Genomic DNA, 56,504 nt, shown 5'->3' with positions numbered 1-56,504 from the left:
CGGGCAGTGCCGTTTGTTGCCGCGCGCGGGTTATTCGCGGGGTGGTGGTGGGGGTTTGAAGTAGTGGTTTTGTTGGGGTTTTTGGGTGGGGTCGATGTGGGGTGGGGGTGTGTACCAGGGGACGTCGTTTTGGGTGGTGATGGTCCATTGTTCTTTGTGGACGAGGTGGTGGTGGTGGGTGCAGAGGAGTGCGCCGTTGCTGATGTTGGTGGGGCCGTTGTGGGACCAGTAGGTGATGTGGTGTGCTTCGCACCAGGGTGCGGGGGTGGTGCAGTTGGGGAAGGTGCAGCCTTGGTCGCGGGCGGTGAGGGCGGTGCGTTGGGCGGGGGTGAAGAGCCGGGTTTTGCGGCCGAGGTCCAGGATTTCGCTGTGGGTGCCGAGGAGGGCGGGGATGATGTCGGCGTCGCAGGCGATTTTGCGCAGGGTGGTGGCGGCGACGGGGCCGGTGAAGACGAAGTTCCCGGTCCCGGTGGCTGTTTCCTCGGGCCCGGTGTCGGTGCGGGGGAAGAGGTCTTGGTAGTTGATGGTGGCGATGATTTGGGGTCGGTTCCCGCCGGTGGTGGGCAGGGTGTTGGTGCTGAGGCCGGCTTTGATGGCGCCGATGATGCCGTCGAGTTGTTTTTGGGATCTGGTGCGGCGGTCCAGGTCTATCTCGTTGTCCTGCCAGATGTCCCCGGCCCCGGTGCCGGTGTCGGTCCCAGTTGTGTCTGGGCTGGTGGTGCGGGGGTTGGTGGCGGTGTTCATGACGGTGAGGAGGTGTTCGTATTGGTCGGTGGTGGCGAAGATTTCGAGGTGGTGGAGGCCGTGGCGGGGTTTGCGGATGAATGCGCCCTGGGTGTGGCGGAGGGTTTCTTCGCTGGGTTCGGTGCCGTCGGCGTCGAGGGTGTCGGCCCAGCGGCGGGCGACGCGGGTGAGGAAGTCGGGGTCTGCGGTGGCGGCGGTGCGGGTGAGGTCTTGTTCGATCCGGGCGAGGGTTTCGGGGCTGGTCTGGTGTTGGAGCCGGTTCAGGGTGAGGCTGATGATCGTCCCGGCCCGGGAAGACACCGCCGGGCCAGCTAGGGACACGCCCGGCCCGCTCCCGTCAGCGTCCGCGTCCATGTCCGGGTCAGTGTCGGTGTCGGGGTGGCTGTCGGGTGCTGGGCTGGTTGTTGGTGCCAGTCCGGTGGCGAGGTGTTCGCGGAGCGGGGGTGTGGTGTCGCCGGTGAGGGTGGTGGCGGGCAGGACGCAGTGGGCGAGGTGGAGGCGGCGGCGGGCTTCGCTGATGCCGATCCGGAGCGTGATCCGGAGGAATTCTTCGGTGTTTTTGCACCCGTCATCGGCCGGTGATGTGGGAACGGTGCGCGCGGGGACCCGTGCCGTGATGCCATCCGTGGCTGTGTTGCCAGTGGTGGTGGTGTCAGCGGTTGTGGTGGCGGGCCAGGCGGTGTCGGTTTCGTTCAGGGTTTCGGTGCCGTTGTCCCAGCCGGTGATCCAGGACCGGGCGGATCTGGTGCGGGCTGTTGTTGCGGCGGTGATGGCTTGGGTGCGGGTGTGGTCCACGGCGCCGGCGCTGAGGATCTGCAGGTATTCCACGGTCCGGGAGAGTTCCTCGGCCATGCCGGCGTATTGGGCGGCTTCGGGGTAGTCGGCCATCGCCAGCGCGCCAGGCGCGGCCAGGGCCGCGGCGTTCACCACCGCGATGGCCTGCAGGAGTGCGGCGGCCCCGGCCCCGTACCCGCCGGATGCGGGAGCTTCGGCGGCTTCAACGCCGGTCGCGGGTGCGGCAGCCTCAACGGCCCCAGCCGTTTCGGCAGCTTCAGCGAGCCCGGCAGCCTCCGTAAACGGGGCAGCGCATCGGATGCCCGGCCGGTCAGCCCGGTCGGCCCGGGCACCGCCGCCGAAATCGCGGCCGCTGGAAGCACCCCCAACAGGTAAATCAGCACGCGTGCGCAGGCCGGCTTTACCGCCGTGCCCCGCGCGCTGAACCCTAAGAGCTTCCATAGGAACACTCTTCCAGAGGGGTACGACAATTAAGCCCCACACCGATTCCGGCCCGGAGAACCAGCCTGCGGGCCGCGAAAAACAGGGGCGCAACTGGCCCGGCGCCGTCGTCGAACGTCCGAGTCCTGGAAGCGCCCCCAACAGGCGGTTCAGTGCGCGTGAGCAGGCAGGCGTGACCGCCGTATCCATCGCGCTGAACCCTAAGTGCTTCCATGGGAACACTCTTCCAGAGGGGTACGACAATCAAGCCCCGCCCCGCCTCCGGGCCCAAGAACCAACGGCGAGCCGGGCTACTTACCCGGGCGCCGCCGTCGAAAGCTCCATGCGGCTCAGCCCTCGGCGGGAACCGGCAGGCGTCAGCACGGCAGTTGAACCGCTGTGCTCCGCTTGCCGACCCGCAATGGCCTCCATAGGAAGGGGGTACGACCTCATTTAACGGGCAGGCCCCGAACACGTGTCGATCCCGCAGCCGGTGTCCGGCCGCTCACCTGGGAATGGAGTCAAACACCGAGGACATCATCGCCGACATTTTGATGGTGGTCACCACGAAGCTGAGGAAGACGACCCCGATCAGCACCCAGACGGGCGCGAGCCCCCGCCCCGGAGCAACCTTGGCAACAATTACCGAGCGGCCGATCACGTACACCGCGCCACTGAGGAAGCTCCACGCCCAGTGGAACGGCCTGGTGACGCCGTCGCGCTTGAGCCGTTCGCTGTCGAAATAGGCCAGCAGAACAGTCGCCGCGTAGGTCAGGAAGCCCGAGAAGACGAGGAGGAAATAGACCGGCGTGAAGATCGACGACGGGTCCACCGTTGGCCTCTGCTGACTTCCGACGTAAATGACACGGAAATCCGGGTTCCAAAACAGCAGCAGCGCCATAGTCAGCAGCGGGAGCAGCGTGATCGTCCAAATGAGCGGGTTATAGACCGGTGTTTCGCGGCTGATGAGTGGTCGTTGGGGCGCGTATGGCGTATTTGCGTACGGATTGGCGTACGCAGTCGGAACATGCGGCGTGCTGAACTGGTCGGTCCACGCCGCACCGTCCCACCACCTGAACCGCCCCGTCCCTGCAGGATCGGGGTACCAGCCTGGAGGAACGACGGGGGCGCCGTCCGAAGTGCTCATTTTTGCTCCACCAACCGTCCCACGCCTCGCGCAACTCACGTACTATCTGACACTCATCACAGCACTCATTCAGCCCTTTGGCGAGAGGGAACAGGGAGCTGCCCTTTGGGCTCCCGACATGTGCCGTGCGGCGTTGCTGAGCGTCCGTTGCGCCGATCAGCGGAAGCGCGGACGATGATTCCATGAGCGTAAAGTCGGCGAGCGAAAAGCCCAGTCCTTCACGACGCCGGAAATGGACTATCGCGGCGGCCGTAGCAGCGGTAGCACTCGTGATTGGGTTTGTGGTGTTCAAGCCGTGGCTGCTTTTTGTGGACGTGAGGGTGGACGAACAGCTCCCCATCGTTGCCAGCGCTCCCGCGCAGGCACAACCGACGCCGCCTACGCCTCTGAGTTCAACGGCGGGCACATCGACGCCGGGCACCCCACCATCAACAACCACTACGCCGACACACACTCCCGCGGGTCCGGTACAGCTTGCTGCGGGTACCCTGATCAGCCATGAACACACCACCACGGGCACTGTCCGGATCGTTCAGCAGCCGGATGGTTCCAGGGTGCTCACCCTGGAGAACTTGGATACATCCAACGGACCGGATGTGCACGTCTGGTTAAGCGCAGCCCACGTGGTGGAAGGGACGGCCGGGTGGTTTACGGCCGGCTCGGCGGACTACTACGACCTCGGCATGATCAAGGGAAACCAGGGTAATCAGGTGTACCAGATTCCCGCTGAGGTGGACCTCTCGAAGTATCCCGCAGTTGATCTGTGGTGCGTCCAGTTCAGCGTGTCGTTCGGGGCTGCCGAGCTGGTCACCTGAGCCCACATTTCGCGGCATTGACGTGAAACGCCGCCGGCCGCCGCGTCCCCCAAGGATCGCGACGGCCAGCAAGGTCAATCAGTTGTAGCACAGTTCCGGCGGGGGTCCTTCTACCTGCAGTAGAAGCTGCGTAACTTTTCGACCGGAACCCGGGGATCAGTCCCGCTTGGGATCGACGTTGGTGGCCGCGCCTGCCGGGGTCGCGCCGCCTTCGTCGGACCAGTCCTGGCCCGTGGCGTCGTTCAGCGCGGGGTCCGAATGAACATCCGAGGTGCCCAGGTTGACGGTTTCCGGGTGCGTGCTGTGAGCCGGGACGTGGTCGCCGGTGCCGGGCGCGCCGGTGGAGGCGCCGACGTCGGACGTTCTGGCTTTGCCGTTGCTGGACGCGGTGTCGTGGTGCATGGCTGAGCCGATCACGGTTCCGGCGCGGCGGGCCGCCTCACCCAGCTGGTCCGCCACCTCCGGAGCCTTTTCCTTGATGGCTTCCGTGGCCGCCGCCACCTTGTCCTGGACTGGCTTGCTGTCCCAAAGACCCGCTGCACGGGCCTTCAGCTTGTCGTAAGCCGCCCGGCCGGACCGCGATCCCAGGACGTAGCCTGCGGCGATCCCAATACCCAAAAGAAGTTTGTTTTTCATGATGAACTCCTGCTCCGTGAGAAGGTTTCAATCCGGTCCAGTGGCCGGGGGAATAGAAAACCGGCCCGGGGATATTCTCCCCAGGCCGGTCTCCTGGCTGGCGCCGCAGTTAGCTACGGACGCTGCGCTTGGTGACCATGCCGTAGACGAGCAGTACGATGACCGCTCCGCCGATGGCCAGCAGCCAGGTCTGCAGCGAGAAGAACTCCTGCAGGCCGGTACCGAAAATCATTCCGCCAATCCAGCCGCCGAGGAATGCTCCTACGACGCCCAGGAGCAAGGTGATGAAAATGCCGCCACCCTGCTTGCCCGGGAGGATCGCCTTAGCGATCGCACCAGCAATAAGGCCGAGAATTAGAAATGCAAAAAAACCCATTTTGTCGTTCCTCTTCCTTCATAAAGGAGGTACCCGGATCCCGGGGACGCTTAACCCTTCTGCCCCAATAGTAATCATGCTTACTATCGATTTGCCAACCCCATGGTTCGGAAAAGGGCCACTCCAAGCATGGTTCAGTGCCCAGTTGAGTCCGAGTCGTTGCCCGCGCCGGGACCCTCGTCCAGGATGGCTAATTCCGCTAGATCCTGCGGATCCAGGACGAAATCGAACACGTCCAGGTTCTCCCTCATCCGCTCCGGATCGCCCGACTTTGGAATCACCACAAGTCCGTTCTGAATATGCCATCTCAACACGAGCTGCCCGGGCGTTTTGTCGTACTTTTCACCCAGTTGGGAGAGCAGCGGGGCGCCCAGCAAGCTCGCCCCGGAACCGCCCAGCGGGCTATACGATTCGGTAACAATTCCGTGCCTGGTGTTGAACTCGCGCTCGGCCACACGGGTGATGGCGGGGCTCAGCTGGATCTGGTTCACCGCCGGCACCACGTCCGTCTCGGCCAGCAGCCGCTCCAGGTGGGCCGGTTTGAAGTTGGAGACGCCGATGGACCGGACTTTCCCCTCCGCCTGGAGCCGCTCGAAGGTCTTCCACGTCGAGATGAACTCATCACGGGAAGGGAGCGGCCAGTGGATCAGCAGGAGATCCACGTAGTCCAGCCGCATCCGCTTCAGCGACCCCTCCAACCCCGCCGCAGCCCGGTCGTGGCCCTGGAACTGGCCATCCAGCTTGGTGGTGACGAACATTTCGCTGCGCTCCACCCCGCTGGCCCGGATACCGTTGCCCACACCTTCCTCGTTGCCGTATTTCACGGCCGTATCGATGTGCCGGTACCCGGCTTCCACGGCACTGACGACGGCGGCAGCCACCTGATCGTCGTCCAGCGGCCAGGTGCCGAGCCCCAGCTGCGGGATGCTGTAACCGTCATTGAGCTTGATGAGCGGTGAAAGAGTCATTTCAACAGTCTCTCGTGCTTTCGCCCTTCCTAGCCCTCGAATGCCCGGAGAATATTTCCGGCGTTGTAGCCGAGCACCGTCCGGGCTGCGTCAGATACCTGGTCCGGCTTCTTCTGCTGGTCCAGGAAGTCCGCGAAACGCCCGATGGCCTGCGCCGCCTTGGTGGTGTCGCCGTCGTCCACTGCCTTCAGGGCCTGCTGCACACTGGCTGTCAGCTGGCTGGCCACTGGTCCCGAAACGTCGCCGGATTCAACCAGGCCGGCGAGGACCTGCCCCAGGGCCTGCACACTGCCCGGCGTCCACGCCGCGCGGAGCGGCACGTTGCGGAAGTCCATGTCAGAGGCGAAGTAGAAGTCCGTGTAGGACGGCTGGTTGTAGGCGGTGTTCTGGCGGGCCACCTCGGCGCGGTACTGCGGATCGTGCATCAGCGTGTACAGCTTGTGCGTGGTGACCTCGGTGCTGACGTACATCCGCAGCGCCGAGCTGTCAGCAGTGCGGACCAGCATCTCCTCACGCCAGTCACCCACGACGTCGGCCACCAGGCTGGGGGTGCCCTTGGTGCCGTTGTTGGTACGGGTACCCCCGGCGGTCAGGAGCCGGCCGCGCTTCCAGTCATCGATCGTCGGGGTCTGGTCGCCGGAGCCGTTCACGATCTGGGTGGTCATGTCGGCCGCCCACTTGATGCTCATGTTGGTGCCCGGCGCGGTCGCGGAAAGCTTGTCGCCGTCGGCCGACTGCATCCCGATGGCCCAGTTCTCAATGCCGGGCACGGACGGGTCAACATCGCCGATCATGCCGCGGCCGGTGTCCTTGCCCGAGTAGGCGCCGAACAGCACCTCACCCGTGGCGGCGTCGCGCATCGCGTAGCCGTAGGGCGCGTAGATGCCGCCCTCGTGGACCGAGAAGATCTCCTTGCCCGGACGCGCCGGGTCGATGTCCGTCACGTGCATCGCGTCGCCGTGGCCCAGGCGGGCCTCCTCGCCGGGGGTGGCGCTCTGCGGTGGCATCGTGTCGAAGGAGCTGTAGAGCAGGGAGCCGTCGTCATCGATCGTCGCGGAGCCGTAGACCACTTCCTGCTTGCCGTCGCCGTCCACGTCGGAGGCGCTGAGCGAGTGGAAGCCCTGCGTGGTGAGCTTGCCGAACACCGGATCGGTGCCGTCGCGGCCGTGCGGGCCGTCGTTGAACGGGTTGGTCATCGGAGTCCAGCCGGAGTCGACGTTCCAAACGGGGCTGAGGTCAGTGCCGTCCCAGGTGTAGCTGGCCAGCGTGGTACGGGTGTAGTAGCCGCGCGCAAACACGGCGGCGGGCTTCTTGCCGTCAAGGTAGGCGACGCCGGCCAGGAACCTGTCCACGCGGTTGCCTGGTTCGATCCGGGCCATGGCGTAGTCGCCCCACATCAGGCCGTCGTCGTGGCGGTCCGGCGTGAACTCAACCGTCTTCAACTCCTTGCCGGTGGCACCTTCGAAGACCGTCAGGTATTCGGGGCCGGAGACGATGAACCCTTCAAAGGCGCGCAGGTTGTTCCGCGCGCTGCGGGACGGGGCGTAGACGGCCATGAAGTAGTCGGTCACAGCCTCGGCGTCCGTCCGCGACAGCGGGTACTGGTACTGCGGCGCGATGCCGAATGCCTCTTCCAGCGTGGCCGGCCAGTTGCCCGCCTTGACCTCCGGGTGGTCGCTCCAACCCTGGAACGTCTCCACCATGTGCTCGTAGTAGTCGGCGGCGCTCATCCGGTAGTCGTCGCCGGTGGCGTAGCCGGCGTCGAGGTCTTTCTGGAGCAGCGGGACGAACGACTCCCCGGCCACCGAGCCGTCCGGGTTGTAGGAGACGGTCTTGGTGCCGGGCGCCGTCTTGAACATCATCTCGGCACGGCCGTCGCCGTCGAAGTCGTTGACCAGCATCTGCGTGTAGTGGGCGCCGGCCCGGATGTTCACGCCCAGGTCGATGCGGTGCAGCAGGGTGCCGTCGGCCTGGTAGGTGTCCACGTAGGTGTTGCCGGTGTAGCCCACCTGCGAGACGTCCTTGGCGTTGGACGGGTCCCACTTGACCACAAACTCGTACTGCCCGTCGCCGTCCACGTCGCCCACGCTGGTGTCGTTCGCCGCGTAGGTGTAGGCCTCGCCGGCGGGGGTGACGCCGTCGGCCGGCTTCTTCAGCGGGATGTCCTTGAAGTTGCCGCCCCAGGACCTGGCCATGGCACTCCGGTCCAGTTCAACGCCCCCGACGACGGCACGTACGTCATATTCCGAGGCTGCGGTTCCGCCAGCGTCGAGGTAGTTCGTGCTGTCTGTGACCGTTGCCAGCTTCTGTCCGTCGCGGTACACCGCAAAGTCGGTGCCGGTGAGGCCGGTCGCCGTGGACCCGGTTGCCTCGTGGCCCAGGAGGCGCCAGCTCAGGAACACACCCTCCGACGTGCCGGCGGCAACCAGCCCGCGGTCCAGGTGGTCCAGCTGGACTCCCGCCGTGGCGGGCTTGGGGGAAGGTTCGACGGCGGCTGCCGGGGTGGTGAGGCAGCCAACGGTCAGTGCCAGTCCGGCCGCGGTGGCCACCGAAAAACGGCGCACCGATTTCCTGCTCGGATTCATCAGTGAATCCTTTCAATTTCGTGATGGGAAAACGCTTCCCCAGTAACTTAGTGGTGGTGGGCGCCACAAATCAAGCCTTGCGCCGGGTGCAAAACCAGAGTATTTAGAACGTTGTAGAAATTGGTCCGGCTACACTTCCCAAGGCCGCCGTACGGGCGTGGGAATTCAGGCTGATTCGCGGATGACCAGTTCCGTGGGGATGGTGATGGCGGCGGGCTTCTTGCCGTTGATAACGTCAAGGAGCAGCCGGACCATCTCTTCGCTGATGCGGTCGAAGGGCTGCCTCACGGTGGTCAGGGAAGGACTTGCCTCCTGGGCTGCATTGATGTCATCGAAGCCCACCACCGCCACATCTTGCGGTATCTGCACCCCGGCTTCGCGCAGCACTTCCATGGCGCCCAGTGCCATGAGGTCGTTGCCGGCAAAGACGGCGTCGAGGTCCGGGGCGCGGTTGAGCAGTTCACGCATGGCCTTCGCCCCGCTCTCCCGGCTGTAGTCGCCATGGGCGATCAGGGCTTCGTTCAGGTCCGCGCCCTGGTCGGCGCGGTACGCTTCGAGGCGCCGGATGCCGCCGGAAGTGTCCTGCGGGCCGGTGATGGTGGCGATCCGCTTGCGGCCGCCGTCGCGCAGGTAGCGCAGGAGGTCCCGGGCGCCTTCGTAGTCGTCCGCCGCGACGTAGCCCATCTTCTTTTCGAAGCCCAGGGGTACGCCACAGGCGATGGCCGGAACGCCCGCAGCGATGATGTCCGCGATGATGCCCTTCCTGCTTCCGTGCGAGGAAACCAGCAGGACTCCGTCGACGTGACCGGAAGTGAGGAAGTCGGTGGCGCGGCGCTGCTCGTCGTCGGTGCCGGCCATGATGAGGACCAGCGGGATGTCGTGCACGGCCAGGGCGTCCGCCGCGCCCCGCATGAGTACCGCGAAGTTGGGGTCCTCGAACAGCCGGTCATGCGTTTCGGTCAGCAGGAACGCCACCGAGTTGGCCCGGTTGGTGGCCAGGTTCCGGGCGTGCGGGTTGACGCGGTAGCCCGTCTTTTTGATGGCTGCGTTGACGGCGGCCAGGGCGGACGGGCTGACCCAGTGCCCACCGTTGAGGACACGGGAGACCGTTCCGCGCGACACGCCTGCTTCGGCGGCCACATCGTCGATCTTTGGCCGCGGCCGGGGGGTGGGTTGAGTCATGGTTCAAAGCCTATCTAGGACTAGGCCTTCACGGCGCCAGCGGCGAGGTCGACCCGCCAGTACCGCTGCAGGAGGAGGAACATGATGACCAGCGGGATGATGGACATCAGCGCGCCGGCAAGGACCAGCGTGTACAGCGCGGGTGCGGATGCCCCCTGGTTGAGCAGGCCGTTCAGGCCCACTGTGATGGGGAACAGGTGGTCATCGCCGAGCATGATGTAGGGCAGCATGAAGTTGTTCCAGATGGCCACGAACTGGAACAGGAAGATGGTCACCAGTCCCGGCAGCATCATGGGGGCCGCGATCCTGTTGAAGATGTACATCTCCCTGGCGCCCTCGGTGCGGGCTGCCTCGATGACGTCCCCGGGCACGGATGCCGCGGCGTAGATGCGGGCCAGGTAGATGCCGTACGGGCTGATGATCTGCGGGAGCAGCACGGACCAGTAGGTGTTGGTGAGTCCGGCCTGGGCGAGCATCAGGTACTGCGGGATGGCCAGGATAACGCCGGGGACAAGGACGCCCATGAGCAGGACCTTGAAGATTCCCGTCTTGCCGGGGAAGTCGAATTTCGCCAGGACGTAGCCGGAGAGTGCCGAGACCCAGGTGGAGACGATGGCGCCGACGCCGGCGTAGAGCGCGGTGTTGAGCATCCAGCGCCAGAACAGGCCGTCCCGGTATTCGGTGAGCGCCACGATGTTGTCCCACAGGTGCGTGCTGGGCGCCAGGGTGAACGTGGAAAACAGCTCGGTGCCGTCCTTGCTCGCGGCGGCCACCACCCAGATGACGGGGAACAGGCAGTACAGGGCGCCCAGGATCAGGATGCCCGTGGACAGGTAGCTGGGCTTTTCCCGGAGGTACTCCGCCCGGGTGGACGTGCGGGGTGACTTTTTATGCGAAGTCCGGCTGCTGGCGAGGGTGGTCACGGTCAGTTCTCCTGTCCGAAGGCCCGCTTCTGCACGATGCGCAGGAACAGGAAGGAAATGATGAAGGTGGCTGCGGCGATCACAATGCTGGTGGCCGCTGCGGAGAACACGTCGTTGCGGGTGAACGCGTCGCGGTAGACGAGCATGAGCGGTGACCAGCTGGTGGAGAGGCTGTTGGCCAGCGGGCGCAGGGTGGTGGGTTCGGCGAACACCTGGAGGGTGGCGATCATCGAGAACAGTGCGGTCATCACCAGGGACGGGGCAATGATGGGGATCTTGATCCGCAGCGCCGTCTGGATTTCCGAGCAGCCGTCCAGTTTGGCGGCCTCGTAGATTTCGCTGGGGACAGCCTTGAGCGAGGTGTACATCACGATCATGTTGAACCCCACGCCGCCCCATAGGGCGATGTTGCAGATGGCGAAGGTCACCAGGTTGGGGTCCAGCAGGGAGGGGAGTTCGACGCCGAACTGCCGGGCCAGGAAGTGGAAGGGGCTCACGCCGGGGAGGTACAGGAAGCCCCAGAGGAGTGAGCTGATCACGGCCGGCACCGCGTAGGGCAGGAAGATGGCGGTCCGGGAGAAGCTGCCGGCCCTGGTCCGCCGGGAGTCCAGCAGGAGCGCGAACAGCAGGGCGAAGCCCAGCATCAGCGGGATCAGGATGAGGCCGTAGAGCAGGACGCGCAGGACGCTGCCCAGGAATTCTGGGTCCGTCAGGGCGCTGACGTAGTTGTCGAAGCCGGCGAACACCTGGCTCTGGGATCCCTTGCCGAGGCCCAGGCCGCTGACCTTCTTCTTCTGGAAGCTCAGCACGAGCGTGTAGACGATGGGTGCCGCCATAAAAACGAGGAACAGGATGATGCCTGGGGCGAGCATCGCGTAGGGGACGAGGACCCGGGATTTGAAGTTCTTCGCCCGCCTGGGGGTTCCGGCTGCTTTTTCTGCCGCCGGACCGGGCTTGGTCACGGTCATTGCCACGGGTGCACTTCCTTGATGGTCTTGTTGGGGCATAGCTGTTGGAGAAGCGGTGCTTGGAGGAGCGGGGTTCCGGGAGGGCGCCGGTGGGCGCCCTCCCGGACCGGGATCCTGCTCGCGGTGACTTACTTGACCGTGAAGCCGGTCTTTTTCAGGTCATCCACGGTGACCTGCTGCATGGATTTCACGGCGTCCAGGAAGGCGCTCTTCTGCTTGGCCTGCGCTGCCTTGGCGAACTGGTCGTTGTAGGCGTTGTAGGCCACGTTGACGTTCGGGCCGTAGGTGAAGGAGCCCACGTTCTGCGCGGCGGCGCCCACTACCTCATAGAAGTCGGGCTGGTTGGAGAAGAACTCGGGAGCCTTGGTCAGGGCCGACTTGGCACCTTCGTTGTCTGCCGGGTAGATGCCCGCTACCTCAACCAGGGCCTTGACAGCTTCGGCGTCGGTGTTCAGCCAGGTGGCGAACTTCGCGGCAGCATCAACGTTCTTGGACTGCGAGGTCACGGCGGTGGAGGAACCGCCCCAGTTGCCAGTGGCGGGCTTGGAAGCATCCCACTGCGGCATGGGAGCCACCTTCCACATCCCTGCCGTGGCGCCTGCGTTGCCGGAGAGCACGCCCGGGCCCCAGGCTGCGCTGAGCCAGCCAACCTGCTTGCCGGTGTTGAGGGCCGTGTTCCATTCCGGGGTGTACATGGGCTTGTTGTCGATGGTGCCCTCTTCCACAAGGCCGCCCCAGTATCCGGCGACTTTCCGGGTTGGGTCTTCATCGATCTTGACGTTCCAGGCGTCACCGTCAACGCCCCACCAGGACGCGCCGGCCTGCTGCGTCATCCCGGTGAACCAGCCGGCGTCGTTGGAGGAGAACGTCCCCAGGTAAGCCTCGGGATCGGAGGCGTGGACGGCCTTGGCGGCCTGGGCGTATTCGTCCCACGTGGCGGGAACAGACAGGCCCAGCTTCTCGAAGATGTCTGCGCGGTAGTAGAAGACCATGGGGCCGGTGTCCTGCGGAACCGAGTACAGGGCGTCGCCGCCGAGCGTCACGTCGTTCCAGACGCCGTCGGGGAAATGGCTCTTGGTTTCGTTGGCTTCGGTGCCGGACAGGTCCGCCAGGGCATCGGCTGCCACCAGCGTGGGGATCTTCTGGTACTCGGCCTGGATCAGGTCCGGAGCTCCGGACCCTGCCTTGACTGCGGTCAGGAGCTTGGTGACTGCGGGGTCCCCGCCGTCCTGCTTGTTGACCGTGACGTGGATGTTGGGGTTCTTGGCGTTCCAGAGCTCCACCACCTTGTCCAGATTGGGTGCCCAGGCCCAGTAGGTGAGTTCCACCTTCTGGTTGGGGTCGCTTGCTGCTGAATCACTGCCGGCACCAGTGCCTGACCCGCCGGAACATCCTGCGGTAAGCATTGCGGCCGCTGCGAGCATGGCTACGGCGCCTGCACGAAATGACTTGCGCATTTCGTCCTCCTTGTCGAAAAGCTGAATGGTCTGTCTGAAGTATCACCGCTCATCCGAACCTAGGCCGCATGACTGTGAGCGGTTCCAGTAATTCACAGGAATGTGAGCCGTGTCAATAACGAATTGGTTCTAGCCATGTCTCCGGGCGCTGTGATACTACTGGGAGCGCACACAGTTCTAAGGAGATCACTCGATGACAGACGTCCTGCAGGCCCCCGCTCCCCAACGCGCACCGGCGCCGTGGGTCCAGCGCCCGGCCGGCCTCTGCTACGGCGGGGACTACAACCCCGAGCAATGGCCCCGCGAGGTATGGGTGGAGGACATCGCGCTGATGAAGGAGGCCGGGATCAACCTGGTCAGCGTCGGCATCTTCTCCTGGGTGCTCCTGGAGCCGCGCGAAGGCGAATACGACTTCGAGTGGCTGGACCACCTTCTGGATCTCCTGCATGACGCCGGCATCAGCGTTGACCTCGGCACCCCCACCGCAGCCCCGCCCGCGTGGTTCTGGAAGAAGTACCCCGAGGCGCTTCCGGTCACCCGCGAGGGCGCCACCCTCGGCAACGGATCCCGCGGCATGGCCAGCCCCAGCTCACCGGAGTACCGCCGCGCGGCAACGAACATCACGGAGCAGCTTGCCCGCAGGTATGCTTCCCACCCGGCCCTGGTCCTTTGGCACGTCCACAACGAGTACGGTGCACCGGTCAGCGAGTCCTATGACGACAACTCCGTGCTCGCGTTCCGCAAGTGGCTGCGCGCCCGCTACGGGACGCTGGACGCACTCAACCAGGCCTGGGGCACCCTGTTCTGGGGCCAAAAATACGGCGAATGGGATGAAATCGATGCCCCCCGCGTCTCGGCCAGCGTCAGCAACCAGGCCCAGCGCCTGGACTTCCGCCGCTTCACCTCCCATGCGCTGCTGCAGTGCTTCATCGCCGAACGGGACGTGATCCGCCAGTACACCCCGGACCTGCCGGTCACCACCAACTTCATGGCCACCAACTGCCTCTCGGCGGACTACTGGGCCTGGAGCAAGGAAGTGGACATCGTCGCCAACGACCACTACCTCGTGGCGCAGCGCACCGACAACCATGTCCTGCTGTCCATGGACGCCGACCTGACCCGCTCGCTGGCCGGAAACCGGCCCTGGATGCTGATGGAGCACTCCACCGGAGCTGTGAACTGGCAGGGCCGGAACATCGCGAAACGCCCCGGCGAACTGGCCCGCAACAGCATCTCCCACCTGGCCCGCGGTGCCGATGCCGTGATGTTCTTCCAGTTCAGGGCCTCGCGGTTCGGCGCCGAGAAGTTCCACTCCGCCATGCTTCCGCATGCCGGCACCGGCACCCGGATCTGGCGCGAAGTCCTGGATCTCGGCGACGACCTCAAGAAACTCGCCGCCGTGAAAGGTTCCACGGTGGAATCCCGTGTGGCCATCCTGTGGGACGTGGAATCGTTCTGGGCCCAGGACCTGGAATGGCGGCCCAGCAGCGACTTGGATCACCGCGAACGCATCGAAGCCTTCTACACCGTCCTCTGGAAGGCCGGGATCAGTGTCGACTTCGCCCACCCCGAAGCGGACCTGTCCGGCTACGACCTCGTCCTCGCCCCTGCCCTTTACCTCGTGGGCGACAAGGCGGTCGCCAACCTTCGCAGCTACGTCCATAACGGCGGCAACCTGATGGTCTCCTACTTCTCCGGCATCGTCGACGTCAACGACACCGTGCATGCAGGTGCCTCGCCCGGCGCGCTCCGCGACGTGCTGGGACTGGAGATCCACGAGTTCCTCCCGCTCCGCCACGAGGAAACCATCACGCTCAGCAACGGCGCCGCCGGCACCGTCTGGGCCGAAGAAATCCTCCCCGGCAGCGCCACGGTCCTCAGTCGCTACCTCGACGGCCCCGCCGCCTCTGGTCCGGCCATCACCCGCAACACGTTCGGGGCCGGCACCGCCTGGTACGTCTCCACCAAGCTCGACGGCGACGACCTCGCCGGGGTGCTGCTCGACGCCGCGCGGGGCGCAGGAATCGACCTCGGGACCCAGCCACCCGCCGGACTGGAAGTGGTTGCCCGGAACGCCGCGTCAGGTAAGTTCACTTTCCTGATCAACCACACCGACGCCGACGCCGAATACCCCGCCGCCGGGCTCGACCTGCTCTCAGGCGAAACCGTCAGCGGCACGGCCCACATCCCGGCCGGGACCGTCTGCGTCGTCCATACCCCGGGTGTAACCAGCTAAACCGCAGGAAAGCCGGCCCGGCCCACTCACGGTCCGGGCCGGCGTTCCACGCCCCGCCCCGCCATACAAACCACTAGTAACCGTTCCCACCAGAAAGCCGGATGCGCCATGAACACCGCCACTGCTGAACACGTCGAAGTGCGGGTGGACAGCGCCCGCCAGATCGAGGAGCGCCTCAACGCGGCCGTCAAGGAACTGCAGCCGCTGGCGGCCAGCGCCCGGCACGGCATCCTCGTGACCCGGCTCAACCCCGGCCATTACACGATTTCCCTCAGCGAGGACGTCCCGTTCGGCCTCACCCGCGAACGCACTCGCTAGGGAATGGCGCTTTACTGGGACGTTCCGCTCACCCTGGGCTGCGGGCCCAGCCGGTCAGCCGGTCGCTCAGGTCCATGAACTGCTGGTCGACGACCTGCAGCCCAGGGTGGGCGTCGTACCAGTCCACGATCTCCCGGGCTCCGTCCGCGAACGGAATGGTGGCGGTGTAGCCGGGGACCAGGGACTTGATCTTGGTGTTGTCGAACACCACAGAGTGGGACCGGTCGCCCAGCAGGTTGGCCCCCAGTTCGGCGCTGTGCGCGGCGATGGTTTCCGAGGCCACGTGGACCAGTTCAGGCTCGGCAACGCCGGCCGCCCGGGCGAACAGCTGGTAGATCTGGTTCCACGGCAGGTATTCGTCCGAGGTGATGGTGTAGCTCTCGCCCACGGCCTGCGGCCGGCCCAGCAACCCCACAAAGGCTTTGGCGAAGTCGCGGCTGTGGGTGAGGGTCCACAGCGAGGTCCCGTCGCCGTGCACCATCACCGGCAGCCCCGCCCGCATCCGGTGTACGTCCGTCCAGCCGCCCACCATGGCGATCTTGGTGCGGTCGTACGTGTGGGACGGGCGCACCACCGTCAGCGGAAAGTCCTCCGAGCGGTACGCCTCGAACAACAGGTCCTCGCACGCGATCTTGTCCCGCGAATACTTCCAGAACGGGTTCTTCAGGGGAGTGGACTCCAGGATGGGCAGCCGGGTGGGCGGCTTCTGGTACGCCGACGCTGAACTGATGAACACATACTGCCCGGTCCGGCCGCGGAACAGCTCCATGCTGGCCCGCGCCTGGTCCGGAGTGAAGGCAATGAAATCCGCGACGGCGTCGAACTCCCGTCCGCCCAGCACATCCCGCACAGCAGATGCGTCGCGCACATCCGCGTGCAGGACCTCGGCGCCGTCCGGCGCAGGCCTGCCCGCCGACTGGCCGCGGTTGAGGATGGTCAGCCGGTGCCCCAGCGCGACGGCGCGTTCTGCCGCCGCCGCGCTGATGACCCCCGTGCCGCCGATGAAAAGGATGCTCCTCGGCGCCACCGTGTCGGCCTCAGGTCTGAGTGGATTCACCACGCGTAGTCTTCGGGCGCCGGGCGGTGCCCCGGGAAGATATCATCGAGCCGCTTGAGTGCATCGGCGTCGAGCGTGACATCCAAAGCCCGGACGGCGGCGTCGAGCTGTTCCTGCGTGCGCGGACCCACGATCGGTGCGGTGACCGCCGGCTGGTGCAGCAGCCAGGCCAGGGCGACGTCGCCGGGCGCGTGGCCCAGGTCGTCCGCGAAGTCCTCGTACTGCTGGATCTGGTCCTGGTGCTTCTTCAGGGTTTCCAGGGCCCGGCCTTCGGCCCGCCGGACGCCCTGTTCCTGCTTCTTCAGCACACCGCCCAGGAGTCCGCCCTGCAGCGGCGACCATGGAATGAGGCCCAGGCCGTACTGCTGGGCGGACGGGATGACCTCGAGTTCCACCTCACGGCGGAAGAGGTTGTAGATGGACTGCTCGCTGACCAGGCCGGTGTAGTTCCGTCGCCGGGCAGCCTCCTGCGCCTGGGCGATGTGCCAGCCGGCGAAGTTGCTGCTGCCGGAGTAGAGGATCTTGCCCTGCTGGACGGCAACCTCGATCGCCTGCCAGATCTCGTCCCACGGAGTATCGCGGTCGATGTGGTGGAACTGGTACACATCGATGTAGTCCGTCTGCAGGCGCTTGAGGCTGGCATCCAGCGCCCGGCGGATGTTCAGTGCGGAGAGCCTGGACTCGTTGGGACGGTCCGTCATGGTGCCGTACAGCTTGGTGGCCAGGACGGTCCGTTCGCGGCGCTCGCCGCCCTGGGCGAACCAGCGGCCGATGATCTCTTCGGTCCAGCCTCGGTGCCCGGTGCCGCCGTACACGTTGGCGGTGTCGAAGAAGTTGATGCCGGATTCCAGCGCCGAATCCATGATGGCGTGCGCGTCGGCCTCGTCGGTCTGGGGGCCGAAGTTCATGGTGCCCAGGCAGAGGCGGGAAACCTTCAGGCCGGAGCGGCCAAGGTGGGTGTACTGCATTGTGTAATCCTTTCGGTGGCCGGGCCTGTCGGGGCCCGGTTAGAGCTGGGTGAAAGAGGCGACGGCGGGATCGGAACCGATACGGGCACCGGACTCCAGCGCCGTGATGGCCGCAAGTTCGTCGTCGCTGAGCCTGAGGGATGTGGCCGCGAAGTTTTCGCGGATCCGGGACGGGTCCACGGACTTGGGGATGGCGATGGTGCCCGCGGCGAGGTGCCAGGCCAGCACCACCTGGGCGGTGGTGGCGTTGTGCGCCTGCGCGACGGCGGTGACGGCGTTCCCGTTCAGGTCGGCGCCCTGCCCCAGCGGGCTGTAGGCCTCCACCGCGATGCCCAGCTTCCGGCACTTGGCGGCAAGGGCGGCCTGCTGGTAGCTAGGGTGCAGCTCGATCTGGTTGACGGCAGGCGGAACTTCCGCGGCTTCCAGCAGGGTGTCCAGATGCTCGGCGAGGAAGTTGGAAACGCCGATGGCGCGGATCTGCTTGTTCTCGTACAGCCGCTCCATCTCCTTCCAGGCCTGGACGTACAGCCCCTGCGACGGGACCGGCCAGTGGATGAGGTACAGGTCCACGTAGTCCAGGTCCAGCGCTTTGCGGCTGTTCTGGAACGCCTCCTGCGCGCGGCCCTGCTCGCCGTTGCGGAGCTTGGTGGTGACGAAGATGTCCTCGCGGGCAATGCCGGAGGCGGCGATGGCCGCGCCCACGCCGGCCTCGTTGCGGTAGCCGGCTGCGGTGTCGATGTGGCGGTAGCCTGCAGCCAGCGCGTCCTCGACGATGCGCTGCGTGTCCTCCGGCGGAACCTGGAAGACGCCGAGGCCCAGCTGGGGGATGGTGACGCCGTTGTTCAGTGTTGTCTCCGGTGTCAGCTCTGACATGGGGTGGCTCCTTTGCTGATGAACAGGAAGTGATGAGTGAGAAAACGCTTTCGGGAAGGCTCTCCCCTGAGCCTATGCACTTTTGCGCCGATAGTCAGCCCTTGACCCTGTCCCTGTTTTTCCTAGGACTGGCAGTCCTACCTTCGTTGTAGAAAGTCCCTGCCCGGGCCGTGCAGAATAGGGTGCATGGGTCAGAGCGCCGAGTTCGGAAAATTCCTGAAGGCCATGCGGTCCCGGCTGAGTCCGGAAGACGCTGGAGCGAAAGGAACTTCCGGCGCGCGCCGCGTTCCCGGCCTCCGGCGCGAGGAAGTGGCGCAGCTGGCAGGCGTCAGCACGGACTACTACATCCGCCTGGAGCAGGGGCGGAACATCCACCCTTCGCGCACTGTGCTGGACTCGGTGTCCCGCGCCCTGCGGCTGGACGCGGGCGAGCATGCGCACATGATGGACCTCCTGGAAAACTGCGCGGCCAGCACGCGTTCCCCCGGACCGGCGCAGGCTGTCCGTCCGGCGCTCCGCCAGCTCCTGGAGGCCGTGGGCGACGTCCCGGCCATGGTGCTTGGCCGCCGGACCGACGTGCTCGCCGGGAACCGGATGGCGTTCCTGCTGTTCACGGACTTCCTGGGCCTTCCGCCGCAGGAACGCAACCTCACCCGGTGGCTGATCCTTGATCCCGGTGCCCGGGATCTCTTCCGCGACTGGAAGACCGTGGCAGCGGAAGCGGCCGGAGCGCTCCGCGTGGACGTGGGGCGGCATCCCAATGATGCGCAGGCCAACCAGCTGGTGGGCGAGCTCGCCGTCCACAGCGAGCACTTCCGCCAATGGTGGGCAGGGCACCGCGTGGCCACACGGTCCGCCGGCAGCGTCCGGCTCCACCACCCGGCCGTCGGAGACCTGGAACTGAACTTTGAAAACCTTGTCCTGCCCGACGATCCCGACCAGGCACTCCGGGTGTACTCCGCAAAACCCGGCTCGCCGTCGTCGGACGCCCTGGCCCTGCTGAGCCTTGGCACCGATGCCGGGCTGGCGGAGCAGCCACGGACCGCAGCCGCGGCGCCGCCCGCGGTCCCCGAAAACCGGGAGTAGCGGCAGCCCTGTATCACCGGGGCTGTACATTTGGCCAGCACAACAGCAGGATTCTGGCCAGGAGCCCATTGGGATCGGATTGTGCCCTTCCTAGGCTGGAGTAACAAAGTTTTCTCCACCAAGGATGGTCTCAACGATGAAACGCATCGCACTGCTCAAGGAACGCCAGGTCAACGCTGCCAGCAACGGCCGGACCGCCAGCACCGGCTCCCACTGCCCAGCTTCCGGACTGTGGAGCCCGGAGGCTGACCCGCACACGGTCCTGTCGTTTTTCGAGGGCCACGTGTTCCCCGCGTTCGACGGCGTTCCCACCGTGTGGCGCCGGCGCACCACTGGCATCGTCTCGTCCAACTGAAGCTAACGAGTGATGGCCGCGTCCAAAGGACGCGGCCATCACTCTTAGAACTCAGGCAGGTCAGCTTTCGTGGCGGAAACCGAGCTTGATCCGCACCTGCCAATCGGCAACTTTGCCGTCTTCGAGGTGACCGCGGATTTCCTTGACCTCGAACCAGTCAAGGTTGCGCAGCGTCTTGGCGGCCTCGGCGATCCCGTTGCGGACTGCCGCGTCCACGCCTTCTTCGGAGGTGCCGACAATTTCAGTAATGCTGTACGTGTGGTTGGACAACTTCGCTCCTCGTGATCGCCTTCGATTCCCGGTTGCGGGCCGTTCTCGAAGCCTAGTAGGACTTCAAGAACGTTGGCCAGCCCCTAGCCGGATGTTCCGTTGAGAACCGCCACGTTGGCGTAGCTGACATTCCTTCCCGTGGCCCGGAGGACATTGCCGTCCTGCGGGGTGTCGGAGGTGACGGTCAGGTCCCGCACCGTTGAACCGTCCGCTGCCACGACCAGGGTGACTCCCTCGCTGTTGGTCAGCACCACGTCCGCGGCATTTCCCGTTGCCCCGGCCAAGGTGACGTTGCGCCGGTCGCCCCAGACCACCGAAGGCTCATGGTACGTGCCGGGCTGGAGCAGCACCGTCACAGGACCGGGGTTGTTCGGCGGGATCGCCCCGACGGCTGCCCGGATGCTGGCGAAGTCTCCGCTGCCGTCGAGCGCCACCGTGATGACGTTCGCGGGCGCGGATTCCGTCCCGCCCAAGGGTCCGCCGAAGGCGCGGACCAGCGCAGGAACCGCCGTCGTGGGTGTCAGCTCGTAGGCATACGCCGCAGCCGGATCGAAGGACTGGCCCCGTTCCTGGCCCGTATTGCCGGTGCACTGGTCAAAGATGTTGTTGCGTGCCACCAGTTCACCTCCCGGGCCCTGGTGGTGGAGCGGATTCCGGACATCCCGAAAGTAGTTGCCTTCCACCACCAGCAGGGCTGAGTTCCGCCCCAGCATGCCGTAGCTGGAGATGTTTTCCAGATAGTTGTTGTAGACGTGGGACGCCGCGGTGTTGTCCAGGCTGGCGTTGCGCTGGTGGGTGTTCCGGATCCAGTTGTGGTGCAGGGTCAGCCGGGTGACCACGTTCTGGGTCCAGCCCTCGCCCAGGGCCTTGTTGTGGTCCGCAAAGACGTTCCAGGACAACGTGATGTTGTCGCAGTCCTTGCGGATGTCCACCAGGCCGTCGCCCAGGCGGGTGAAGTACATGTGGTCCACCCAGACGTGGGTACTGGTGTCCATTTGGATCCCGTCCCTGTCGTTGTCCGGGCGTTTCCCCACGAAGTCGCCAGGGATATAGGAGTCCCGGACCGTGAAGTTGCGGAAGATGACGTTGGAGACGCTGATGAGCTTGAAACCGGCGTTCACCACCGCGGCTCCTTCGCCCGCGCCGAGGAAGGACTTGTTGGCTGTCACCGTCAGCTTCTCGTACTGCTGGAACACCAGCTCGCCGTGCAGGATCACCACCAGCGGCTCAGTGCTCTTGGCGAATGCCCGGAGCTCATCCGGGGTGCTGGCGTGGACCAGCCTGCCACCGGCCCCTCCGGTGGTGCCGGCGCGGCCGTGTGCCGCAACGCCGGCGAAGCCTTCCGGCGCTTCGGTCCAGGTGGTGCCGGCTGGTCCGCCGCCGAGTGCACGGTTGACCGGCAGTCCCGCTTCAGCAAAGCCGCAGCTGCCGACGGCGGGACTCGCGCCGCCGGTGTCCGCCGCCGTCGCTGCCGGGCTGAGCAGGCCGGACGTCACCAGGGTGCCCGCCGCCAGGCCTGCTGCGAGGAGGGTCCGCCGTCGGATGTTCAGGTCCTGTGACTGTGACTGTGAATGCGCCATCTCAGCCACGTCCCACCGGGGTCCAGTCGCCAAGGAAGGCTTCCTTGGTGAATGTGAGGGCATCCGCCGCTGTGAGCTGGGGATGGAACTCGTTGACGTAGGCGCCCGGTCCGCTGTTGTTGTATTCGGCGAAGCGGCCCTCGGTCCAGGCGTGGCCGCTCATGCCGGACCAGCCCTGGACGGCGATGTGGCTGCCCAGGACAGAGTCGCGGATGACGGCCATCGGGTGGGCATCCGGATCGCTGCTGGCGAACCAGGGGCGGCCCAGGCTGACGGTTCCGGGAGCGGCGTCGGAGGTGAGCGTGCTGTCCACGATCAGGAATCCGTACGGGTTGGAGTTCTTGGTGCTCGGGGCCACGATGTAGCCGTTGTTGGTGGTGCTGCCGCGATCCAGGGAGTGGATGGTGCAGCCGTCGAAGACTGCCGTGCCGCGGCCGTAAAGGAAGTCCACGTCGCCTTCGATATAGCAGTTTTTCAGGTAGGTGCGGGCGGTGTCGTCACGGCCGGTGGTGTCCGCGAGGTAGGTGTCCTGGTTGCCAAGGAACCGGGTGCCGTCGAACGTCACACGGTCTGCCACGGACCGGACCGCGAGTGCCTGGCTGCCTCCGTTGGCGGCCTCGTCGTAGGCGTTCTCCACGGTGAGGTTTCGCACCGTGGTGCCCTCGGCCAGGACGTTCAGGGTGGCACTGCCGCCCGCTCCCCAGGTGCCGCCGAAGAATTTCACGCCGTTGGCCGGGAGGTCGTAGCTGATGACGACGTCGGCCGGGTTGGCTGTGGCGCCCTGGATGGTGAGGTTGGGGCGGTCTGCCCAGATGTTCACCGATTCGCGGTAGGTTCCGGGTTTGACCGTGATGGTGCGGGGCAAGGTGCTGCCGCTGGGGACGGACCCGATCGCGGCCTGGAGGCTGCCGAAGTCGCCGGTGCCGTCCAGGGCAACGGTGATCTCCGTGGTGTTGTTCGGGGCGCTGTTCTCCAATGGCCCGGCGCCGGCGGCAACGAGCTCCGGGACCCGGGCGGCGTCGTCTTTGCTGTAGGCGTAGTACTGGGTGGGGTCAAAGGCTGCTCCGACGTTGTCCTTGCGGCCGCGGGTGCCGTTGAAGATGTTGTCCCGGTTCACCACTTCGGTGGCGGGATCCTTGGCAACGATCGGGTCCTGGACGGCGCTGAAGCTGTTGCCTTCGAGGACCACCTTGGCTGCGTTGCGGCCCATCATGCCGTACTGGCCGATGTCCTGCAGGTAGTTGTTGTAGACGTGCGCTGCGGCCGTGTTGTCGATGCTGAAGTTGCGCTGGGTGGTGTTGCGGATCCAGTTGTGGTGGATGGTCATCCGGGTCACGGCATTGGCGGTCCAGCCCACGCCCAGGGCCTTGTTGTTGTCCGCGAAGACGTTCCAGGAGTACGTGACGAGGTCGGAGTCCTTGCGGGTGTCGATCAGGCCGTCGCCCATGCGCTCGAACTTCATGTGGTCCACCCAGACGTGGTGGGTGGTGTCCAGCTGGATACCGTCGCGGTCATTCTCCGGGCTCTTGCCGTCCCAGTCGCCCGGAATGTAGGCGTCCCGGACTGTGAAGTTCCGGAAGATGACGTTTGAGACATTGATGAGCTTGAAGCCGGCGTTCACCACCTCCGCGCCCGCGCCCACACCGATGAGGCTCTTGTTGGCCGCTACCGGGATCTTGACGTAGTCAGTGGCCTTGAGCGTGCCCCGGATGAAGATGACCAGCGGCTCACTGGCCGCCGCGTAGTCCTTTAGCTCCTGAATGCTGGAGGCGGTGACGATCCTGCCGGCCTGGCCGCCGGTGGTGCCGGCCAGGCCGTAGCCGGGTAGGGAGGCGAAGCCGTCAGGCGTCTGCTTCCACATCGCTTCCGGGGTGCCGGCGGTGTCCTGGGTTGTTGCGGGAACCAGGGCCCCGTTTTGGAGGCCAGTATGGCTGGAGCCGGTACTGCCCAAGCCGGAACCGGCTGGTGCCGCGTGGGCGGCCGGGAGCGCCGTGAGGCTTCCCAGCATCACGACGGCGGTGGCCGCCCCGAGTAGTTGTCGCAAACTCATGCAAAACTCCTTTGTTTTGTGTCCGGGCAGCCTCCAGCCAGGACTTCAGTAAGGGGCGTTCAGTCAGTGATGCGTACGGAGAAGCAGGCGGGCCCGCCGCTGTGGGCGTTACTTGAGCCCGGTGGTGGCGATGCCGTTGATGAGGTACTTCTGGCCGGCAATGAAGAAACCGATGATCGGGGCGATGGACACCACGGACATGGCGAACATGGGGCCCCACATGCTTTGGCCTTCGGAATCCATAAAGGCGCGCAGCGCCAGGGGAACCGTGTAGAGGTCCTGGTTCTGGATGTAGAGCAGCGGGCCGAAGAACTCGTTCCAGGTGGAGATGAACGTGAAGATGGCGGTGGTGGCCATGGCCGGCACGCACAAGGGCATGATCACGCGCAGGAAGGTCCGGAAGGGGCCGCAGCCGTCGATCTGGGCGGCGTCGTCGAGCTCCTTGGGCAGGGCCTTCATGAACTGGACCATCAGGAAGATGAAAAACGCGTTGGTGGCCATGAAGTTCGGCACGATCAGCGGCAGGTACGTATCAAGCCAGCCCAGCTGGGAAAAGATGATGTACTGCGGCACCAGGAGCACGTGGCCGGGCAGCATCAGGGTTCCCAGCATCAGGGCGAAGAAGAGCTTGCGGCCGGTGAACTCCATCCGGGCGAAGGCGTAGGCGGCCAGGGCACAGGAGAAGATGTTTCCGATGATGGAGAACACCACCACGATCAGGGAGTTGATCAGGTAGACATGGAACGGCTGGTTCAACGCCGTCCAGCCCTGTTCGTAGTTGCTGAAGTCCCAGTTCTCCGGCCACAGCCCCAGCTGGCGGAAGATGTCGTTGCTGGGTTTGAAGGAGCTGGAGATCAGCCACAGCAGCGGGTACAGCATCACCAGGCCTACCAGGCACAGGATCAGGTGGCGGGAGAAACGGGTGCCGGGTGTGCCGGTCAAGGCATCTTCCGGCGCCACGTCCTTCTTTTGCTTGTTTTTGGTGGGTAGTTCGAGGAGAGCCATTGCGGTTGCCTTAATTGTCGTAGAAGACCCAGAACTTGGACGCGATGAAGTTGATGGCGGTGAAAATCGCAATGATCATCAACAGCAGCCACGCCATCGCGGAGGCATACCCCATCTCGAATTCGGTGAAGCCCTTTTGGTAGAGGTACAGGTTGTAGAACAGCGTGGAATCAGCCGGGCCGCCGGTGCCGCCGCTCATCACATAGCCCTGGGTGAAGGTCTGGAAGGACCCAATGAGCTGCATGATGAGGTTGAAGAAGATGATGGGGCTGATCAGCGGCAGGGTGATGTTGCGGAACTGCCGCCACCTGGAGGCACCGTCGATGGAGGCGGCCTCGTAGTACATGGCCGGGACCTGCCGCAGGCCGGCCAGGAAAATCACCATCGGCGAACCGAAGGTCCACACGTTCAGGACGATCAGGGTGCTCAACGCGAACTCGGGGTCCGTGACCCAGGCCGGTCCCTGGATGCCGAGCAGTCCCAGGAAGCCGTTCACAATACCGTCGTTGCCGAAAATGTAGCGCCACAGCATCACGATGGCCACGCTGCCGCCCAGCAGGGACGGCAGGTAGTACACGGACCGGTAGATCGACAGGCCGCTGAGGCCCCGGTTCAGGACCATGGCCACCAGCAGGGCGATGGCCAGGGAGATGGGTACGGACACGAAGGTGTAGATGAACGTGACCTTCAGCGACTGCAGGAGGCGCGGGTCCTCGAACATGGCCTGGAAGTTGGCCAGGCCCACGAAGTTCGGCTCCGTGAAGAGGTTGTAGTCCGTGAAGGCCAGGTAGAGCGAGGCGAAGAACGGGATGATCGTGAACAGCATGCCGATGAACCACGGCAGCAGGAAGAGGTAGCCGCTGCGCTGGTTGCTGCGCCTCGACAGGCCGCGTTTGGGTTTACCGCGCCCCGGTGCGGCCAGGGTGGCGGCCGCGCCGGGGGCTTGCTTGGTCAGCACTGACATGGCGCCAGGCTCCTATCTGCGTTTTTGCGTGTCCGGGCGTGGTGGCGGCTACTTGTTGATGGCCGCATTGCTTTTCTCGATGAAGGTCTTGGCGGCATCCGCGGGCGTGACGCGGCCGAACTCAACTTCGGTAGCGAGCTGCTTGAGGGTGTCAGCCACCACGCTGGCGCCCTTGGGGTAGACGTAGGCGGGCGCCAGTTCGTCCTTCTGGATGTCGGCCACCATCTGCACAAACTTCGTGTCATCCGCGCCGAGCTTGGGCATGATTGCTTCGGTCACCTCGGGGTTGATTGGCACGCCGCGCTGCGTCAGGGTCTCAGCGGCGCCGTCAACATCGTTGATCAGGAAGTTCAGCAGCTTGGCGGCTTCCTTGGGGTGCTTGGACTTGGCGGCAACGGACCAGAGCATGCTGGGATCGGCTGAGTAGCCGCGGCGCTTCTCCGTGGTTTCGCCGGGCATGCGGAGCAGGACCAGGTTCCCGCCGGATGCTTCGTTGTAGCCGCGGAAGTTGTTGATGGGGATGATCTGGGAAGCCACCGTTCCCTTGGCGAGGTAGGACTGCGCCGGCGAGCCGCCGATCTGTTCGAAAAATCCGGCCGGCGGGTAGCCGCCGGCGTTGCGCAGGTCCACGCTGTACTGGAACCACTCGCGGATGGTGTCCTCGCTGACGCCGAGCTTGTTGTCCTTGGTGTAGAAGTCCTCGCCGCGCTGCCGGGCCAACAGGATGGGGCCGGTCTCCGTGGCCACGTCGTAGCCGGCTCCGTAAATCTTTCCGCCGGTCTTCTGCGTCACCTCGGTGGCGAACTTGGCGTAGTCCTCCCAGCTCCAGGTCTTGTCGTCCGGGATGGTCACGCCTGCCTGGTCCGTGATGGTCTTGTTGACCACCATGCCGATCAGGTTGACTCCGGTGGCCAGGCCGTACAGTTTGCCGTCGACTTCGCCGCGGCTTTGGATCGTCGCCGGAATCTTGTCGAGGTTGATCTCGGACAGCGACTTCAGGTCTGCCAGCGTGCCGCGCTGGGCGTATTCCAGCAGGGTCCGGTTGGCCATGTTCAGTACATCCGGGGGATTGCCGCCGGCGAAGCGGGTGGCCAGCTTGTCGGCGTAGGGCCCGCTGTCCTGGTATTCGCTCTTGACCGTGATGCCCGGGTTCTTCTGTTCGAAGATCTTGATCGCGGCATCCGTCATCTTGGCGCGGTTGGAATCACCCCAGTACACGAAGTTCAGCTCGACGTTGCCGCCGGAGGACGGGGAGGTGGCCCCTCCACAGCCGCTCAGGGCCAAACCGGCCGCGGTCAGTGCAGCACCCAGGATGATCCTGCGCGGAATCGGGGTGCTCGTGGTCTTCTTCATCGAATGACGCCTCTCTAGCGGGGGTGTGTCGGGCTTGTTCCGGCTACGTGCCAATTCCAGTTGAAAGGAAACTTTCTGGTACGGCTCCAGCGTTCGGAACATCAGGTGACGGTGAATTTAGGGAACAACTGCTAAAAAACTTGTGAGTAAACGATTTCTAGCAAGAAAACCCTGTGACTGTCAACACAATTTTGAAAGTCCACTGAACGGAGATTGCAGAAACTTTCTGTACTACTTGCCGAAGATTTCTGACATGGCTATGCTGATCCACACATCCCGGACACGCCACCCAACCAGGAGGTCTGCTTGGCCATCCACACCCCGCCGTCGGCTGCGGCCCCCGGTGTTGCGGACCCGGTCCCGACACTCGCCACCCACTGCACCGGACGGGAGCAGCCCGCTACCAGTGCGCCCAGGCCCTACCTCCACCCGGTCCGGTCCCTCGGCGGCGCCACCGTCACGGAAGCAGCGCCGGCCGACCATCCTCACCACCTGGGACTGTCCGTCGCCTTCTCCGACGTCAACGGAATCAATTTCTGGGGCGGTTCCACCTTCACTGCCGCCAGCGGTCCCATGCTTCTGGCCAACCACGGAACGCAGGTGCTGCAGGGCTGGAAGTCAACCGCAGGGAGGGAGCCAGCCGGGGACACCGGCGGGAACGCCGCCTGGGTCACCGGCAGCGAATCCGGCCGCGTCTCCTGGCGGTCGGAGTCAGGTGGCGAACTTGCCGTCGAGCAGCGGCACCTGGAGTACTTTGCCCATCCGGAGCCCGGCACATGGAGCCTCTCACTGTCCTCGGTGATCCGACCGGCGGCGACCGTGGAGCAGCTGGAGGTGTCGTCGTCGGCCGTGAAAGGCCGGGCAGGCGCCGGATACGGCGGGATCTTCTGGCGGTTTCCCCAAGGCAGCGCTGACCCGCTGGTCCTGTCCGACGCCGGCAGCGGCGCCGACGCCGCCCATGGTTCGCGCTCGCCCTGGCTTTCGGTCAGCATGCGGATCGACGGCGGTCCCGTCAGCGTTGTGCTTGCCCAGGACCCGGAACGCCCGCTCCCGTGGTTCATCCGGGCGGGAGGCTACCTGGGGGCCGGACCCGCAGTGGCCTGGTCCGAACCTGCGCACGCAGACCACAACACTCCGCTCAGGCTGGGCCTGCACGCCGTCATCCACGACGGTGCGGTGCAGACTCCCGCCCGCGCCCTCGAACTTCTCCACCAGCACCCCCGACTCAGCCGCCCCGGCTCAACCGACAGGACATCATGACAACGCGGCCTCCCATCCCCGTCTACACCAACCCCATCCTCAACGGCGACTGGCCTGACCCGGATGCCGTACAGGTGGGCGGCACCTACTACTTCATCGCGTCGAGCTTCAACAGGGTGCCGGGGCTGCCCGTGCTGAAGTCCCGGAACCTCGTGGACTGGGAACATGCCGGCCACGCCCTTCCCGAACTGCCCCAGGGCAGCCACTACTCCCTGGTGCGCCACGGCAGCGGAGTCTGGGCACCGGCCCTCCGGTACCACGACGGCCGCTTCTGGATCTTCTACCCGGACCCGGACCACGGCATTTTCGTCCTGAGCGCCGAGCGGGCAGAAGGACCGTGGAGTGCCCCGCACCTGCTCTACGCCGGCCGCGGCATCATCGATCCCTGCCCGCTGTGGGATGAGGACGGCGATGCCTACCTGGTCCATGGCTGGGCGCACAGCCGGGTTGGTGTCAAGAACCGCCTCACGGTGCACCGGATGAGCCCCGATGCGAGCCGGCTCCTGGACCACGGAACCCACGTGATCAACGGTGCAGACCTCCCGGGCTACACCACCCTGGAAGGGCCGAAGTTCTACAAGCGGGACGGCTGGTACTGGATCTTCGCCCCGGCCGGCGGCGTGGCTACGGGCTGGCAGTCGGTCTTCCGCTCACGGTCGCCGTTCGGCCCGTACGAGGGACGAAAAGTGCTGGAGCAGGGGAACTCTGACGTTAACGGCCCGCACCAGGGCGCCTGGGTCACCACGCCGACGGGCCAGGACTGGTTCCTGCACTTCCAGGACCGCGGCCCCTACGGCCGGGTGGTCCACCTCCAGCCCATGGGGTGGGGCGAGGACGGCTGGCCGTGGATGGGAACTCCCGCGGACGACGGCGGCCCTGGCACTCCGGTGGCCAGCCACCCTTATCCGGTGGGAACCTCGCCGAAGGACGTGGCGCCGCCTGCGAGCGACAGCTTCGACTCGCCATGGCTGGGGCCGCAATGGCATTGGCAGGCGAATCCGCGCGAGTCCTGGTCCTTCCAGGGCGGGGGAGGGCAGCTCGTCCTGCGCCCGCAGGCCAACGATCCGGTCAACCTGCGTGAACTGCCCAACGTGCTGGGCCAGATCCTGCCCGGCACCCCGTCAACCTTCACCACCACGCTGGAACTGGACGATGTTCCGGTGGGCACCCGGGCCGGCGTCGTGGTTTTGGGGCAGAAGTACGCCTGGCTGGGGATTATCCGGACCGCCGACGGATTTGTGCTGGGAAGCGGTACCGGCGGGGAAGGCCCGCATGAGGAGCGGCCCGGACGCCACGTGCCCCTGGACAGCGCAAGGATCGAGCTTCAGATCCGGACAGACGGAAAACCGCGCTCCACCTTCGCCTGGCGGACCGGGCCGGGCGAGCCGTGGGAAGTCCAGGGCTGGAATTTCGAGGCGGTAGAGGGCAAGTGGATCGGCGCTGAACTGGGCATATTCACCGCGTCCCCGCTGGGTTCGCAGGAAGGCGGCAGTGTTATCGTTGGACCCGTGCGGGTCGAGACTGCGCCGGTCCGCCGGGCAGTTGTGCCGCACTTTGCCGCCACCGCTTCCAGATGATCGCAAGGACCCAGCCGTTGACCGCCACGCCGCGCCCCAAGATCGCAGATGTGGCCGCAGCGGCAGGCGTCTCCGTTCCCACCGTGTCGAAAGTGCTCAACGGCCGTTCGCACGTCTCCGAGGCCACCCGGGCCAAGGTGCGCCAAGCCCTGGAGGAGCTCGATTACACCAAGCGGAACGCCCCGGCTGACCAGCCGGGACTGCTCCAATTAGTGGTCAACAACTTCGACTCGCCCTGGGTGCTGGAAATCATGGAAGGCGCCGAGGCTGCTGCGGCCCGCCTGGGCTATTCGATTGTGTACACGCGGGCAGAACACGCCACCGCCGAGAACTGGCGGAAGCTCCGGGAATCCTCGGCCAACCGGCTCGCCGGCGTGGTGCTGCTGGCTCCGCGCCGCGGCTCGCGGCTGGTCACCACACTGCGGAGCCTCAACATCCCCGCGGTAGCGGTGGATCCGGAAAGAACCGAGGGGCTCACCATCCCCAGCGTCAGCCCGGCGTCGTTCTCCGGAGCGCTCGCCGCAGTGGGCCACCTGCTGGAACTGGGCCACCGCCGGATCGGCATCATCACCGGCCGGGGGCACGGTTCCGGACACAGCCGTGCGCGGTACGCGGCATACGCTGCCGCCCTGCATGAAGCGGGGTTGCCGGTCCTGCCTGAACTGGTGCGCGACGGCGACTTCAGCATCGAGTCCGGCGTCCGCCACGGCGGGGACCTCCTGGACCTGCCGGAGCCTCCCACCGCGATCTTTGCCGCCAACGACCTCCAGGCGCTGGGTGTCATGAACGCAGCCGCCGGGCGCTCGCTGAAGATTCCGGGGGATATCAGCATTGTGGGCTTCGACGACATTGCGCAGGCTGCGCTGATGTCTCCGCCGCTGACCACCGTCCGCCAGCCGCTGGCGCAGTTGGCGTCCATGGCCGTGGGCATCGTGGTGGAACAGCTCGAGCAGCAGGGGCCGGCGGTTCCGGCTGCACTGGAAGTTGCCACCGAACTGGTGGTCCGCGGCACTACCGCCCCGCCGCGGGTGCTGTAGCCGGGTCTCGACAGGCTCGACGGCCGGACGGCTACTGCGCCTCGAGCACCAGGTTCTTGAGGTCGTCCAGGGTCTGCTGCATGTGCGCGTCCATGGCTTCGCGGGAGCGGGAGGGGTCGCGGGACTCCAGCGCCTCCGCGATGTTCTGGTGGTGACCGATCGCGTGTACCTGGATTTCGCGCACCGCTGACGTTTCAGTGCGGCGCTTTTCCAGCACCCGGTGCAGCGGCTCGAACAGGACAGCCACAAAGACGTTTTCCGAGGCGTGCAGGATCAGGTCGTGGAATGCCAGGTCCGCCTCCACAAACGCGGCAACATCGTTGACCTCGTGGGCGGCGCGCATGGCGGCCACAAAGCCGTAGAGCGTCTGGACGTCAGCGTCGCCGATCCGGCCAGCCGCAAGTTCGCAGGCCCCGGTCTCCAGCATGCGGCGTAGTTCGATGAGCTGCACCGAGGCCTCGGCCTCGTTCTTCCCCTCCGAGGCCGCGCGAAGGACGGCCTCCAGTGAAGCCCAGCGGTTCAGCGGGTTCACGAAGGTGCCGCGGCCGCGCTCAACGCTGAGGATCCGCTGCGCCTCGAGGGTCTTCATGGCCTCGCGCACAGTCATCCGGCTGACTTCGTGCGCGGCGCTGAGTTCCAGTTCGCCGGGCACACTGGCCCCGGGCGGGAATTCCCCCGCGATGATGCGGTCCAGAAGCTCGTCGGCGACTACGCCTACCAGTGATTTCCGTGCCATTTTCCCCCGTTCAAGCCATGTGGCCGATATGTCAGACAAGTCTACTTGCGCGTTTGTATGTCCTATGCCACACTAAATTCAAATGTTAGATGTCAGACATCTTACAGATATCCACATCGCCACCGATTACACCCACAATGGAGTGCAGCATGACGCTTGAAGCAGAAGTCCTGGCCGCCTTTCCGGCCGAAGTCCGGATCCCTGCAGCGATGGTGGCCGACGCCGTCGCCGCGTCCAGCGCCGAGTCGCCCCGCATGCTGGTGGTCCTCGACGACGACCCCACCGGAACGCAGTCCGTTGCGGACCTGCCCGTCCTCACCCGCTGGGACGTCGAAGACTTCATCTGGGCCTTTGGCCAGGCCAAGCCCGCCGTCTACGTGCTGACCAATACGCGCAGCCTGGACCCCGCCGAAGCCGCCGCCCGCAACGAGGAAGTGGTCCGCAACGCGCTCGCCGCCGCCGGTTCCGGCATTGATTCAGGCCTCCGGCTCGGCTTCGTGAGCCGCAGCGACTCCACCCTCCGCGGCCACTACCCGCTCGAACCCGACGTCATCGCGGCCACCGTGGCCGAGGTCAGCGGAGAAGCAACCGACGGCGTGGTCCTGGTCCCGGCGTTCCCCGACGCCGGACGCGTGACCATCGGCGGCGTGCATTACATGCGCGGCACCGGAGAGGACGCCGGCAAGCTGACGCCCGTGGCCGAGACCGAATTCGCCAAGGACGCCACGTTCGGCTTCGCCAACTCGGACATGGCCAAGTACGTGGAGGAGAAGTCCCGGGGACGCTTCGCCGCAGAGTCCGTGATCGTGCTGGACCTGAACGTCATCCGCGCCTCGACCGATCCGCAGGTCACTGCCAACGCCATCGCCGATGCCATTGCGCCCGCGACGAACTCCACCCCGATCGTCGTGGACATCGTCACCGAGAACGACCTCCGCGCCCTGTCCCTGGGCCTGGAAGAAGCCGAACGGCGCGGCAAGAAGCTGCTCTACCGTGTGGGCCCGCCGTTTGGACGTGCCCGGATCGGCCAGGAAATCCGCGCCGAGCTCAGCGGCGCCGAAGCCTACGCCGGCAACACTCCGTCCACCGCGGGCGGCCTGATCGTGGTGGGCTCCCACGTTGGCGTCACTACCCGCCAGCTCAAGGCCCTCACCGAACAGCACAGTGCCGCACGCATTGTGGAAATCGACGTCGAGAAGCTGCTGGGCGACGCTGCGGACTCCTACCTTGACCAGACCGTGGACACCGTCGTGGAGGCGTTGCGCGGCGGGGACGTCATCGTCCACACCAGCCGCCTGCTGATCAAGACCGACAGCCCCGCAGACAGCCTGCGGATCGCGCGCACAGTGTCCGCCGCCGTCGTCGCCGTAGTGAACCGGACGCTCAAGACCTTCCCGCCGCGCTTTGTCATCGCCAAGGGCGGCATCACGTCCTCCGACGTCGCCGCGCACGGCCTGGAAATCCGGCACGCCATTGTCCGCGGGCCCATGCTGCCGGGCATCGTCTCTCTTTGGGAACCGGTGGACGGCCCCGCCAAGGGCATCCCGTACATCGTGTTCGCCGGAAACGTGGGCGACGACCAGTCGCTCGCCGACGTCACCCGCAAGCTCAGCAACACTTTCTAATCCCCACCGGCTCCATCCCGAAGTTTTCAAAGGAGAACACCATGACCAGCAACTACACCATCACCGTCCTGGGCCTTGGCGCCATGGGCCTGCCCATGGCCACCCGCCTGGCCAGCGAGCTCACCGTCCACGGCTTCGACATCGCCGAGCCGCGCCTGAAGCTCGCCGAAGAAGCCGGCATCCGCACCTTCGCCTCCGCCCGGGAAGCCTCCAAGGGCGCCGACGCCCTGCTCCTGGCAGTACGCAACGGCGAGCAGCTCAACGATGTCCTCTTCGGCGAAAACGGCGTGGCCTCCGTGCTGGAGCCGGGCGCCGTCGTCATCCTGGGCAGCACCGTGGGCACCGAAGCCATCCCCGCCACCGTGGCCCGCCTCGCCGAATTCGGCGTCGAGCTCGTGGACGCGCCGCTGTCCGGCGGCCCCAAGCGCGCCGGCGAAGGCGACCTGCTGATCGTGGTCGGCGCGTCCCACGAAGCCCAGGAGAAGGCCCGCCCCGCGCTGGAACTCCTCGCTTCCACCCTGACCGTGGTGGGCGACAAGCCCGGCGACGGCCAGGCCCTCAAGACCGTCAACCAGCTCCTGTGCGGCGTCCACATCGCCGCCGCTGCCGAGGCCCTGGCACTGGCCGACGCCCTGGGCCTGGACCAGGAGAAGACCCTCAAAGCCCTCGAGGCCGGTGCCGCGGGTTCGTTTATGCTCTCCAACCGCGGCCCGCGCATCCTCGAGGCCTACACCGAGGAAGGCGCCGAGGTCCTGTCCCGCCTGGACATCTTCGTCAAGGACATGGGCATCGTGGGCAAAGCCACCCGCGCTGCCGGACTCGCGGCCCCCGTTGCCGCAGCGGCCGAGCAGCTGTACCTCCTGGGCCAGGCCCAGGGCCTCGCCGCCGCTGACGACTCCGCCGTCATCAAGGTAGTCGCGCCCACCAGGCGCACAGCCTAAGCACCAGTGCTGCACCACCGCTAAAGCACCTCCCCGTAAAGCCCGACGACGGCGGTCCCCCCTCCGCCGTCGTCGTACCTCCCAGCGTTCCCTTTAAGAGCGTTCCCCAACAGAAACAGTTAGCGCCTGATTGCCCGTCTTCTGGAAGACTGGCTCGTCAAAGGAGACACCGTCATGAACCACCTGATGAACCCCCTGATAGTGCGGGCGGCCGACGCCCCCGCCATCAAACCGGCAGTAGAACTAGGCACACCTCTGCTGCTCACCATTGCCGCCGTTGGCATCGCCATCCTGCTGGTGATGATCATCCGCTTCAAGATCCAGGCCTTCGTGGCGCTGCTGACCGTCAGCATCCTGGTGGCCGTGGCTTCCCAGATCCCGCTCAAGGACGTCTTCACGGTGGTGGCCACCGGAGTGGGCGGCACCATGGGCAAGGTAGCCCTGCTGATTGCGCTCGGCGCCGTCCTGGGCCGGATGATCGAAGTTTCCGGCGGCGTCCAGTCGCTGGCCGCGCACTTCACGGAGAAGCTCGGCGCCAAGCGGGTTGCGGTGGCCCTGACCGCCGTCGGCTTCCTGGTTGCCATTCCGGTGTTCTTCGAGGTGGGCATCATTGTGCTGGTCCCCATCGTCTACGCCTTCGCCAAGATCGCCAACGTCCACCCGGTCAAGTTCGGCCTGCCCATGGCGGGCATCATGCTCTCCATCCACGTTGCTGTCCCGCCGCACCCGGGCATCGTCGCCGGCGCCGGTGTGTTCGGTGCCGACATCGGCCTGATCACCCTCATCTCGCTGCTGATCTGCGTCCCGCTCGGCTTCCTGTCCTACTGGGTTGCCGGCATCATGAACCGTAAAGAATACGAGCTCCTCCCGGGCGTCAAGGCACAGGTGGACGAATTCGGTTCCGACTCCCTGGTCAAGGTCGGCCACGACGGCCCCGGAGCCGTCGGCATCGCCCCGCCGCGTCCGGCCCTGATCATCTTCCTCATCGCCGCCCCGATCGTGCAGATCCTGATCGGTACCCTGGGCACGCTCACCATCCCCAAGGACAATTCCTGGTACGGCCTCGCTGCGTTCATCGGCAACCCGTTCTTCGCCCTGCTGGTGGCTGTTGCCCTGTCCTTCTTCCTGCTGGCTGTCCGCCGCAACTGGTCCCTCAAGGAAACCGGCGAGATCTTCGAAGGCGCACTGCCTCCCATCGCCTCCATCCTGATGGTGGTCGCTGCCGGCGGTGTGTTCGGTGAGGTGCTCCGCACGTCCGGAATCGGTGCCGCGCTGTCGCAGACCCTGGACCACCTTGGCCTGCCGGTCATTGTGCTCGGTTTCGTGATCTCCCTGGCACTGCGCGCAGCCCAGGGTTCGGCAACCGTCGCCATCGTCACCACCACCGGCCTGCTGACGTCGGCCGTGATGGAAGGCGGCTACTCGCCGGCCCAGATCGCCATCATCGTGATCGCTATCGGCTTCGGCTCCCTGGGCCTGTCCCACGTGACCGACGCCGGCTTCTGGACTGTGGTGCGCTACTACGGCCTCACCGTTTCCGACGGCCTCAAGACCTGGACCGTGCTGACCACCATCCTGGGCCTGGCCGGCTTTATCCTCACCTTTGTCGCCTGGATCCTGGTGGGAGGCCTGGGCGTCTGATGCGCACCCGACTCGACCACCTCGTCACCTCCGCCCTCCAGCAGGGCTCCGCCGTTCCGGCGTTCACGTGCTACGACTTCACCACAGCGCTGGCCGTTGTGGGCGCTGCCGAGGACGCAGGCCATGGGGTCATCCTGCTGGTGGCCCCCAAGACGGCCGCCACGGCCAACGGCCTGCGGCTGATCGCCGCGCTCCGCGGCCTGGCAGACGCCGCGTCCGTCCCGGTGGCGGTCCAGCTGGACCACGCGTCGGACCTCGCAGTGATGGCCGACGCCGTGGCCGCTGGGGCGGATTCGGTCCTCGCGGACGGCTCCTCCCTTCCGTATGAGGACAACATTGCGCTGGTCCTCGCGGCCCGTGAGGCGCTGGGTGCCGACGTAGTGCTTGAGGCGGAACTCGGCGGCCTGGCCGGCGACGAGGACCGGGCCTTCGGCGCGGACGACGCCGGAGTGGCGGTGGCCGGCCTGACCGATTCCGCCCAGGTGGAGGACTTCGTGGCCCGGACCGGCGCACAGCTGTTGGCCGTGGCCGTGGGCAACGTCCACGGTAAGTACAAGGGCGAGCCGCAGCTGCGCTGGGATGTCCTGCAGGACATCGCCGTGCGGACCCACATCCCGCTGGTGCTCCATGGCGCGTCCGGCATTCCGGCCGGCGAGTTGGTCAAGGCCGCCGCAATGAACGTGGGCAAGGTCAACTTCAACACCGAGCTCCGCACCGGTGTGCTGTCCACGCTCCAGGACCAGCTGCCGGCGCACCGGGCCGACGGCGAAAACCTGCAGGGCCTCCTGGGCCACTGGAACACCTCGGCCAGGGAGTTCGCAACCGCCGCGCTGGGCATGCTCACGCGCTGATTTTCCGGACCTGATGAACGGGTCAGCGCAGGGGAGGGAGGCTAGGATCAGCACATGATCCTGGCCTCCCTCCTTTTTGCGTTCCTTGCCGCAGCCCTGCACGTCTACATCTTCACGATGGAATCGCTCACCTGGACCAGGCCCGCCACCTGGAAACGCTTCGGCGTCGCTTCACAGGTCGACGCCGAAACCACCAAACCCCTCGCCTACAACCAAGGTTTCTACAACCTGTTCCTGGCCATCGGGGCGTTCATCGGTACCGGCTGCGTGGCGTTCGCCGCCGCGGGGTCGGCGCCGTCCGTAGCCGGCTGGACCCTGCTCTTCAGTTGCTGCGGATCCATGCTGCTGGCCGCCGTGGTGCTCGCCCTGAGCGGGAAAAAGTACCTCCGCGCAGCCGCCACCCAGGGCGCCACGCCGCTGCTCGCCGTCGTACTGGGGCTCGTGGCGCTGAACCTGTAACGCACGATCTCCAGCGCGGCACCTTGCCGCAGCCGGACCGTCCGGGCGGAGAATGTAGGTAACAACAACATCCGGCGCTTGTAGGGACCGTACGTGAGTGGTGTGCAGGAGCAGGGGGCAACCCCGCAACACGGACCTGTTGGTCGGCGCGACGCTGAACGCGACCTGGTCATCGACCTCGTCCGGTTCTTCTGCCTGGCACTGGTGGTAGTGGGGCACTGCATGATGGTCAGCCCGGTCCTGCACCGGGACGGCACCGTCACCACCGAAAACACCCTCACGTCGCAGGGCTGGTTCGTACCCGTCATCTGGATTTTTATGGTGATGCCGCTGTTCTTCGTGACAGGCGGAACCACCGGCCTGCAGTCCTGGCAGCGGCTCAAGGTCCGGGGCGGCACCGGCTTCGAGTTCGCCCAGGCCCGACTGCTCCGCCTGGTCCGGCCGGCGGCGGCGCTGTTGGCCTGCATGTTCCTGGGTCTGTGGGCGGCCCTGCTGCTGGGCGTTGACCCCCAGGTGATCCAGCTGATGACCGCCGGCGCGGGCATGCCGCTGTGGTTCCTGGCCGCGTATCTCGCCGCGCAGCTGAACATTCCCCTGCTGGCCCGCTTCCATGACCGTGCGCCCTGGCTGACGGTGGGGGCGCTGGCCGGGCTGGTGGTGGCCGTGGAGTGCTTCCGCGGCGTCCTGCCCCTCTTGGCCTACGCCAACCTGGTGTTCCTGTGGTGCGCAGTGCAGCAGCTGGGTTTCCTGATGGCGGACGGCCACTTTACCCGGGTGTCCCGGTCCGCCTTGGTGGGGCTGGTCGTCGCGGCCAACCTGCTGTTGGGCGTGGTGACGGGGCTGGGCCTGTATTCCGGGGACATGCTGGTGAACCTGAACCCGCCCAACCTCTGCCTGCTGCTGCTGGGCGTATCGCAGGCGGCCTTCCTCCAGCTGGTCCGCCCCGGGCTCGGCTGGGTTGCGGGGGTGCGCTGGGTCAGTGCGCTGGTGTCTGTCGCCGGGCGCCGGTCCATGACGGTCTATCTCTGGCACCTTCCCTTGCTGGTGGGGATGTCAGGGCTCCTGCTGCTCACCGACTTCCCCAAGCCGGCCGCCGGAAGCGCTGGATGGTGGTGGGCGCGGCCGCTGGTGCTCCTGGGCGTGGTTGCACTGCTGCTTCCCGTCCTGGCCGCCTTCGGGCGGCTGGAGGAACGTCCGACGGCGTCACTCCACACCCGGGGCCGGCCCGCCGGTGCGGTGGTGACCGCCGCCGTCGTGGTCTTCATTCCGGTGACCGATGCCGCCTTCAACGGCCTCACGCTGGGCCTCCTGGGCGGGGGAGCAGCATGCTTCGCGCTCGCCGTGCTGCTGCTGGGCAGGATGCCGGAGCGGGTGCCGGAGCAGCCCCGGGCGGCCCGCGGCGGACTGTCCGGCGGGCAGGAGGGCGGGCCATTGCCAGCAGGGCCAAGTAGTGCCAGTGTCGAACCATGACCGAGAACATGATTTCCACCGAGGACGAATTCAGCCCCGACGTTTCACTGGCGCGGAACGACGCACACCACTGCTACGAGCTGCGGGTCGGCGGGAAGGTGGCTGTGCAGTCCTTTTTCCGGGACCGGCCGGGGCATATAGATTTCACCCACACGGAGACGGCCGAGGAGTTCAAGGGCCAGGGCCTGGGCAAGGTGCTGGCGCATTTCGCGCTGGATGACGTGGTGGCCTCGGGGAAACGGATCATCCCGCATTGCCCCTTCATTTCCGGCTACCTCCGCCAGCATGAGGGGTACGAACAGTACATCGACTGGCCGGAGGACGTTTAGTCGAATTTCTTGGGCGAGCTGGTTAATCGAAGTGGGTGAACGGTTCCTGGCTGGAGATTGAGGCGACCAGGTTCTCCGCCAGGGTCCGGAGCTTCTGGTTCCTGCCGCTGGAGGCCCTGACCAGAATGGCCATGGCCTCCTCCTGCGAGCAGCGGTTCTGGCCCATGATGATGCCGGCGGCGAGGTCGATCGCCGTCCGGGATTCCATGGCTGCCCTGAGGTCCGCCGCCAGCTGCTGGCCGGCGGCAACACGCACTGCCAGCCGAAGCGAACTCTGGGCATGGGCGGCGAACAGCTCCGCGTTGCTGATGGACTCTGACCCGAAGGCGTTCACTTCCGGGGCGAAAATATTCAAGGCTGCCCTGGAGTCCTCGTCCAGGGTCAGGGGAACGGCCAGGACGCTGAGCTGGCCCATGTCTGCGATGGCCTGCCCGTATTCGGGCCAGCGTGTGTCGTGCCGGGTGTCAGGGACGAGGACCGTGGTGCCGCTGTTCATGGCCTGCAGGCACGGTCCGGCGCCATGGTTCTGCTGGATCTCGTCCATCAGCCGGGCCTGCGGATCACTCCAGGCCGCTGTAGTGGTCCGACGCTGCCGGCTGAGCGTCACAGCGCAGACCACAGGGAGCTCCATTGCTTCGGAGAGGGCACGGGCCGAGTAGTCGCAGAATTCGTGCAGGAATTCGTTGACGTCCCGGCTGTCGACTACCAGGTTCTGGAGTTGTTCAGCCACGGCGTCGTCGGCGCGGCTCTGCGCCTCAAACGCTGACTTGTCCATAGCCTCAGTTTAGGCCTGACCCCATGAAAAAGGTGGGTTCCAGGGGTCCTCGCCCAGCGTTGGTCAAGCCGCCGCGCCGTCATTCAACTACGCAGTATTGTGAGCTGCTCAACATTTTTATAAAGTCGATGGTGGGCCATGCAGTGTGCCCGCGGGCACCTATGCGGAGATCGCCATGAGCCACAAACTTTCCCATCACAAGCTTCGGATTGTTGTCCACGTTGATGTGGACCGCGGAAACATCAGCGTTGATGTCGGAGGCTGCCTGACGCAGAACAATTTTCCGGCGCTGCTGCACCTGCTCCTCCGGGCGCAGCGCCTCGCCTCCGCCCCCCAGATAGCCCTGGACCTGCGGCACGCCATCCACCTTGACGCCGGCGTCCTGGCACATCTTCGCCACATCGCCAGTCCTGGCTCGCACCGATCAGGGCAGCATGCGGCCATCCATCACGCAATGGGGCTTGCTGCTGCTGCGGCGCTGGAGGAGGTCGACGACTTCCGCCTGTCGCTGCTCGAGCCGGTCTACCTGCCGGTGTGCCCCATCCATTCGGCCGCCGACTTCGAAGCGGCGCGCCGGGACGCTGCCGACGCCGCGGTGGTTGGCCACCCCAGCCAGCCCACCGACCCCGTCCATCCGGTGCGTCCGTCCCGCGCCGCGGCAACCAAACGCTCCCGGCGCGAACATGCAGCTAAAGCCCTCCGCGTCCATCATTGAGGGCCTTGTCTGCACGTTCGCGCGGGCATTTTGCCCCTGATCGGCGACGTGCGCCAGTCAATGACGCGTTCGGGACCCCTAATGTGCCCGCATTCCCGCGGTTTCGATAAATAGGTCACAAAAGTTTGACGAAAAGGCATGCCTAAGTAAGGCTTGCCTTGCTAAAGACCCCCAACGTCAAAACTAAGGATGACCACCGTGCCGCTGCTGCCCCGTGTCGATGAGATGTACGTGGATGAGAACCAGGTGGGCCATGCCCTGCCCGGACAGGATTTTGGCTCCCGCGTGGAGCTTGCCCTCGCCGCCACCAACCATCTGTTCAACACCCGGAACTCCAACCGTTACGTGGCGCAGGTGCTGCAGGGCGTCAACGCAGTTGCCACCAAACTGGACCGCACCGCCCGGCCGTTCACCGGCGTCGGACCTGCCGAAATGAAGGCGCGCATCGGTGCCGTGGACCTGGACCGCCCGCTCCCGGACACCGCCGCTGCCCTCGAGGAGCTCGAGTCCGTCTACCTCCGGGATGCCATCTACTTCCACGATGCCAAGTACGCCGCCCACCTGAACTGCCCGGTGGTGATCCCGGCGCTGGTGGGGGAGGCCATCCTCTCCGCGGTGAACTCCTCGATGGACACCTGGGACCAGAGTGCAGGCGCCACCATGATCGAGCGCCGGCTCATCGACTGGACCGCCGAGCGGCTGCAGCTGGGGGCGGCTGCCGACGGCGTGTTCACTTCCGGCGGCAGCCAGTCCAACCTGCAGGCCCTGCTGATCGCCCGCAACCACGCCGTGGCGGGCCTGCGCCAGGAACCGGCCAACACCGGACTCCGGCTGCCCGCCCTGCTTGAAAAGCTGCGCATTTTCACGTCCGCGGACAGCCATTTCAGCATCCAGAAATCCGCATCGATGCTCGGTATGGGTTTCGACGCCGTCATCTCCGTCCCGTGCGCCGCTGACCACAAAATGGACCCTGCCGCCCTCGCCGAGGCCATGGCGGAAGCGCACGACGCCGGGCTGGTGCCGATGGCGGTTGTGGCCACCGCCGGAACCACTGACTTCGGCGCCGTGGACCCGCTCGCGGAGCTCGCGGCACTGGCCCGCGCCTACGGCGCGTGGTTCCACATTGATGCCGCGTATGGCGGCGGGCTGATGGTTTCGAACCGCTACCGCCACCTGCTGGACGGCACGCGGCTGGCCGATTCCGTCACCGTGGATTTCCACAAAACGTTCTTCCAGCCCGTCAGCTCCAGCGCCCTGCTGGTCCGGGACCGCGCCATGCTGCGGCACGTCACCTACTACGCGGACTACCTGAACCCGGAAAGCGCCGCCCTGGCCGAGATCCCCAACCAGGTGGACAAGAGCATCCAAACCACCCGGCGCTTTGACGCGCTCAAGCTGTGGCTGACCCTGCGCATCATGGGCGCGGACGCGGTCGGCGCCCTGTTTGACGAGGCCATCGACCTTGCCACCCGCGTGGGGTCCGTGCTGGCGGCCGACGACGACTTCGAGCTCGCCGCCGACCCTCAGCTCAGCACGCTGGTCTTCCGGTACCGGCCGCATGTCTCTGGTTCTGTGTCTGGTGCTGATGCTGGTGCTGGTGCTGGAGCGCTTGCCGACAGCGGCGGTCGGCTCTCCGAGGACGCGGCCGACGCCCTCAACCCGGCCATCCGCGCGGCGGTCTTCGCCTCCGGCCAGGCCGTGGTGGCCGGCACCAAGGTAGCTGGTCGGCACTACCTGAAGTTCACCCTCCTCAACGCCGAAGCAACGCTGGGGGACATCAGGGAGATCATCGAACTGCTCCGCCGCACCGGCGCGCAGCTGCTGGCCAACACCGCCACGACGGGAGCATCCGCATGAGCACCCCGGACTTTGGCACTTCTGCAGAACCGCGCATTTACGACTTCGCCGGCATCGGCGTCGGGCCCTTCAACCTGGGCCTCGCCGCCCTCAGCGAGCCGGTGGACGGCCTGGACGGCGTCTTCCTGGAACAGCGGGAATCCTTCGACTGGCACCCCGGCATGATGCTGGAGCCGGCCCACCTCCAGGTGCCGTTTATGGCTGACCTGGTGACTCTGGCCGACCCCACCTCGCCGTATTCGTTCCTGAACTTCCTCAAGCAGACCGGACGCCTCTACCGGTTCTACATCCGCGAGAACTTCTATCCGCTGCGCGCTGAATACAACCAGTACTGCCAGTGGGTGGCCGGCCAGCTCCGGTCCGTCCGTTTTAGCACGGCTGTGCTGGATGTAACGTACGACGCCGGCGTGTACCGCCTTTCGCTGCAGGGTCCGGAGGGGCCAGAGGTGCTGCTGGCGCGGCGCCTGGTGCTGGGCACGGGCACCTCGCCCTATATGCCGGCGTCCTGTGACGGAATAGTCGACGCGGCGGCCAACGGCGGGGGACTTGTCCTCCACAACGCCGAATACCTGTCGAGGAAGAGTGAGCTGCAGACCAAACGCAGCATCACCATCGTAGGCAGCGGCCAGAGCGCCGCCGAAATCTACTACGAGCTCCTGCAGGACATCGACACGTTCGGGTACCAGCTGAACTGGGTCACCCGGTCCGGCCGGTTCTTCCCGCTGGAGTACACCAAGCTCACGCTGGAGATGACCTCGCCGGAATACGTGGACTACTTCCACGGGCTGCCGCAGGACCAGCGCGACGGCCTGATCAAGAGCCAGAAGAACCTCTACAAGGGCATCAACTCCGAGCTGATCGACGCCATCTACGACCTCCTGTACACCAAGAGCCTCTCCGGCATGGTGGACACCCAGCTCCTCACGCACTCATCGCTCACCGGCGCCGCGTGGGATCCGGCCGCCGGTTCCCACACCCTGCAGCTCAGGCACGAGGAACAGGGCACCGACTACGCGCTGGACAGCGAGGCCGTGGTCCTGGCCACCGGCTACACCTACCAGGAACCGGGCTTTCTGGTAGGTGTCCAGGACCGGATCGCACGGGACAGAGCCGGCCGGTTCGCCGTGGCACGCAACTACAGCACCGGCGTCGAACCCGGCGAAATCTTCGTCCAGAACGCCGAACTGCACACGCACGGCTTTGTCACCCCGGACCTGGGCATGGCTGCCTACCGCAACTCGTGCATCCTGCGCGAGATCACCGGCCGCGAGGTCTATCCAGTGGAGCGCAGCATCGCGTTCCAGCAGTTCGGCGCGCCGGAAACTGTTCCGGCCGGAGCAGGCCCGGCCCGGGAAGAGCACACACAAAAAGCGGAGGTGACCGCATGAGCTTCACATTCCGCTGCGTTGACGCCGTTGCCGACGCACCCCTCCTCCACAGCTGGGTCACCCAGCCCTACGCGTCGTTCTGGGGGATGCTGTCCGCCACAGTCGACAGGGTTGTGGAGGAGTACACAACGATCCAGTCCAGCGGGCACCACCATGCCCTGCTGGGGCTCGACGGCGGCGTCCCCGCCTTCCTGATGGAGGAGTACCGTCCGTCCGCCTCACCGCTGGCCGCCGCCTATGCCGTACAGGACGGCGACATCGGCATGCACCTGCTGGTGGCGCCGCCGTCGGAAGGTCCCAAACCCGGGTATACCGCCGCGGTGATGGACGCCGTGCTGGACCGGCTGTTTGCGAAGCCGGGCGTGGAACGCGTTGTGGTGGAACCGGACGCCCGGAACACCAAAATCCATGTGCTCAATGAGCGGCTCGGCTTCCAGCCGGCAGGAGTCGTAACGCTGCCGGACAAGGAAGCTCTGCTCAGCTTCTGCACCCGCCAGGACTACCTCGCCGCCCGCGCGGCGCTCCGCAACCCCCAAGACCTTTCCGCCCCGATCCACCAGGGAGCCACACTGTGACCACCATCGAGCTGGACCCAACCGCCGCCGCCATGGCGGGAACCACCGCGGACACCGTGCCGCACCTCGCGCCGGAACGCTGGGCCACGGCCAACCGCCACCTGGTCCGCAAGGCACTTGCCGAATTCCTGCACGAACGCATTCTGGTGCCGCAGCGGCTGGGCTCCGGCGCGGGCTCAGGCGCGGGCGCCGCAGACCCGGCTGAGCCCGCCGTGTACGTGGTCCGCAGCGACGACGGCTCCACGGCGTACTCGTTCACCGCCCGCGTCCTGGAGCTGGAGCACTGGTCGGTGGACGCCGCGTCCATCCGCTGCACCCGGAACGGTGGGGATGCCGCCCCCGACGCATTGCATTTCATTACCGAGTTCAAGGACACCTTGGGGATTCGCGAGGAAATGCTCCCGGTCTACCTCGAGGAGATCAGCAGCACCCTGGCCGGGCACTCCTACAAGCAGTGGCTGGGGCAGCCCTCGGCCCAGGAGCTTGTTGCCGGCGTGACGGGCGGAACCGACCCGGCGGCCGACTTCCAGGCCATCGAGCGCAGCATGACCGAAGGCCATCCGTGTTTCGTGGCCAACAACGGCCGGCTGGGCTTCGGCATCAGTGACTACCGGGCGTTTGCCCCGGAAACCGGGGCTCCTGTCCGGATCGAATGGATCGGGGTGCACCGCAGCAAGGCTGTCTTCACGTCCAGCGCCGCACTGGACTACCGTGCCCACCTGGAGGCCGAACTGGGTGCCGGGGTCCTGCAGTCCTTTGACGCCGAATTCACCGCCCAGGGCGTTGACCCGGCCGGGTACTTCCTGATGCCCGTGCACCCCTGGCAGTGGGAAAACAAGCTCACCGTCACGTTCGCCGCCGAAATCGCGCAGCAGCACATCATCCACCTGGGGACAGGCCCGGACAGCTACCAGGCCCAGCAGTCCATCCGCACGTTCTTCAACACCAGCGCCCCGGCGAAGAGCTACGTCAAGACGGCGATGTCGGTCCTGAACATGGGCTTCATGCGGGGCCTCTCGCCGCAGTACATGAAAGCCACCCCGGCAATCAACGACTGGCTGCAGGACCTGATCCGTTCGGACGACGCCTTGCAGAAGCGCGGCCTGGCCATGATCAGCGAGATAGCGGCCATCGGCTACCACAACGGCTACTACGAGGCCGCGTCCGCCAAGGGCTCGCCGTACCGGAAGATGCTGTCGGCGCTGTGGCGGGAAAGCCCGCTTCAGCTGCTGGAGGATGGCCAGCAGCTGGCCACGATGGCGTCGCTGCTGCACGTCGATTCAGCCGGTAAGCCGATGGTTTCCGCCCTCATCGAGCGGTCCGGACTGGAACCTGCCGAATGGCTGCGCCGCTACTTCGAGGCCTACCTTGTTCCGCTGGTCCACTGCCTCTACCGGTACGAACTGGCGTTTATGCCGCACGGCGAGAACGTCATCCTGGTGCTGGAGGACGGCGTGCCAGTCCGGGCAGTCATGAAGGACATCGCCGAGGAAATCGTGGTGATGGGGGACCGGCTGGACCTCCCCGAAGAAGTGTCACGCATCCGCGCGGACATTCCCGACGGCGAAAAGGTGCTGGCCATCTTTACCGACGTCTTCGACTGCATCTTCCGCTTCCTCGGCGCGCTGCTGGTGGAGGACGGAAAGCTCAGCGAGGAGGAGTTCTGGGGCACCGCCGCCCGGGTCATCCGGGATTACCAGGCCGAGAATCCGGAGCTGGCGGACCAGTTCGCCCGCCACGACCTGTTCGCCACCGATTTTGAACTGTCGTGCCTGAACCGGCTGCAGTTGCGGAACAACCAGCAAATGCTCGACCTGACCGACCCGTCCGGCGGGCTGCAGATGGCAGGGCGGCTGAAGAACCCGCTGGCAAGGTTCGCCTTATAGGCTGGGGGCATGACGCCTCGGGACGATAAGACCACAGCCCTCATCACCGGTGCCAGCGCCGGGCTGGGCGCGGAGTTCGCCCGCCAGCTGGCGGCCCAGGGACACAACGTGGTGCTGGTGGCCCGGGACCGGGCCCGGCTGGAAAAGACGGCGGCGGACCTGGAACGGCGGTACGGGATCACGGCTGAGGTGCTGCCCGCGGACCTGACGGACGACGGCGGTGTGGCCGCCGTCGTCGGACGCCTCGCTGCCGCGGAAAATCCGGTGGGCGTCCTGGTCAACAACGCGGGCATCGGCCTGCTCCACAACTTCGAGCAGAACCACATCGACGAGGAGAAACGGCACCTGAAGCTGCACGGTGAGACGGCCATGGAACTGAGCCACGCCGCGCTGCAGGGCATGCTGGAACGCGGTTCGGGGCGGATCATCAACGTGGCCAGCGTGGCGGCGTTCCTGCCGCGCGGCACGTACTCGGCCGCGAAGGCGTGGCTGCTCAGCTTCAGCCGCTGGGCCAACCTGGCCTACTCGGCGCGGGGCGTGAAGGTTACGGCGGTGTGCCCAGGCTTCACCCACACCGAGTTCCACGACCGGATGGGCATGGACAAGTCGGTTGCGCCTGCCTGGACCTGGCTGACTGCCGAGCGGGTGGTGCGGGAAGGCCTGGCCGACAACCTTCGCGGTAAGGCCGTGTCCATCCCCTCGAAGCGCTACAAGGCCCTGGCTGCTGCGGTCCGCGTGCTGCCGGACCGGTTAGTTACCGGACCGGCGCGCAAGGCGAAGTAGCGGGCTCCGCCCTGGCCGGGTCCTTACCGCCACGACCACGAGGATTCCCACGAGCGCGCCCACAAACGTTTCCACACCGCGTTCCAGGATGAGCACGGCGGGGTCGATCGGTGCCGCCAGCTGCGTCATCAGCAGGATCACGGGCGTGAAGGAGACCATGGCCAGGCCGTAGTGCCGGGCCATAAACAGCTCGGTGGTGAACTGGAAAACGATGACCAGGATGGCCAGGACCGCCACCTGCTGGGCTGCGAACAGCGGCGCCAGCGACCACGGGGCCTGGACAAGGACGACGGCGGTGACGGCCAGTCCGAGGAATGTCCCCACAATGCGGTGGATTCCCCGCCGGACCCGGCTGGGGAGGTCGGCCCCGGCCAGCGGGACAGCAGCGGCTGCCATGGCCCAGTGCGGATGTCCGCTGCCGCTGATGACCCCGATGGCTCCCGCCAGGCCGACAGCCAGCGTGTACCTGGCCGCGTGCACGGCGGCCGCCCGCCCTGCCGCACCGCGGAGGGATACGACGTCGCGCGCGGCTCCCGGCTGCCAGGCCCGGCCGCGGACCCAGCCGCCGAAGCCCACCAGGATGGAGAAGCCAGCCGCTCCGGCGGCAATCAGCAGGGCGGCGTACCAGGGGACGGCCATAGGTACAGAGGCGCAGGCACCCAGGGCGAGGATGCCGAAGAACGGGCCGTTGGGCTTGAGCTTCACACGGTCCGAATACACCGAACCGACGCCGGCGAGCACCGCCTCCACCACCACCAGCCACCACGACTGGAGGTGGTTAACGGATAGGAAGACGCCCACGGCCACCCCGCTGAGGAGAACCAGCGCAGCCTGGGACTGGTGCCGGAGCCGCAGCTGGTGCGGTTCGGACCGTCCGTACATCCCTGTCAGGGCGCCGAACACCGCGTAGATGATCAGGTCGGCGCGCCCCAGAAGCAGCAGGAGGAGCGAGGGGACAGCGACACTGAGGGCAACGCGGAGCGCCGCCAGGTGGTCGTTGTTCGCGGGTTCCAGCCGGTGGAGGGCGCGGACCTGCCGCAGCACTGGCTTCACGCGTTGACACCCCTCGTGTGGTTGGCTGCCCCGAGCGGGGCCTTTCAAAATTATCTCCCGGCGCACGGCTAAGGCCCGCCCCGCGTGCTTCCCCCAAGGAAAGAAAGCGGGACGGGCCTTTGAGCGGGCCAGATAAACAGCGGCTACAAGACGGCCCGGACAGGCCGGTTTGTTTGTTGCGGTGCTTAGACTGCGGTGCTTAGACTCCGGCCGGAACCTTGGTGGCCGAGGCGTCGGTGATGTCCTGGGTTTCGAACGGCATGTCGTCCAGGTCGATCAGCGGGTTCTCGTCCTGGGTGGCAACCAGTTCCCTGGCCTCCGCCTGGGTGTCCACGCTGGGCATGGAGCCGGGCAGGGGCCGCTGGGCTGATTCCTTGAGGAAGTAGATCGCGACAGCTCCAACCAAGGAGGTGCCCATCAGGTAGTAGGCCGGCATCATGTCATCGCCGGTCGCCGTGATCAGCGCGGCAACGATGAACGGGGTAGTACCTCCGAAGATGGCAACGGCGAAGTTGTAGGCGATACCCATGGCGCTGTACCTATTAGCCGTCGGGAACTGTGCGGGCAATGCCGAAGCAAGGTTCGCAACATAGAACGTCACCGGGAAAGCGATCAGTGAGAGGCCTGCCAGCGTGGACCAGACGGATCCGATGCCGATCAGCAGGAACGCCGGAGTCGCCAGCACTACGGTGCTGATGGCGCCGATCCACAGGACCGGCCGGCGGCCGATGCGGTCGGACAGCTTGCCCGTCAGCGGGATGCACAAGGCCATAACCACCAGCACAGGGATGGTCAGCAGCGTGCCGTGGACGGGATCGTAGCCCTTGGACTCAGTGAGGTACGTCGGCATGTAGGACGTCAAGGCGTAGCCGGCAGTGTTGGCAGCGGCGACCAGGATCATGGCCACGATGAGAGAGCGCCAATAGGCCTTGACGATTTCGACCGGACTCTTGGCGGCATCCACGTCAGCTGCGGCGGCGGCCTGCCCGATGGATTCCTGGGCATCCAGGGTTGCCTGGAACTGAGGGGATTCCTCGATCTTATTCCGGAAGTAGATGGCGATGAGGCCCAGGGGACCAGCAATCAGGAACGGAATCCTCCAGCCCCATTCCTCCATGGCGGTCTGGCCAAGGGTGAGCTGCAGGACAGAAACCAACGCCGCACCCAAAGCGAAGCCAAGGTAGCTGCCCATGTCCAGGAAGCTGGCAAAGAAGCCGCGGCGCTTGTCCGGAGCGTATTCGCTGACGAATGTGGTGGCACCGGCGTATTCACCGCCGGTGGAGAAGCCCTGCACGAGCTTCAGGATTACCAGGAGCGCGGCGGCCCAGATGCCGATCTGCGCGTATCCGGGCAACAGCCCGACGGCGAAAGTGCTCGCCGCCATGAGCATCAGTGTTGCGGCGAGAACCTTTTGCCGCCCCACCTTATCGCCGAGCCAGCCGAACACGACGCCGCCGAGTGGACGGGCAATGAAGGTGGCGGCGAACGTTCCGAGCAGGAACAGCGTCTGGACGGATTTGTCGGCTTCAGGAAGGAAGACCGGCCCCATGGTCGTGATCAGGTAGCCGAACACACCGACGTCGAACCATTCCATGGTGTTTCCCACGATGGTTCCGCCGAGTGCTTTTTTCAGCATGGGCTGGTTGACAACATTCACGTCGGACTCCTTGAGCCGGCGACGTGCAAGAATCTTTGGTTTCCGCACACTGGATGGTGCGGTTGGTGGCATTACATTGTTGGTTCCGCTGGCGCTGTTAACGCCTGCTGAAGAGTCGGTCATGCTTCGGTCTGTGGGCATTTGGGCAACTCCTATGGAGGTCATTTGCTTGCGACTTGTAGCTGCCCCGCTCTGGGCAGGCCTTCAATTTTACGCGAATTCCGTGGCAATTGAGAGTTCGATGCCGTAGGATCACCCGTTTCAAGGCGTTTTGGGCCATTGTCGTCTGATTTCTTTTCGGCGCTTTGGCCGCGCCATCACTGGGAATCAGGCCCTTCGGTGCCATCGTTACCTAATCTTTTTCTTCCAGGCCGCTTTAGGGCGGCTTTCGGCAGCCCGTTCAGGCCCAATCGTGACGCCCGCCACGGCCCGGCCGGCCACGGCAGGATGTCCCCGGCGGCCCAAAACGGGGGTTCACAAGCGAGGTGCAAGCTGCCTATTGTTGTGCCATGGGAACACTGATTTTTGAGTAGGCGGACGCCTGCGGCCCGGACTGCCCGGCCCCCGTCCACGCTGATCTCGTCAGATACGCTGATCCTCCTCAGAAAGGTTCCACCCAATGACTGAACAAAACACTCCCAGTGAGCCCGACACCGCCGGCGAAAAACCAGAAGCCAAGGGCATCAGGGCCGGGCTCACCGAAGCGCAGCGGGCAATGCTCGCCAGCAAGTCCCGGGGTGGCGACTCCGGGCTGCAAAGCGTTGGCAAGAACCACAAGCCCACGCATGCAAGCGGCAAACAGGGGCCGGTCGAGAAGAAAGTCCGCTGGTAATTCCAGCCCCGGAAAGGCACGCCAGTCTTACTGCTGGTAAACACTTCATTTCATTGCGGAAAGGAAGAAAAATGGCTGAAAAACATACTGGGTCCAAGGTCGCACCGGAGGTCGCGGAACACCTCGCGGCAGCCATGGACAAACCGTCCATGCCAGGGCCGGCCACCATTGCCGTGAGCACCGCCATGGCGGGGATGCAACGCTGGCCGGACGGAAACGGCAAGCGCCGCCACCCCAAGGAACGGGGCTCCTCCCACGGACGCGCCGGCCAGGAAGCAGCGGTGACGGCCGTGCACCGGACCGGCCGCCCGCAGATGCCGCACTCATCCTAGGAATCCTGGGCCGGACGACGCGCATCTGACCTGACGACATGCAAAAGACCTGACGACACCCGTATTCGCGTGTCGTCAGGTCTTTTCCGTTTCCCCGGTGACTTTGCGCGTCGCCAGCGCAGCGGCGCTAGGACTCGTCCACCACCTCGTCCGCGGCCTTGTCCAGCCGCCACCCCCGCCACACCGGATGCCGAAGCTTCCCGGTCCCTGTCCATTGGCCAAACGTCACCTCACCCACCAGCCGCGGCGTCACCCAGCGGGCGTCGGAGGCATCCTCGCGGGGGACTTCGTCGAACGGGGAGGTTTTCCGCGCGAGGCCGTCCACTGTCCGCCGCAGTTCCGTCAGTTCGCGCAGGCTGAAGCCGCTGCCCACGCGGCCCACGTAGCGAAGTTTGTTGCCGTCGGGGATGCCCACCAGGAGTGAACCCACCGACTCCTGCCGGCCGCCTTTGCCCGGCCGCCAGCCGCCCACCACCACTTCCTGGGTCTGCTCCAGCTTGATCTTGATCCAGGTCCGGGTCCGTTGCCCGCTGACATACCGGCTGTCCGTCCGCTTGGCCATCACGCCCTCGAGCCCCAACTCCCGCGCGCTCTCCAGGATGTGGTCGATCCGGTCATCCAGGACCGGGGACAGCTCCACAGGGCAGGCCGACGGCTGGTGGAACTCCTCAAGCCGTTGCCGTCTCTTGCCGAAAGGAAGGCGGCGGAGGTCCTTGCCGCCGTCGGACAGCAGGTCAAAAAGCATCAGCCGCACGGGGATGGCGGCGCGGGCCTTGGTGACGTCGGCGGGCCGGGTCAGCTTCATGCGTCCCTGAAGTACGCCGAAGTCGGGTTTGCCGGAAGGCCCGACGGCGAAGATCTCGCCGTCGGCGACGAACGGCCGGTCCGGCCAGCAGGTCCGGTCGGTCAGCTCGGGGTAGGTCGCGGTGACGTCGTTGCCGTTGCGGCTGAAGATCCGGACCTTCTCTTCGTCGGCGACGATCACGGCCCGGACGCCGTCCCACTTGAGTTCATACTTCCAGTCGCTGCCGTGGAGGTCGGCGGCGGTTCCGGCGGTGGCCATCATGGGCCTGAGGTCCTCGATGGCAGCCTCGGACGCCGGACCAGGCTCCTGTTCGTTTTCGTTCCCCTCGGCCCCGTTCCCGGGCCCATCATCATCCGCCGGGGCCTTTCTCGGATGGAACGTGTGGTGGTCCTTATCCATCAGATGGATGAGCCACTGTCCGTCTGAATCCCTGCCTTGCCCCCGGCCGGTGTTGATCAGGGCGAATTTCCTGGTCCCGCCCAGGCCTCCGCCCTCGGAACCGGTGAGCGTCGCTATAACCTCCCGGCCGTTGATCCACTTCTCAAGTTCGTACGTGCCGTGGTCCCAGATGGTCACTTCGCCGGCGCCGTACTGACCCTTGGGAATGGTGCCCTCAAACGTGGCGTAGTCCAGGGGGTGGTCCTCGGTCTGGACCGCCAGGTGGTTCTTCCCGCCCGAGTCCGGCACCCCCTTGGGCAGTGCCCAGGACACCAGCACGCCGTCATGCTCCAGCCGGAAATCGAAGTGCAGCCTGCTGGCATGGTGCTCCTGGATCACAAACGTGTCGCCGTTTCCTTCGGCGCCCGTGAACGGTTCGGGCGTCGCGTCCGGGTCGCGCATCGAACGGTACTTTTCGAGGCGCGGGTGAGTGCCGCCGTCGTGCTTGGTCTCGCCCGGGTTCCCGGAACTGGTGGCGACGGCGGCGAACGGGTCCTTGCCTGCCTTCACCCGGCGCATCACGGCGTTGTAGTCGAGGTGCTGGAGGTTCGGTGAACTGAGCTCCCGCCAGGTTCTTGGGGCGGCAACCGTGGGGGCGTGCCTGCCCCGGAGGGAGTAGGGAACGATGGTGGTTTTGGCGGCGCTGTTCTGGCTCCAGTCCACCAGGACCTTGCCCTTGCGCAGCGTTTTCTTCATGTCGCTGACGGCGAGGTCGGGGTGGTCTGCCTCCAGGGCGCGGGCCAGTTCGTGGGCAAAGTCCGAGATCTGGTCGGAGGTCTGGGTTCCGTCCAGGCCGGCGTAGAGGTGGATGCCCTTGCTGCCGCTGGTCACCGGCACGGGGTCCAGGCCCACGTCCTGCAAAATGGCCCGCGCCAGGAAGGCCACCTCCACGCATTCTTCGAGCCCGGCGCCGTCGCCGGGATCCAGGTCCAGGACCAGCCGGTCGGGATTCAGCTGCTTGCCGTGGGAGTCCACCTGCCACTGGGGCACGTGGATTTCCAGTGAATTGATCTGGCCAAACCAGGTAAGCGTGGCCGGATCGTTGACCATCGGGTAGTAGATGGTGCGGTCCTTGTGCGTGATCGCCGCGCGGGGCAGCCAGCCCGGGGCGGAATCCTCCAGGTTCTTCTGGAAAAACACTTCGCCGGGATTCTCCGCCGTGCCCACGCCGTTGACCCACCGCTTGCGGGTGGCGGGACGCCTGGCGGCGGCCGGGATCAGGACATGTGCTACGGCGGCGTAGTACGCCAGGACGTCGGCCTTGGTGGTGCCGGTCTCCGGATAGATGATTTTGTCCAGGTTGGTCAGGGTCAGCTCCCGCCCCGCCACCCGGACACGCTCTTTAGCGCCGGCCAAAGGTCTTCACCTCCGGCGCTGCGTGCGGTTCACTTGAGGGATGAGAGCCATCTGGAAAGGTGCCATCGCGTTTGGCCTGGTCAACGTGCCCGTGAAGGTCTACAGCGCCACCGAGGACCACGACATCAGCCTCCACCAGGTCCACAACGCCGACGGCGGCCGGATCCGGTACCAGCGGCGCTGCGAGGTGTGCAGCCAGGTCATCGACTATTCGGACATTGACAAGGCTTTTGAGGACGGCGGCCGGACCGTGGTGCTGTCCAAGGAGGAACTGAAGTCCATTCCGGCGGAGAACAGCCACGAGATCGAGGTGGTCCAGTTTGTCCCGTCGGAGCAGCTGGAACCCATGATGTTCGAAAAAAGCTATTACCTGGAGCCGGACTCCAAATCGCCCAAGGCCTATGTCCTGCTGCGCCGGGCGCTTGAGGACACGGACCGGGTGGCCATCGTCCAGTTTGCCCTGCGCGAGAAGACCAGGCTGGGGGCGCTGCGCATCAAGGACGACGTGCTGGTGCTGCAGTCCCTGCTGTGGCCTGACGAGGTCCGGGAGGCCAGCTTCCCGGCCTTGGATGAGTCCGTCCGCATCTCCGCCCAAGAGCGCGAAATGTCCGCGGCGCTCGTGGAGTCCATGGCCGCGGACTTCGATCCGGACCACTTCACCGATGACTACCAGATCCAGCTCCGCACGCTCATCGACGCCAAGCTGGAAAAGGGCGACTCCCTGGACACCGACGAGACGTTTGGTGTGGAAGCCGGCGAAGGCGGCAAGGGTGAAGTGATTGACCTGATGGAAGCCCTCAAGCGCAGCCTGGACCGGAAGCGCGGCGGTGGTTCCGCGGCGGCCGCCAAGGATACCGACGCCGACGAGGACGAAGCAGGCGAGGCTCCGGCGAAATCCGCTGCCGGGAGTAAGTCCGGAACAAAGAGCGCCGCTGGAACCAAGACTGCTGCAGCCAAGTCCAGCACAGCAAAGTCCACCACCACTAAGTCCACCACCCGCAAGCCCGCGGCAAAGGCGGACTCGTCGGCTGCCAAGCCTGCGGCGAAAGCCACCACCACGCGGGCGCGCAAGGGCGCGTGATCCTGCACGCGTGCCTGATGCTGTGGACCTCAGGGCCGCTGGTGCGGTGATGGCGGCCGCCTAGGAGTTCCGGAGCGCGGAGATGAGCTCGCTCTTTTTCTTGGCGGAGTAGCCGGTGAGGCCTACTTCCTTGGCCCTGGCCTTGAGCTGCGGGACTGTCCAGTCGTCGTAGTCGCCCGACTTTCCGCCCTTGCGGCCCACGGCGGAGCGGCCCTTCTGGGCTGCCGCATTCGAGATGCGGGCGGCCTTCTGTTTGGACGCGCCGTCCTCGCGAAGTTCCTCGTAGAGCTCGGGATCCTTCAGGCTGGGGTTTTTCTTGCCTGGCATGTCATCCTCCTCAAACCGGTGGCCCGTGCGCGGCGGCACTGTCTTTGCTGGTCAGGCTCCACGCTATGTCCGGGCCTGCGCAAAAACAAGGAACCCTAAGTTCGCTTGCTTTCTGGCCCGGCCAGCACCTTCGGACGCTTTACACCCCGGCCCGCTGCGGCCACAATGGGTCGCATCGCAGCCCTGTTACCGCAGCGTGCTGTCGCTCGAAACCTGCCACAGGAGAGGGACACCGACATGAATGACACAACGGACGTCAAAGATGCCGACCGTGCACTGAAGCAGAAGCACCGGGCCATGTGGGCGTCGGGGGACTACCCCGCATTGGCCAGCGAACTGATCCTGGACCTCGGAGCCATTCTGGTTGATGCGTGCGGAATCAAAGCCAAACAGCGTGTTCTGGATGTGGCGGCCGGGGCCGGCAACGCTGCCATCCCTGCGGCCATGATGGGCGCCCAGGTGATCGCCAGCGATCTCACTCCGGAACTGTTCGACGCCGGCCGGCACCAGGCGGCCGACCGCGGAGTTTCGCTGGAATGGCGGGAAGCCGATGCCGAGTCCCTGCCGTTCGGGGACAACGAATTCGATGTGGTCTTGTCATGCCTGGGCGTGATGTTCGCGCCCCATCACCAGGCGGGGGCGGACGAAATCGTACGGGTATGCAAGCCCGGCGGAACGATCGGGCTGCTGAGCTGGACGCCCGAAGGGTTCATCGGAAAGATGTTCGCCACCATGAAGCCGTTCTCGCCTCCGCCACCGCCCGGGGCCCAGCCGCCGCCGCTCTGGGGCAGTGAGGACCACGTGCGTGAACTCTTCGGCGACAGGATCACCGACATCAAGGCGCAGAAGCGCACCGTGGCCATCCACAGCTTCCACCAGCCGGAGGACTTCCTGCGGTACTTCAAGTCCCATTACGGCCCCACCATCTCCGTCTACAAATTCCTCGCCGACGACGAAGACAAAGTCAAAGCCCTGGACAAAGCCCTCACGGAGCTGGCTGATTCCTTCGGTGATGCCCATGGCGATGCCGCGTGGCAAATGGAATGGGAATACCTGCTGCTCACGGCACGGAAGGCTAAGTGATGGCGGTCGGCCATGTGGCGACGTCCAGCATCAGCATCGATGCCCCGCCGGACCAGGTCTGGGGCGTCATCACCGATCCGGCAGCCGTGAAGGAGTTTATGTTCGGGGCCGACCTCGTCACTGACTGGACGGTGGGCGGGCCCATCGCCTGGCGCGGGGAATGGGAAGGAAAGCCCTACGAGGACAAGGGGAAAATCCTCGAAGTTGAACCCGGGCACAAGCTCGTCCACACCCATTTCAGCCCCCTCGGCGACGAGGAGGACAAGCCCGAGAACTACCACACGCTGACCTGGACGCTGGAGGACAAGGACGGGCAGACGCAGCTGACACTCTCGCAGGACAACAACGCCAGCGAAGATGCGGCCGAGCACTCCAAGGGCATGTGGGACATGCTCGTGGCCGACGTCAAGAAGATTACTGAACGCGGCTGACCACCTGGTTGGGCCAAGCGGTTAAAGCAGGCGGCCGCCGTCGCGCCCGTTCCCCACAAGGGGAGGGCGCGAC

Annotated in this window: 51 protein-coding genes; 26 read left to right on the top strand and 25 right to left on the bottom strand. The window is 65.8% G+C overall.

Going from position 1 to position 56,504, the window contains the following annotated elements:
• Nucleotides 1-30: 30 nt before the first annotated feature.
• Together ABV518_RS07325 and ABV518_RS07320 are read right to left on the bottom strand one after the other, a co-directional pair.
• Nucleotides 31-1,980 (bottom strand): DUF222 domain-containing protein, encoded by a 1,950-nt coding sequence (locus tag ABV518_RS07325; RefSeq protein ID WP_367766216.1) that lies wholly within the window; start codon nt 1,978-1,980, stop codon nt 31-33.
• A gap of 484 nt (nt 1,981-2,464) precedes the next feature.
• Nucleotides 2,465-3,106 carry a DUF2510 domain-containing protein gene (locus ABV518_RS07320; protein WP_367766215.1) on the bottom strand — a complete coding sequence of 214 codons (642 nt, stop codon included), beginning with the start codon at nt 3,104-3,106 and terminating at the stop codon, nt 2,465-2,467.
• 182 nt (nt 3,107-3,288) lie between these two features.
• On the opposite strand from ABV518_RS07320, the gene ABV518_RS07315 reads away from it, so the two are divergent.
• Nucleotides 3,289-3,921: a DM13 domain-containing protein gene (locus ABV518_RS07315; protein WP_367766214.1), complete on the top strand. Its 633-nt coding sequence runs from the start codon at nt 3,289-3,291 to the stop codon at nt 3,919-3,921.
• 156 nt (nt 3,922-4,077) lie between these two features.
• Here the strand turns inward: ABV518_RS07315 and ABV518_RS07310 are convergent, their stop codons facing one another.
• From ABV518_RS07310 to ABV518_RS07275, 8 genes are all read right to left on the bottom strand, one after another.
• Entirely contained in the window at nt 4,078-4,557 is a 480-nt protein-coding gene (locus ABV518_RS07310) for a hypothetical protein (RefSeq protein WP_367766213.1), read from the bottom strand.
• A 109-nt stretch (nt 4,558-4,666) separates the two neighbouring features.
• Entirely contained in the window at nt 4,667-4,933 is a 267-nt protein-coding gene (locus tag ABV518_RS07305; RefSeq protein ID WP_367766212.1) for a GlsB/YeaQ/YmgE family stress response membrane protein, read from the bottom strand.
• 134 nt (nt 4,934-5,067) lie between these two features.
• On the bottom strand, nt 5,068-5,901 hold the full coding sequence (locus ABV518_RS07300; RefSeq protein ID WP_367766211.1) for an aldo/keto reductase: 834 nt from the start codon (nt 5,899-5,901) through the stop codon (nt 5,068-5,070).
• A 29-nt stretch (nt 5,902-5,930) separates the two neighbouring features.
• Entirely contained in the window at nt 5,931-8,486 is a 2,556-nt protein-coding gene (locus ABV518_RS07295; protein ID WP_367766210.1) for a rhamnogalacturonan lyase, read from the bottom strand.
• Nucleotides 8,487-8,651: 165 nt separating this feature from the next.
• The gene (locus tag ABV518_RS07290; RefSeq protein ID WP_367766209.1) at nt 8,652-9,668 is read right to left on the bottom strand and encodes a LacI family DNA-binding transcriptional regulator; all 1,017 of its coding nucleotides are present in this window, start codon (nt 9,666-9,668) and stop codon (nt 8,652-8,654) included.
• 20 nt (nt 9,669-9,688) lie between these two features.
• Nucleotides 9,689-10,591, bottom strand: coding sequence for a carbohydrate ABC transporter permease (locus tag ABV518_RS07285; RefSeq protein ID WP_367766208.1), 903 nt, complete (start codon nt 10,589-10,591; stop codon nt 9,689-9,691).
• A gap of 2 nt (nt 10,592-10,593) precedes the next feature.
• Complete coding sequence (locus tag ABV518_RS07280; RefSeq protein ID WP_367766570.1) at nt 10,594-11,559, bottom strand: carbohydrate ABC transporter permease; 966 nt, start codon at nt 11,557-11,559, stop codon at nt 10,594-10,596.
• 128 nt (nt 11,560-11,687) lie between these two features.
• On the bottom strand, nt 11,688-13,016 hold the full coding sequence (locus tag ABV518_RS07275) for an ABC transporter substrate-binding protein (protein WP_367766207.1): 1,329 nt from the start codon (nt 13,014-13,016) through the stop codon (nt 11,688-11,690).
• Nucleotides 13,017-13,209: 193 nt separating this feature from the next.
• Here ABV518_RS07275 and ABV518_RS07270 point away from each other — a divergent pair, with 193 nt between their 5' ends.
• Both ABV518_RS07270 and ABV518_RS07265 read left to right on the top strand, forming a co-directional pair.
• Nucleotides 13,210-15,252 (top strand): beta-galactosidase, encoded by a 2,043-nt coding sequence (locus ABV518_RS07270; protein ID WP_367766205.1) that lies wholly within the window; start codon nt 13,210-13,212, stop codon nt 15,250-15,252.
• A 108-nt stretch (nt 15,253-15,360) separates the two neighbouring features.
• Complete coding sequence (locus ABV518_RS07265; protein WP_367766204.1) at nt 15,361-15,570, top strand: hypothetical protein; 210 nt, start codon at nt 15,361-15,363, stop codon at nt 15,568-15,570.
• A 28-nt stretch (nt 15,571-15,598) separates the two neighbouring features.
• Here the strand turns inward: ABV518_RS07265 and ABV518_RS07260 are convergent, their stop codons facing one another.
• Genes ABV518_RS07260 through ABV518_RS07250 form a run of 3 tightly spaced genes read right to left on the bottom strand, consistent with a single transcriptional unit; the run spans nt 15,599 to nt 18,468 of the window.
• Nucleotides 15,599-16,630 carry an NAD-dependent epimerase/dehydratase family protein gene (locus tag ABV518_RS07260; RefSeq protein ID WP_367766203.1) on the bottom strand — a complete coding sequence of 344 codons (1,032 nt, stop codon included), beginning with the start codon at nt 16,628-16,630 and terminating at the stop codon, nt 15,599-15,601.
• A complete protein-coding gene (locus tag ABV518_RS07255) occupies nt 16,624-17,595 on the bottom strand; it encodes an aldo/keto reductase (RefSeq protein ID WP_367766202.1) in 972 nt (323 codons plus the stop codon). Before ABV518_RS07255 ends, ABV518_RS07260 begins: the two co-directional genes overlap by 7 nt.
• Before the next feature lie 39 nt (nt 17,596-17,634).
• Nucleotides 17,635-18,468 carry an aldo/keto reductase gene (locus ABV518_RS07250; RefSeq protein ID WP_367766201.1) on the bottom strand — a complete coding sequence of 278 codons (834 nt, stop codon included), beginning with the start codon at nt 18,466-18,468 and terminating at the stop codon, nt 17,635-17,637.
• A 186-nt stretch (nt 18,469-18,654) separates the two neighbouring features.
• Between ABV518_RS07250 and ABV518_RS07245 the strand changes: the two genes are divergently transcribed.
• The gene (locus tag ABV518_RS07245) at nt 18,655-19,554 is read left to right on the top strand and encodes a helix-turn-helix domain-containing protein (RefSeq protein ID WP_367766199.1); all 900 of its coding nucleotides are present in this window, start codon (nt 18,655-18,657) and stop codon (nt 19,552-19,554) included.
• Nucleotides 19,555-19,690: 136 nt separating this feature from the next.
• The gene (locus ABV518_RS07240; protein ID WP_367766197.1) at nt 19,691-19,909 is read left to right on the top strand and encodes a hypothetical protein; all 219 of its coding nucleotides are present in this window, start codon (nt 19,691-19,693) and stop codon (nt 19,907-19,909) included.
• Between the two features lie 60 nt (nt 19,910-19,969).
• Here the strand turns inward: ABV518_RS07240 and ABV518_RS07235 are convergent, their stop codons facing one another.
• From ABV518_RS07235 to ABV518_RS07210, 6 genes are all read right to left on the bottom strand, one after another.
• Complete coding sequence (locus tag ABV518_RS07235; protein WP_141139202.1) at nt 19,970-20,179, bottom strand: dodecin; 210 nt, start codon at nt 20,177-20,179, stop codon at nt 19,970-19,972.
• An 83-nt stretch (nt 20,180-20,262) separates the two neighbouring features.
• Nucleotides 20,263-21,792: a pectate lyase gene (locus tag ABV518_RS07230; protein ID WP_367766195.1), complete on the bottom strand. Its 1,530-nt coding sequence runs from the start codon at nt 21,790-21,792 to the stop codon at nt 20,263-20,265.
• Entirely contained in the window at nt 21,761-23,809 is a 2,049-nt protein-coding gene (locus ABV518_RS07225; protein ID WP_367766194.1) for a pectinesterase family protein, read from the bottom strand. The genes ABV518_RS07230 and ABV518_RS07225 overlap by 32 nt, the downstream gene beginning before the upstream one ends.
• A 108-nt stretch (nt 23,810-23,917) precedes the next feature.
• Complete coding sequence (locus ABV518_RS07220) at nt 23,918-24,814, bottom strand: carbohydrate ABC transporter permease (protein WP_367766193.1); 897 nt, start codon at nt 24,812-24,814, stop codon at nt 23,918-23,920.
• A gap of 10 nt (nt 24,815-24,824) precedes the next feature.
• Nucleotides 24,825-25,778 carry a carbohydrate ABC transporter permease gene (locus ABV518_RS07215; protein ID WP_367766191.1) on the bottom strand — a complete coding sequence of 318 codons (954 nt, stop codon included), beginning with the start codon at nt 25,776-25,778 and terminating at the stop codon, nt 24,825-24,827.
• A 48-nt stretch (nt 25,779-25,826) separates the two neighbouring features.
• Nucleotides 25,827-27,131, bottom strand: a complete 1,305-nt coding sequence (locus ABV518_RS07210) for an ABC transporter substrate-binding protein (protein ID WP_367766190.1) — start codon at nt 27,129-27,131, stop codon at nt 25,827-25,829.
• Between the two features lie 306 nt (nt 27,132-27,437).
• On the opposite strand from ABV518_RS07210, the gene ABV518_RS07205 reads away from it, so the two are divergent.
• Genes ABV518_RS07205 through ABV518_RS07195 form a run of 3 tightly spaced genes read left to right on the top strand, consistent with a single transcriptional unit; the run spans nt 27,438 to nt 31,005 of the window.
• A complete protein-coding gene (locus ABV518_RS07205; protein WP_367766189.1) occupies nt 27,438-28,391 on the top strand; it encodes a PmoA family protein in 954 nt (317 codons plus the stop codon).
• Nucleotides 28,388-29,968, top strand: a complete 1,581-nt coding sequence (locus ABV518_RS07200) for a family 43 glycosylhydrolase (RefSeq protein WP_367766188.1) — start codon at nt 28,388-28,390, stop codon at nt 29,966-29,968. Before ABV518_RS07205 ends, ABV518_RS07200 begins: the two co-directional genes overlap by 4 nt.
• 17 nt (nt 29,969-29,985) lie before the next feature.
• Nucleotides 29,986-31,005: a LacI family DNA-binding transcriptional regulator gene (locus ABV518_RS07195; protein ID WP_367766186.1), complete on the top strand. Its 1,020-nt coding sequence runs from the start codon at nt 29,986-29,988 to the stop codon at nt 31,003-31,005.
• A gap of 31 nt (nt 31,006-31,036) precedes the next feature.
• Here the strand turns inward: ABV518_RS07195 and ABV518_RS07190 are convergent, their stop codons facing one another.
• Nucleotides 31,037-31,741, bottom strand: coding sequence for a FadR/GntR family transcriptional regulator (locus tag ABV518_RS07190; protein WP_367766185.1), 705 nt, complete (start codon nt 31,739-31,741; stop codon nt 31,037-31,039).
• A 149-nt stretch (nt 31,742-31,890) separates the two neighbouring features.
• Between ABV518_RS07190 and ABV518_RS07185 the strand changes: the two genes are divergently transcribed.
• From ABV518_RS07185 to ABV518_RS07155, 7 genes are all read left to right on the top strand, one after another.
• Entirely contained in the window at nt 31,891-33,366 is a 1,476-nt protein-coding gene (locus ABV518_RS07185) for a four-carbon acid sugar kinase family protein (RefSeq protein WP_367766184.1), read from the top strand.
• Nucleotides 33,367-33,407: 41 nt separating this feature from the next.
• On the top strand, nt 33,408-34,307 hold the full coding sequence (locus ABV518_RS07180; RefSeq protein WP_367766183.1) for an NAD(P)-dependent oxidoreductase: 900 nt from the start codon (nt 33,408-33,410) through the stop codon (nt 34,305-34,307).
• 174 nt (nt 34,308-34,481) lie between these two features.
• Nucleotides 34,482-35,948: a GntP family transporter gene (locus tag ABV518_RS07175; protein WP_367766182.1), complete on the top strand. Its 1,467-nt coding sequence runs from the start codon at nt 34,482-34,484 to the stop codon at nt 35,946-35,948.
• Nucleotides 35,948-36,799 (top strand): class II fructose-bisphosphate aldolase, encoded by an 852-nt coding sequence (locus ABV518_RS07170; protein ID WP_367766181.1) that lies wholly within the window; start codon nt 35,948-35,950, stop codon nt 36,797-36,799. Before ABV518_RS07175 ends, ABV518_RS07170 begins: the two co-directional genes overlap by 1 nt.
• Nucleotides 36,800-36,853: 54 nt before the next feature.
• Nucleotides 36,854-37,258: a DUF1304 domain-containing protein gene (locus ABV518_RS07165; protein WP_367766180.1), complete on the top strand. Its 405-nt coding sequence runs from the start codon at nt 36,854-36,856 to the stop codon at nt 37,256-37,258.
• A 102-nt stretch (nt 37,259-37,360) separates the two neighbouring features.
• A complete protein-coding gene (locus tag ABV518_RS07160; RefSeq protein WP_367766569.1) occupies nt 37,361-38,728 on the top strand; it encodes an acyltransferase in 1,368 nt (455 codons plus the stop codon).
• Nucleotides 38,725-39,057: a GNAT family N-acetyltransferase gene (locus ABV518_RS07155; RefSeq protein WP_310162314.1), complete on the top strand. Its 333-nt coding sequence runs from the start codon at nt 38,725-38,727 to the stop codon at nt 39,055-39,057. Before ABV518_RS07160 ends, ABV518_RS07155 begins: the two co-directional genes overlap by 4 nt.
• 22 nt (nt 39,058-39,079) lie before the next feature.
• Here ABV518_RS07155 and ABV518_RS07150 read toward each other — a convergent pair whose 3' ends face one another.
• Nucleotides 39,080-39,832 carry a GAF and ANTAR domain-containing protein gene (locus ABV518_RS07150; protein ID WP_367766179.1) on the bottom strand — a complete coding sequence of 251 codons (753 nt, stop codon included), beginning with the start codon at nt 39,830-39,832 and terminating at the stop codon, nt 39,080-39,082.
• A gap of 175 nt (nt 39,833-40,007) precedes the next feature.
• On the opposite strand from ABV518_RS07150, the gene ABV518_RS07145 reads away from it, so the two are divergent.
• From ABV518_RS07145 to ABV518_RS07120, 6 genes are all read left to right on the top strand, one after another.
• Nucleotides 40,008-40,547 (top strand): hypothetical protein, encoded by a 540-nt coding sequence (locus ABV518_RS07145; protein ID WP_367766178.1) that lies wholly within the window; start codon nt 40,008-40,010, stop codon nt 40,545-40,547.
• Between the two features lie 225 nt (nt 40,548-40,772).
• A complete protein-coding gene (locus ABV518_RS07140; RefSeq protein WP_367766568.1) occupies nt 40,773-42,404 on the top strand; it encodes an aspartate aminotransferase family protein in 1,632 nt (543 codons plus the stop codon).
• The gene (locus ABV518_RS07135; protein ID WP_367766177.1) at nt 42,401-43,792 is read left to right on the top strand and encodes a lysine N(6)-hydroxylase/L-ornithine N(5)-oxygenase family protein; all 1,392 of its coding nucleotides are present in this window, start codon (nt 42,401-42,403) and stop codon (nt 43,790-43,792) included. The genes ABV518_RS07140 and ABV518_RS07135 overlap by 4 nt, the downstream gene beginning before the upstream one ends.
• The gene (locus tag ABV518_RS07130; RefSeq protein ID WP_367766175.1) at nt 43,789-44,367 is read left to right on the top strand and encodes a GNAT family N-acetyltransferase; all 579 of its coding nucleotides are present in this window, start codon (nt 43,789-43,791) and stop codon (nt 44,365-44,367) included. Before ABV518_RS07135 ends, ABV518_RS07130 begins: the two co-directional genes overlap by 4 nt.
• A 32-nt stretch (nt 44,368-44,399) precedes the next feature.
• Nucleotides 44,400-46,253 (top strand): IucA/IucC family siderophore biosynthesis protein, encoded by a 1,854-nt coding sequence (locus ABV518_RS07125; RefSeq protein ID WP_367766567.1) that lies wholly within the window; start codon nt 44,400-44,402, stop codon nt 46,251-46,253.
• Between the two features lie 9 nt (nt 46,254-46,262).
• Entirely contained in the window at nt 46,263-47,036 is a 774-nt protein-coding gene (locus tag ABV518_RS07120) for an SDR family NAD(P)-dependent oxidoreductase (RefSeq protein ID WP_367766174.1), read from the top strand.
• On the opposite strand, the gene ABV518_RS07115 is transcribed toward ABV518_RS07120, so the two are convergent.
• A complete protein-coding gene (locus tag ABV518_RS07115) occupies nt 47,004-48,089 on the bottom strand; it encodes an FUSC family protein (protein WP_367766173.1) in 1,086 nt (361 codons plus the stop codon). The genes ABV518_RS07120 and ABV518_RS07115 overlap by 33 nt on opposite strands.
• Nucleotides 48,090-48,288: 199 nt before the next feature.
• On the bottom strand, nt 48,289-49,887 hold the full coding sequence (locus ABV518_RS07110; RefSeq protein WP_367766172.1) for an MFS transporter: 1,599 nt from the start codon (nt 49,885-49,887) through the stop codon (nt 48,289-48,291).
• A gap of 478 nt (nt 49,888-50,365) precedes the next feature.
• Between ABV518_RS07110 and ABV518_RS07105 the strand changes: the two genes are divergently transcribed.
• Both ABV518_RS07105 and ABV518_RS07100 read left to right on the top strand, forming a co-directional pair.
• Nucleotides 50,366-50,578 (top strand): hypothetical protein, encoded by a 213-nt coding sequence (locus ABV518_RS07105; protein ID WP_367766171.1) that lies wholly within the window; start codon nt 50,366-50,368, stop codon nt 50,576-50,578.
• A gap of 71 nt (nt 50,579-50,649) precedes the next feature.
• Nucleotides 50,650-50,910 (top strand): hypothetical protein, encoded by a 261-nt coding sequence (locus ABV518_RS07100; protein WP_131133323.1) that lies wholly within the window; start codon nt 50,650-50,652, stop codon nt 50,908-50,910.
• Between the two features lie 127 nt (nt 50,911-51,037).
• Here the strand turns inward: ABV518_RS07100 and ABV518_RS07095 are convergent, their stop codons facing one another.
• On the bottom strand, nt 51,038-53,509 hold the full coding sequence (locus tag ABV518_RS07095) for an ATP-dependent DNA ligase (protein ID WP_367766170.1): 2,472 nt from the start codon (nt 53,507-53,509) through the stop codon (nt 51,038-51,040).
• A gap of 40 nt (nt 53,510-53,549) precedes the next feature.
• Here ABV518_RS07095 and ABV518_RS07090 point away from each other — a divergent pair, with 40 nt between their 5' ends.
• Nucleotides 53,550-54,590, top strand: a complete 1,041-nt coding sequence (locus ABV518_RS07090) for a Ku protein (RefSeq protein ID WP_367766168.1) — start codon at nt 53,550-53,552, stop codon at nt 54,588-54,590.
• A 60-nt stretch (nt 54,591-54,650) separates the two neighbouring features.
• Here ABV518_RS07090 and ABV518_RS07085 read toward each other — a convergent pair whose 3' ends face one another.
• Nucleotides 54,651-54,917 (bottom strand): Rho termination factor N-terminal domain-containing protein, encoded by a 267-nt coding sequence (locus tag ABV518_RS07085; protein WP_367766167.1) that lies wholly within the window; start codon nt 54,915-54,917, stop codon nt 54,651-54,653.
• A gap of 237 nt (nt 54,918-55,154) precedes the next feature.
• On the opposite strand from ABV518_RS07085, the gene ABV518_RS07080 reads away from it, so the two are divergent.
• Nucleotides 55,155-56,000 carry a class I SAM-dependent methyltransferase gene (locus ABV518_RS07080; RefSeq protein WP_367766166.1) on the top strand — a complete coding sequence of 282 codons (846 nt, stop codon included), beginning with the start codon at nt 55,155-55,157 and terminating at the stop codon, nt 55,998-56,000.
• On the top strand, nt 56,000-56,431 hold the full coding sequence (locus ABV518_RS07075) for an SRPBCC domain-containing protein (RefSeq protein ID WP_367766165.1): 432 nt from the start codon (nt 56,000-56,002) through the stop codon (nt 56,429-56,431). Before ABV518_RS07080 ends, ABV518_RS07075 begins: the two co-directional genes overlap by 1 nt.
• Nucleotides 56,432-56,504 lie beyond the last annotated feature (73 nt).

It is taken from the genome of Arthrobacter sp. HS15c, from assembly GCF_040812005.1.
Lineage (GTDB): Bacteria > Actinomycetota > Actinomycetes > Actinomycetales > Micrococcaceae > Arthrobacter.
Note: the sequence above shows the minus strand (reverse complement) of the source record. Positions and strands in the feature narration are given on the sequence as shown.

Bases quoted from the DNA above. Each gene is read 5' to 3' on its own strand.
- ABV518_RS07325 (WP_367766216.1), bottom strand. From the start codon at position 1,980: ATGGAAGCTCTTAGGGTTCAGCGCGCGGGGCACGGCGGTAAAGCCGGC.
- ABV518_RS07320 (WP_367766215.1), bottom strand. From the start codon at position 3,106: ATGAGCACTTCGGACGGCGCCCCCGTCGTTCCTCCAGGCTGGTACCCC.
- ABV518_RS07315 (WP_367766214.1), top strand. From the start codon at position 3,289: ATGAGCGTAAAGTCGGCGAGCGAAAAGCCCAGTCCTTCACGACGCCGG.
- ABV518_RS07310 (WP_367766213.1), bottom strand. From the start codon at position 4,557: ATGAAAAACAAACTTCTTTTGGGTATTGGGATCGCCGCAGGCTACGTC.
- ABV518_RS07305 (WP_367766212.1), bottom strand. From the start codon at position 4,933: ATGGGTTTTTTTGCATTTCTAATTCTCGGCCTTATTGCTGGTGCGATC.
- ABV518_RS07300 (WP_367766211.1), bottom strand. From the start codon at position 5,901: ATGACTCTTTCACCGCTCATCAAGCTCAATGACGGTTACAGCATCCCG.
- ABV518_RS07295 (WP_367766210.1), bottom strand. From the start codon at position 8,486: ATGAATCCGAGCAGGAAATCGGTGCGCCGTTTTTCGGTGGCCACCGCG.
- ABV518_RS07290 (WP_367766209.1), bottom strand. From the start codon at position 9,668: ATGACTCAACCCACCCCCCGGCCGCGGCCAAAGATCGACGATGTGGCC.
- ABV518_RS07280 (WP_367766570.1), bottom strand. From the start codon at position 11,559: ATGACCGTGACCAAGCCCGGTCCGGCGGCAGAAAAAGCAGCCGGAACC.
- ABV518_RS07275 (WP_367766207.1), bottom strand. From the start codon at position 13,016: ATGCGCAAGTCATTTCGTGCAGGCGCCGTAGCCATGCTCGCAGCGGCC.
- ABV518_RS07270 (WP_367766205.1), top strand. From the start codon at position 13,210: ATGACAGACGTCCTGCAGGCCCCCGCTCCCCAACGCGCACCGGCGCCG.
- ABV518_RS07265 (WP_367766204.1), top strand. From the start codon at position 15,361: ATGAACACCGCCACTGCTGAACACGTCGAAGTGCGGGTGGACAGCGCC.
- ABV518_RS07255 (WP_367766202.1), bottom strand. From the start codon at position 17,595: ATGCAGTACACCCACCTTGGCCGCTCCGGCCTGAAGGTTTCCCGCCTC.
- ABV518_RS07250 (WP_367766201.1), bottom strand. From the start codon at position 18,468: ATGTCAGAGCTGACACCGGAGACAACACTGAACAACGGCGTCACCATC.
- ABV518_RS07245 (WP_367766199.1), top strand. From the start codon at position 18,655: ATGGGTCAGAGCGCCGAGTTCGGAAAATTCCTGAAGGCCATGCGGTCC.
- ABV518_RS07240 (WP_367766197.1), top strand. From the start codon at position 19,691: ATGAAACGCATCGCACTGCTCAAGGAACGCCAGGTCAACGCTGCCAGC.
- ABV518_RS07225 (WP_367766194.1), bottom strand. From the start codon at position 23,809: ATGAGTTTGCGACAACTACTCGGGGCGGCCACCGCCGTCGTGATGCTG.
- ABV518_RS07220 (WP_367766193.1), bottom strand. From the start codon at position 24,814: ATGGCTCTCCTCGAACTACCCACCAAAAACAAGCAAAAGAAGGACGTG.
- ABV518_RS07215 (WP_367766191.1), bottom strand. From the start codon at position 25,778: ATGTCAGTGCTGACCAAGCAAGCCCCCGGCGCGGCCGCCACCCTGGCC.
- ABV518_RS07210 (WP_367766190.1), bottom strand. From the start codon at position 27,131: ATGAAGAAGACCACGAGCACCCCGATTCCGCGCAGGATCATCCTGGGT.
- ABV518_RS07200 (WP_367766188.1), top strand. From the start codon at position 28,388: ATGACAACGCGGCCTCCCATCCCCGTCTACACCAACCCCATCCTCAAC.
- ABV518_RS07190 (WP_367766185.1), bottom strand. From the start codon at position 31,741: ATGGCACGGAAATCACTGGTAGGCGTAGTCGCCGACGAGCTTCTGGAC.
- ABV518_RS07185 (WP_367766184.1), top strand. From the start codon at position 31,891: ATGACGCTTGAAGCAGAAGTCCTGGCCGCCTTTCCGGCCGAAGTCCGG.
- ABV518_RS07180 (WP_367766183.1), top strand. From the start codon at position 33,408: ATGACCAGCAACTACACCATCACCGTCCTGGGCCTTGGCGCCATGGGC.
- ABV518_RS07175 (WP_367766182.1), top strand. From the start codon at position 34,482: ATGAACCACCTGATGAACCCCCTGATAGTGCGGGCGGCCGACGCCCCC.
- ABV518_RS07170 (WP_367766181.1), top strand. From the start codon at position 35,948: ATGCGCACCCGACTCGACCACCTCGTCACCTCCGCCCTCCAGCAGGGC.
- ABV518_RS07165 (WP_367766180.1), top strand. From the start codon at position 36,854: ATGATCCTGGCCTCCCTCCTTTTTGCGTTCCTTGCCGCAGCCCTGCAC.
- ABV518_RS07155 (WP_310162314.1), top strand. From the start codon at position 38,725: ATGACCGAGAACATGATTTCCACCGAGGACGAATTCAGCCCCGACGTT.
- ABV518_RS07150 (WP_367766179.1), bottom strand. From the start codon at position 39,832: ATGGACAAGTCAGCGTTTGAGGCGCAGAGCCGCGCCGACGACGCCGTG.
- ABV518_RS07145 (WP_367766178.1), top strand. From the start codon at position 40,008: ATGAGCCACAAACTTTCCCATCACAAGCTTCGGATTGTTGTCCACGTT.
- ABV518_RS07140 (WP_367766568.1), top strand. From the start codon at position 40,773: ATGTACGTGGATGAGAACCAGGTGGGCCATGCCCTGCCCGGACAGGAT.
- ABV518_RS07135 (WP_367766177.1), top strand. From the start codon at position 42,401: ATGAGCACCCCGGACTTTGGCACTTCTGCAGAACCGCGCATTTACGAC.
- ABV518_RS07130 (WP_367766175.1), top strand. From the start codon at position 43,789: ATGAGCTTCACATTCCGCTGCGTTGACGCCGTTGCCGACGCACCCCTC.
- ABV518_RS07125 (WP_367766567.1), top strand. From the start codon at position 44,400: ATGGCGGGAACCACCGCGGACACCGTGCCGCACCTCGCGCCGGAACGC.
- ABV518_RS07120 (WP_367766174.1), top strand. From the start codon at position 46,263: ATGACGCCTCGGGACGATAAGACCACAGCCCTCATCACCGGTGCCAGC.
- ABV518_RS07110 (WP_367766172.1), bottom strand. From the start codon at position 49,887: ATGCCCACAGACCGAAGCATGACCGACTCTTCAGCAGGCGTTAACAGC.
- ABV518_RS07105 (WP_367766171.1), top strand. From the start codon at position 50,366: ATGACTGAACAAAACACTCCCAGTGAGCCCGACACCGCCGGCGAAAAA.
- ABV518_RS07100 (WP_131133323.1), top strand. From the start codon at position 50,650: ATGGCTGAAAAACATACTGGGTCCAAGGTCGCACCGGAGGTCGCGGAA.
- ABV518_RS07090 (WP_367766168.1), top strand. From the start codon at position 53,550: ATGAGAGCCATCTGGAAAGGTGCCATCGCGTTTGGCCTGGTCAACGTG.
- ABV518_RS07085 (WP_367766167.1), bottom strand. From the start codon at position 54,917: ATGCCAGGCAAGAAAAACCCCAGCCTGAAGGATCCCGAGCTCTACGAG.
- ABV518_RS07080 (WP_367766166.1), top strand. From the start codon at position 55,155: ATGAATGACACAACGGACGTCAAAGATGCCGACCGTGCACTGAAGCAG.
- ABV518_RS07075 (WP_367766165.1), top strand. From the start codon at position 56,000: ATGGCGGTCGGCCATGTGGCGACGTCCAGCATCAGCATCGATGCCCCG.